Annotated in this window: 55 protein-coding genes and 1 pseudogene (2 of these 56 running past the window's edge); 26 read left to right on the top strand and 30 right to left on the bottom strand. The window is 63.3% G+C overall.

Going from position 1 to position 56,907, the window contains the following annotated elements; genetic code table 11:
- Window positions 1-761: the 3' portion of a xanthine dehydrogenase accessory protein XdhC gene (gene xdhC / locus R9B85_RS04540; RefSeq protein ID WP_207878127.1), read on the top strand. 85 nt of this gene lie to the left of the window's left edge; 761 of the gene's 846 nt are visible here — the last part of the coding sequence; its start codon lies off the left edge, out of view; its stop codon occupies window positions 759-761.
- A gap of 10 nt (window positions 762-771) precedes the next feature.
- Window positions 772-2,076 (top strand): guanine deaminase, encoded by a 1,305-nt coding sequence (gene guaD, locus R9B85_RS04545; RefSeq protein ID WP_025340027.1) that lies wholly within the window; start codon window positions 772-774, stop codon window positions 2,074-2,076.
- Here the strand turns inward: guaD and aqpZ are convergent.
- Both aqpZ and R9B85_RS04555 read right to left on the bottom strand, forming a co-directional pair.
- A complete protein-coding gene (aqpZ, locus tag R9B85_RS04550; protein WP_112253039.1) occupies window positions 2,073-2,771 on the bottom strand; it encodes an aquaporin Z in 699 nt (232 codons plus the stop codon). The genes guaD and aqpZ overlap by 4 nt on opposite strands.
- A gap of 232 nt (window positions 2,772-3,003) precedes the next feature.
- The gene (locus tag R9B85_RS04555; protein ID WP_003259493.1) at window positions 3,004-3,759 is read right to left on the bottom strand and encodes a GntR family transcriptional regulator; all 756 of its coding nucleotides are present in this window, start codon (window positions 3,757-3,759) and stop codon (window positions 3,004-3,006) included.
- 282 nt (window positions 3,760-4,041) lie between these two features.
- On the opposite strand from R9B85_RS04555, the gene R9B85_RS04560 reads away from it, so the two are divergent.
- Window positions 4,042-5,391 (top strand): NCS2 family permease, encoded by a 1,350-nt coding sequence (locus R9B85_RS04560; protein WP_013973528.1) that lies wholly within the window; start codon window positions 4,042-4,044, stop codon window positions 5,389-5,391.
- Window positions 5,392-5,586: 195 nt separating this feature from the next.
- On the opposite strand, the gene uraH is transcribed toward R9B85_RS04560, so the two are convergent.
- Complete coding sequence (uraH, locus tag R9B85_RS04565) at window positions 5,587-5,940, bottom strand: hydroxyisourate hydrolase (RefSeq protein WP_003259496.1); 354 nt, start codon at window positions 5,938-5,940, stop codon at window positions 5,587-5,589.
- A 399-nt stretch (window positions 5,941-6,339) separates the two neighbouring features.
- Here uraH and puuE point away from each other — a divergent pair, with 399 nt between their 5' ends.
- The 7 genes from puuE (at window position 6,340) to R9B85_RS04600 (ending at window position 13,352) form a co-directional block, all read left to right on the top strand.
- On the top strand, window positions 6,340-7,266 hold the full coding sequence (gene puuE, locus R9B85_RS04570; protein ID WP_112253040.1) for an allantoinase PuuE: 927 nt from the start codon (window positions 6,340-6,342) through the stop codon (window positions 7,264-7,266).
- The gene (gene uraD / locus R9B85_RS04575) at window positions 7,266-7,781 is read left to right on the top strand and encodes a 2-oxo-4-hydroxy-4-carboxy-5-ureidoimidazoline decarboxylase (protein WP_133974293.1); all 516 of its coding nucleotides are present in this window, start codon (window positions 7,266-7,268) and stop codon (window positions 7,779-7,781) included. Before puuE ends, uraD begins: the two co-directional genes overlap by 1 nt.
- A 57-nt stretch (window positions 7,782-7,838) precedes the next feature.
- Complete coding sequence (locus tag R9B85_RS04580) at window positions 7,839-8,342, top strand: ureidoglycolate lyase (RefSeq protein ID WP_003259500.1); 504 nt, start codon at window positions 7,839-7,841, stop codon at window positions 8,340-8,342.
- Between the two features lie 59 nt (window positions 8,343-8,401).
- The gene (locus R9B85_RS04585) at window positions 8,402-9,730 is read left to right on the top strand and encodes a urate hydroxylase PuuD (protein WP_112253042.1); all 1,329 of its coding nucleotides are present in this window, start codon (window positions 8,402-8,404) and stop codon (window positions 9,728-9,730) included.
- 208 nt (window positions 9,731-9,938) lie between these two features.
- A complete protein-coding gene (locus R9B85_RS04590; protein ID WP_112253043.1) occupies window positions 9,939-11,294 on the top strand; it encodes a nucleobase:cation symporter-2 family protein in 1,356 nt (451 codons plus the stop codon).
- Between the two features lie 137 nt (window positions 11,295-11,431).
- A complete protein-coding gene (locus tag R9B85_RS04595) occupies window positions 11,432-12,217 on the top strand; it encodes an outer membrane protein OmpK (protein WP_313855799.1) in 786 nt (261 codons plus the stop codon).
- Between the two features lie 352 nt (window positions 12,218-12,569).
- The gene (locus R9B85_RS04600) at window positions 12,570-13,352 is read left to right on the top strand and encodes an outer membrane protein OmpK (RefSeq protein WP_025340033.1); all 783 of its coding nucleotides are present in this window, start codon (window positions 12,570-12,572) and stop codon (window positions 13,350-13,352) included.
- A 255-nt stretch (window positions 13,353-13,607) separates the two neighbouring features.
- Here the strand turns inward: R9B85_RS04600 and R9B85_RS04605 are convergent, their stop codons facing one another.
- Window positions 13,608-14,522 (bottom strand): DUF808 domain-containing protein, encoded by a 915-nt coding sequence (locus R9B85_RS04605; RefSeq protein WP_085664004.1) that lies wholly within the window; start codon window positions 14,520-14,522, stop codon window positions 13,608-13,610.
- A gap of 132 nt (window positions 14,523-14,654) precedes the next feature.
- Here R9B85_RS04605 and R9B85_RS04610 point away from each other — a divergent pair, with 132 nt between their 5' ends.
- Window positions 14,655-15,266, top strand: coding sequence for a TetR/AcrR family transcriptional regulator (locus R9B85_RS04610; protein ID WP_112253045.1), 612 nt, complete (start codon window positions 14,655-14,657; stop codon window positions 15,264-15,266).
- Window positions 15,267-15,400: 134 nt separating this feature from the next.
- On the opposite strand, the gene R9B85_RS04615 is transcribed toward R9B85_RS04610, so the two are convergent.
- Window positions 15,401-15,841, bottom strand: a complete 441-nt coding sequence (locus R9B85_RS04615) for a GlcG/HbpS family heme-binding protein (RefSeq protein WP_013973539.1) — start codon at window positions 15,839-15,841, stop codon at window positions 15,401-15,403.
- Between the two features lie 257 nt (window positions 15,842-16,098).
- Between R9B85_RS04615 and gcl the strand changes: the two genes are divergently transcribed.
- The 6 genes from gcl to R9B85_RS04645 all read left to right on the top strand — a co-directional run bounded on the left by gcl (window position 16,099) and on the right by R9B85_RS04645 (window position 23,818).
- Window positions 16,099-17,874 carry a glyoxylate carboligase gene (gene gcl, locus R9B85_RS04620; RefSeq protein ID WP_423770868.1) on the top strand — a complete coding sequence of 592 codons (1,776 nt, stop codon included), beginning with the start codon at window positions 16,099-16,101 and terminating at the stop codon, window positions 17,872-17,874.
- 68 nt (window positions 17,875-17,942) lie between these two features.
- A complete protein-coding gene (gene hyi / locus R9B85_RS04625; protein ID WP_423770869.1) occupies window positions 17,943-18,725 on the top strand; it encodes a hydroxypyruvate isomerase in 783 nt (260 codons plus the stop codon).
- Between the two features lie 177 nt (window positions 18,726-18,902).
- Window positions 18,903-19,796, top strand: a complete 894-nt coding sequence (locus R9B85_RS04630; RefSeq protein WP_112253046.1) for a 2-hydroxy-3-oxopropionate reductase — start codon at window positions 18,903-18,905, stop codon at window positions 19,794-19,796.
- Between the two features lie 243 nt (window positions 19,797-20,039).
- Window positions 20,040-21,314, top strand: coding sequence for a glycerate kinase type-2 family protein (locus R9B85_RS04635; RefSeq protein WP_025340038.1), 1,275 nt, complete (start codon window positions 20,040-20,042; stop codon window positions 21,312-21,314).
- A complete protein-coding gene (pyk, locus tag R9B85_RS04640; protein ID WP_423770870.1) occupies window positions 21,311-22,726 on the top strand; it encodes a pyruvate kinase in 1,416 nt (471 codons plus the stop codon). The genes R9B85_RS04635 and pyk overlap by 4 nt, the downstream gene beginning before the upstream one ends.
- Window positions 22,727-22,936: 210 nt before the next feature.
- Window positions 22,937-23,818 carry an urea transporter gene (locus tag R9B85_RS04645; RefSeq protein ID WP_112253048.1) on the top strand — a complete coding sequence of 294 codons (882 nt, stop codon included), beginning with the start codon at window positions 22,937-22,939 and terminating at the stop codon, window positions 23,816-23,818.
- On the opposite strand, the gene R9B85_RS04650 is transcribed toward R9B85_RS04645, so the two are convergent.
- A complete protein-coding gene (locus R9B85_RS04650) occupies window positions 23,730-24,470 on the bottom strand; it encodes an RHS repeat-associated core domain-containing protein (protein WP_112253049.1) in 741 nt (246 codons plus the stop codon). The two genes, R9B85_RS04645 and R9B85_RS04650, sit on opposite strands and share 89 nt — an antisense overlap.
- A 150-nt stretch (window positions 24,471-24,620) precedes the next feature.
- Between R9B85_RS04650 and R9B85_RS04655 the strand changes: the two genes are divergently transcribed.
- Window positions 24,621-25,442, top strand: coding sequence for an ion transporter (locus tag R9B85_RS04655; protein ID WP_215521098.1), 822 nt, complete (start codon window positions 24,621-24,623; stop codon window positions 25,440-25,442).
- Between the two features lie 217 nt (window positions 25,443-25,659).
- Window positions 25,660-26,661, top strand: a complete 1,002-nt coding sequence (locus R9B85_RS04660; RefSeq protein WP_046615020.1) for a sulfate ABC transporter substrate-binding protein — start codon at window positions 25,660-25,662, stop codon at window positions 26,659-26,661.
- A gap of 124 nt (window positions 26,662-26,785) precedes the next feature.
- On the opposite strand, the gene R9B85_RS04665 is transcribed toward R9B85_RS04660, so the two are convergent.
- On the bottom strand, window positions 26,786-27,712 hold the full coding sequence (locus R9B85_RS04665; protein WP_112253249.1) for a class I SAM-dependent methyltransferase: 927 nt from the start codon (window positions 27,710-27,712) through the stop codon (window positions 26,786-26,788).
- Between the two features lie 145 nt (window positions 27,713-27,857).
- Window positions 27,858-28,754 carry a DMT family transporter gene (locus tag R9B85_RS04670; protein WP_423770871.1) on the bottom strand — a complete coding sequence of 299 codons (897 nt, stop codon included), beginning with the start codon at window positions 28,752-28,754 and terminating at the stop codon, window positions 27,858-27,860.
- 134 nt (window positions 28,755-28,888) lie between these two features.
- Between R9B85_RS04670 and R9B85_RS04675 the strand changes: the two genes are divergently transcribed.
- The 3 genes from R9B85_RS04675 (at window position 28,889) to R9B85_RS04685 (ending at window position 32,161) form a co-directional block, all read left to right on the top strand.
- Window positions 28,889-29,326: an Lrp/AsnC family transcriptional regulator gene (locus R9B85_RS04675; RefSeq protein ID WP_112253052.1), complete on the top strand. Its 438-nt coding sequence runs from the start codon at window positions 28,889-28,891 to the stop codon at window positions 29,324-29,326.
- A 557-nt stretch (window positions 29,327-29,883) separates the two neighbouring features.
- The gene (locus R9B85_RS04680; protein WP_112253053.1) at window positions 29,884-31,416 is read left to right on the top strand and encodes an NCS1 family nucleobase:cation symporter-1; all 1,533 of its coding nucleotides are present in this window, start codon (window positions 29,884-29,886) and stop codon (window positions 31,414-31,416) included.
- Window positions 31,417-31,432: 16 nt separating this feature from the next.
- Window positions 31,433-32,161, top strand: coding sequence for an aspartate/glutamate racemase family protein (locus R9B85_RS04685; protein ID WP_112253054.1), 729 nt, complete (start codon window positions 31,433-31,435; stop codon window positions 32,159-32,161).
- Window positions 32,162-32,288: 127 nt separating this feature from the next.
- Here R9B85_RS04685 and R9B85_RS04690 read toward each other — a convergent pair whose 3' ends face one another.
- The 15 genes and pseudogenes from R9B85_RS04690 to ccmA form a co-directional block, all read right to left on the bottom strand.
- Entirely contained in the window at window positions 32,289-32,951 is a 663-nt protein-coding gene (locus tag R9B85_RS04690) for a histidine phosphatase family protein (RefSeq protein WP_112253250.1), read from the bottom strand.
- A gap of 238 nt (window positions 32,952-33,189) precedes the next feature.
- A complete protein-coding gene (locus R9B85_RS04695) occupies window positions 33,190-33,528 on the bottom strand; it encodes an FKBP-type peptidyl-prolyl cis-trans isomerase (RefSeq protein WP_003254365.1) in 339 nt (112 codons plus the stop codon).
- A 74-nt stretch (window positions 33,529-33,602) separates the two neighbouring features.
- Window positions 33,603-34,010: a GFA family protein gene (locus tag R9B85_RS04700; RefSeq protein WP_207878133.1), complete on the bottom strand. Its 408-nt coding sequence runs from the start codon at window positions 34,008-34,010 to the stop codon at window positions 33,603-33,605.
- Window positions 34,011-34,102: 92 nt separating this feature from the next.
- Window positions 34,103-34,891: a PhzF family phenazine biosynthesis protein gene (locus R9B85_RS04705; protein WP_207878134.1), complete on the bottom strand. Its 789-nt coding sequence runs from the start codon at window positions 34,889-34,891 to the stop codon at window positions 34,103-34,105.
- Window positions 34,892-34,941: 50 nt separating this feature from the next.
- A complete protein-coding gene (locus R9B85_RS04710) occupies window positions 34,942-35,880 on the bottom strand; it encodes a 2-hydroxyacid dehydrogenase (RefSeq protein ID WP_112253058.1) in 939 nt (312 codons plus the stop codon).
- A gap of 462 nt (window positions 35,881-36,342) precedes the next feature.
- Entirely contained in the window at window positions 36,343-36,762 is a 420-nt protein-coding gene (locus tag R9B85_RS04715) for a hypothetical protein (RefSeq protein WP_112253059.1), read from the bottom strand.
- Between the two features lie 12 nt (window positions 36,763-36,774).
- Window positions 36,775-37,962 (bottom strand): c-type cytochrome biogenesis protein CcmI, encoded by a 1,188-nt coding sequence (ccmI, locus tag R9B85_RS04720; protein WP_112253060.1) that lies wholly within the window; start codon window positions 37,960-37,962, stop codon window positions 36,775-36,777.
- Window positions 37,955-38,443 (bottom strand): cytochrome c-type biogenesis protein, encoded by a 489-nt coding sequence (locus tag R9B85_RS04725; protein ID WP_003257333.1) that lies wholly within the window; start codon window positions 38,441-38,443, stop codon window positions 37,955-37,957. Before R9B85_RS04725 ends, ccmI begins: the two co-directional genes overlap by 8 nt.
- Window positions 38,440-38,976, bottom strand: a complete 537-nt coding sequence (locus tag R9B85_RS04730; protein ID WP_023663391.1) for a DsbE family thiol:disulfide interchange protein — start codon at window positions 38,974-38,976, stop codon at window positions 38,440-38,442. The genes R9B85_RS04725 and R9B85_RS04730 overlap by 4 nt, the downstream gene beginning before the upstream one ends.
- Window positions 38,973-40,946 (bottom strand): heme lyase CcmF/NrfE family subunit, encoded by a 1,974-nt coding sequence (locus R9B85_RS04735; RefSeq protein WP_181457375.1) that lies wholly within the window; start codon window positions 40,944-40,946, stop codon window positions 38,973-38,975. The genes R9B85_RS04730 and R9B85_RS04735 overlap by 4 nt, the downstream gene beginning before the upstream one ends.
- Before the next feature lie 15 nt (window positions 40,947-40,961).
- Window positions 40,962-41,413 (bottom strand): annotated as a pseudogene (gene ccmE / locus R9B85_RS04740) (cytochrome c maturation protein CcmE); the annotation flags it as partial.
- Complete coding sequence (gene ccmD / locus R9B85_RS04745; protein ID WP_003257324.1) at window positions 41,410-41,586, bottom strand: heme exporter protein CcmD; 177 nt, start codon at window positions 41,584-41,586, stop codon at window positions 41,410-41,412. The pseudogene ccmE and the gene ccmD, both read right to left, overlap by 4 nt.
- Window positions 41,583-42,350, bottom strand: a complete 768-nt coding sequence (locus tag R9B85_RS04750) for a heme ABC transporter permease (protein ID WP_012273476.1) — start codon at window positions 42,348-42,350, stop codon at window positions 41,583-41,585. Before R9B85_RS04750 ends, ccmD begins: the two co-directional genes overlap by 4 nt.
- Window positions 42,351-42,396: 46 nt before the next feature.
- Window positions 42,397-43,074 (bottom strand): heme exporter protein CcmB, encoded by a 678-nt coding sequence (ccmB, locus tag R9B85_RS04755; protein WP_013973563.1) that lies wholly within the window; start codon window positions 43,072-43,074, stop codon window positions 42,397-42,399.
- Entirely contained in the window at window positions 43,062-43,694 is a 633-nt protein-coding gene (gene ccmA / locus R9B85_RS04760; protein ID WP_207878137.1) for a cytochrome c biogenesis heme-transporting ATPase CcmA, read from the bottom strand. Before ccmA ends, ccmB begins: the two co-directional genes overlap by 13 nt.
- A 265-nt stretch (window positions 43,695-43,959) precedes the next feature.
- On the opposite strand from ccmA, the gene R9B85_RS04765 reads away from it, so the two are divergent.
- From R9B85_RS04765 to R9B85_RS04780, 4 genes are all read left to right on the top strand, one after another.
- Complete coding sequence (locus R9B85_RS04765; protein ID WP_207878138.1) at window positions 43,960-45,516, top strand: flagellar hook-length control protein FliK; 1,557 nt, start codon at window positions 43,960-43,962, stop codon at window positions 45,514-45,516.
- Entirely contained in the window at window positions 45,513-45,857 is a 345-nt protein-coding gene (locus R9B85_RS04770) for an EscU/YscU/HrcU family type III secretion system export apparatus switch protein (protein WP_112253065.1), read from the top strand. Before R9B85_RS04765 ends, R9B85_RS04770 begins: the two co-directional genes overlap by 4 nt.
- Window positions 45,858-45,988: 131 nt before the next feature.
- Window positions 45,989-48,742 carry a dermonecrotic toxin domain-containing protein gene (locus tag R9B85_RS04775; protein ID WP_112253066.1) on the top strand — a complete coding sequence of 918 codons (2,754 nt, stop codon included), beginning with the start codon at window positions 45,989-45,991 and terminating at the stop codon, window positions 48,740-48,742.
- Entirely contained in the window at window positions 48,739-51,600 is a 2,862-nt protein-coding gene (locus R9B85_RS04780) for a dermonecrotic toxin domain-containing protein (RefSeq protein WP_112253067.1), read from the top strand. Before R9B85_RS04775 ends, R9B85_RS04780 begins: the two co-directional genes overlap by 4 nt.
- A gap of 56 nt (window positions 51,601-51,656) precedes the next feature.
- On the opposite strand, the gene R9B85_RS04785 is transcribed toward R9B85_RS04780, so the two are convergent.
- The 7 genes from R9B85_RS04785 to R9B85_RS04815 form a co-directional block, all read right to left on the bottom strand.
- On the bottom strand, window positions 51,657-52,052 hold the full coding sequence (locus tag R9B85_RS04785; protein WP_025340064.1) for a DUF2802 domain-containing protein: 396 nt from the start codon (window positions 52,050-52,052) through the stop codon (window positions 51,657-51,659).
- A gap of 1 nt (window position 52,053) precedes the next feature.
- Window positions 52,054-52,533 (bottom strand): chemotaxis protein CheW, encoded by a 480-nt coding sequence (locus tag R9B85_RS04790; RefSeq protein WP_003254393.1) that lies wholly within the window; start codon window positions 52,531-52,533, stop codon window positions 52,054-52,056.
- Window positions 52,534-52,574: 41 nt separating this feature from the next.
- Entirely contained in the window at window positions 52,575-53,468 is an 894-nt protein-coding gene (locus tag R9B85_RS04795) for a CheW domain-containing protein (RefSeq protein ID WP_112253069.1), read from the bottom strand.
- Complete coding sequence (locus tag R9B85_RS04800; RefSeq protein ID WP_207878141.1) at window positions 53,468-54,256, bottom strand: ParA family protein; 789 nt, start codon at window positions 54,254-54,256, stop codon at window positions 53,468-53,470. Before R9B85_RS04800 ends, R9B85_RS04795 begins: the two co-directional genes overlap by 1 nt.
- Window positions 54,257-54,472: 216 nt before the next feature.
- A complete protein-coding gene (gene motD / locus R9B85_RS04805) occupies window positions 54,473-55,330 on the bottom strand; it encodes a flagellar motor protein MotD (protein WP_112253071.1) in 858 nt (285 codons plus the stop codon).
- 3 nt (window positions 55,331-55,333) lie between these two features.
- Entirely contained in the window at window positions 55,334-56,074 is a 741-nt protein-coding gene (locus R9B85_RS04810) for a flagellar motor protein (RefSeq protein ID WP_025340068.1), read from the bottom strand.
- A protein-coding gene (locus R9B85_RS04815) for a protein-glutamate methylesterase/protein-glutamine glutaminase (RefSeq protein ID WP_112253072.1) crosses the window boundary here: on the bottom strand, window positions 56,074-56,907 show its 3' portion. It continues 306 nt past the right edge of the window; 834 of the gene's 1,140 nt are visible here — the last part of the coding sequence; its start codon lies off the right edge, out of view; its stop codon occupies window positions 56,074-56,076. The genes R9B85_RS04810 and R9B85_RS04815 overlap by 1 nt, the downstream gene beginning before the upstream one ends.

Raw genomic sequence — 56,907 nt, forward strand, 5'->3', positions numbered from 1 at the left:
CGACCCCGCGCAATGCCGGCTCGAAAATGGTCGTCAGCGCCAGCGGCCTGTTCGACACCATCGGCGGCGGCCACCTGGAATACAAGGCGCTGCACATCGCCCGGCAAATGCTCGAAGAGCACCGCACCACTCCGCACCTGGAGCGCTTCAGCCTCGGCGCCAGCCTTGGCCAGTGCTGCGGCGGCGTCAATGTACTGCTGTTCGAACCCATGGCCGCGGTGCAGGCGCAGATCGCGGTGTTCGGCGCGGGTCATGTCGGCCGGGCTCTGGTACCCTTGCTCGCCGCCCTGCCCTGCCGGGTGCGCTGGATCGATTCGCGCGAGCAGGAATTCCCTGCCCTGATCCCCGACGGGGTGACCAAGGTGGTCAGCGAGGAGCCGGTCGACGAAGTGGCAGAACTGCCGCCAGGCTGCTACTGCATCGTCATGACCCACAACCACCAGCTCGACCTGGAACTGACCGCCGCCATTCTCAAGCGCAACGACTTCACCTGGTTCGGCCTGATCGGCTCGAAGACCAAACGGGTCAAGTTCGAGCATCGCCTGCGCGAGCGCGGTTACGACGATGCCGTGATGGCGCGCATGCGCTGCCCGATGGGCCTGGCCGAGGTCAAGGGCAAGCTGCCCATCGAGATCGCCGTGTCCATCGCCGGTGAAATCATCGCCACCTACAACGCCTGCTTCGGCCAGCACGACGCTGCCGCCAATGCCGGCCCCATTGCCCAGTTGCTGCCGCCTTCCCGGCGCAGCCAAGCCATTTGACGAGTGTGTTATGACCGTTACCCGCAAAGCCTACCGTGCCGCCATCCTGCACAGCATCGCCGACCCGGCCGAGGTGGGCCTGGAGGCTTCCCATGAATACTTCGAGGACGGCCTGCTGGTAGTCGACGACGGCCGCATCCGCGCCGTAGGCCACGCCGCCGAACTGTTGCCGACCCTGGACGCCGACATCCCGGTCGAGCACTACCAGGACGCGCTGATCACCCCGGGGTTCATCGACACCCACATCCACTTCCCGCAGACCGGCATGATCGGCTCCTACGGCGAACAGCTGCTGGACTGGCTGAACACCTACACCTTCCCCTGCGAAAAGCAGTTCGCCGACAAGGGCCACGCCGACCAGGTGGCGAAGATCTTCCTCAAGGAACTGCTGCGCAACGGCACCACCACCGCCCTGGTGTTCGGCAGCGTGCACCCGGAATCGGTCAATGCCCTGTTCGAGGAAGCCGAGCGCCTGGACCTGCGCCTGATCGCCGGCAAGGTGATGATGGACCGCAACGCCCCGGACTACCTGACCGACACCGCCGAGTCCGGCTATGCCGAAAGCAAGGCACTGATCGAGCGTTGGCACGGCAAGGGCCGCCTGCACTATGCAGTCACCCCGCGTTTCGCCCCGACCAGTACGCCTGAACAGCTGGCGCTGGCGGGCCAACTGCTCAAGGAACACCCGGGGGTGTACATGCACACGCACCTGTCGGAAAACCTCAAGGAAATCGATTGGGTCAAGTCGCTGTTCCCCGAGCAGAAGGGTTACCTCGACGTGTACGACCACTTCGAGCTGCTGGGCGAGCGCTCGGTATTCGCCCATGGCGTGCACCTGTGCGATGACGAATGCCAGCGCCTGGCCGAAACCGGCTCGGCCGTGGCCTTCTGCCCCACCTCCAACCTGTTCCTCGGCAGCGGCCTGTTCAACCTGCCCCAGGCCGAGCGCTTCAAGGTCAATGTGGGCCTGGGCACCGACGTTGGCGCCGGCACCAGCTTCTCGCTGCTCAACACCCTGAACGAAGCGTACAAGGTGATGCAGCTGCAGGGCGCGCGTCTGCACCCGTACAAGTCACTGTACCTGGCCACCCTGGGCGGCGCGCGCGCACTGCGCCTGGACGACCGCATCGGCAGCCTGCGCCCAGGCAACGACGCCGACTTCGTGGTACTGGACTACAAGGCCACGCCACTGCTGGACTACCGCATCCAGCAGTCCAACAGCATCGAGGAAACCCTGTTCGTGCTCACCACCCTCGGCGACGACCGCACCGTGCGCGAAACCTACGCCGCCGGGCGTTGCGTGCACCAGCGCTAAGGCTCGTTCGCCAAGCCCCGGTACAATGCGCCGCCGATCGCCGCACCGATCAGCGGCGCCACCCAGAACAGCCAAAGCTGTTGCAGGGCCCAGCCACCGACGAACAAGGCCGGCCCCGTGCTACGCGCGGGGTTGACCGAGGTATTGGTCACCGGGATCGAGATCAGGTGGATCAGGGTCAGGGCCAGGCCGATGGCGATCGGCGCAAAACCTGCCGGCGCCCGGGCGTCGGTGGCGCCCATGATCACCACCAGGAACATCGCCGTCATCACCACTTCACTGACAAAGCCCGCCCCGAGGGTGTAGCCGCCGGGCGAGTGATCGGCGTAGCCGTTCGAAGCCAATCCCGCAGACAGCTCGAAACCTGCCTTGCCGCTGGCGATGAGGTAGATCACACCTGCCGCCAGGATGGCGCCGATCACCTGGGCGATTACGTAGGGCAACAGCTCTTTGGCCGGGAAGCGCCCGCCCACCACCAGCCCGAACGACACGGCGGGGTTGAGGTGACAACCGGAGATATGGCCGATGGCGAAGGCCATGGTCAGCACGGTGAGGCCGAAGGCGAAGGCGACGCCGAGTACACCGATGCCGATGGGGGAGCTTGCGGCGAGTACCGCACTGCCACAGCCGCCAAGCACCAGCCAGAAGGTGCCGACCAGCTCGGCCCCCATGCGTTTACCGAGGGACATGCTCATGAGTCCATTCCTCAAGAAGTTGAACGCAACGAATGCGCAAGCCCAACTGCTTGATGAAGGTTTGCTCACAAGAATTTAGCAGACCTTTGATTAATGGCCAGAAATGGCCGTGCTTCTTGTGGGAGCGGGTTTACCCGCGAAGAAGGCAACACGGTGTATGGCACCGGCTGCGCCGGTGTTCGCGGGTGAACCCGCTCCCACAACGGCGCATTCCATTCACTTAAGCAAACGATCAACCCTTGACCGATACCTTGGGCTTTTTCAGCAAATGCGAGAACACGGCATGCAGATCGTCCGAGGCACTCTCCTCGTCGAGGTTCAGCTTGCTGTCGATGTGATCCATGTGGTGCATCATCAGGCTCACCGCCTGCTCTGCATCGCGCGCCTCGATGGCGTCGATCAGCTGCATGTGTTCGTCATAGGAGCAATGCGAACGGTTGCCGCTCTCGTACTGGGCAATGATCAGCGAGGTCTGCGATACCAGGCTGCGCTGGAAGCTGACCAGTGGCGCATTACCCGCAGCCTCGGCCAGCTTGAGGTGGAACTCGCCGGAAAGACGAATGCCGGCGCCGCGGTCACCACGGGAGAAGCTGTCGCGCTCCTCACGCACCATCTGCCGCAACTCGTTGAGCTGCTCGAGGGTAGCGTGCTGCACGGCCAGTTCGGTGATGGCACGTTCGACCATGCGCCGGGAGAAGAACACCTGGCGGGCCTCTTCCACCGTCGGGCTGGCCACCACCGCACCGCGGTTCGGCCGCAACAGCACCACGCTTTCGTGGGCCAGGCGCGACAAGGCGCGGCGGATGATGGTGCGGCTGACGCCGAAGATCTCGCCCAGCGCTTCCTCGCTCAACTTGGTGCCCGGTGCCAGACGCTGCTCGAGGATCGCCTCGAAAATATGCGCGTAGACGATGTCGTCCTGGGTACCACTGCGGCCAGCCTTGCCGGTACGCGCAGGTTTCTTCAGAGGTTGCAGCTGTTCGTTCATGGGCTCTCGAGGCACGAAGGAAAGTATGGCGCCATTGTACACAGGCTGAGCCGTTTCTGCAGGTGGCCTTTTACCTATATAGCCGTTGTACGACACCTTGCGCACACAAAAGATAAAACATTATTTGCATTCTTTGTACACAAAAGGATAATCCACCGAGCAACTTCTTGACCCGCAAGTCAACAAACCGGTCAGACGTCTGCCTTCCCTCGCGGAGCCGCCAAGTGCATTGCGCAGGCCACTGGCTCCATAACAACAAGAAAGACTTGAGGAGTACTTGCTGTGGAAAGCCGCAAATCCGAAGCCCCTACGCTGGATCTTGCCCCACCGCTCGAAACGAGCTGGCTGGAGCGGATTTTCAAACTCAAGCAACACGGCAGCACCGTCAGGACCGAAATGATCGCCGGGGTGACCACCTTCATCACCATGGCCTACATCATCTTCGTCAACCCCAACATCATGGCCGACGCTGGCATCGACCACGGTGCCGCCTTCGTCGCCACCTGCATCGCCGCCGCGCTTGGCTGCCTGCTGATGGGCCTGTACGCCAACTGGCCGGTGGGCCTGGCGCCGGGCATGGGGCTCAACGCGTTCTTCACCTACACCGTGGTCGGCACCATGGGCTACAACTGGGAAACGGCACTGGGCGCAGTATTCGTCTCGGGTGTGCTGTTCATGTTCCTGACCTTGTCGAAAGTGCGCGAATGGTTGCTCAACAGCATCCCGGTCAGCCTGCGCCATGCCATGGGGGCCGGCGTCGGATTGTTTCTCGGGCTGATCGGCCTGAAAACGGCAGGCATCATCGTCGACAGCCCGGCCACGCTGATCAAGCTGGGCTCGCTGCATGAGCCGGGGCCGCTGCTGGCGGCGGTATGCTTCCTGCTGATCGCCATCCTCAGCTACAAGCGGGTGTTCGGTGCGATCCTGATCAGCATCATCGGTGTCACCCTGGCCGGCTGGGGCCTGGGCCTGGTGAAGTTCGGCGGGGTGATGTCGATGCCGCCAAGCCTGGCACCGACCTGGATGGCCATGGACGTGGCCGGCGTGTTCAACGTCAGCATGATCAGCGTGGTGCTGGCGTTTTTGTTCGTGCACATGTTCGACACCGCCGGCACCCTGATGGGCGTGGCGCAGCGGGCCAACCTGGTGGCGCCGGACGGGCGCATCGAGAACCTGTCGAAGGCGCTGAAGGCCGACAGTGCTTCAAGTGTGTTTGGCGCCGTGGTCGGCGTGCCGCCGGTGACCAGCTATGTGGAAAGTGCTGCCGGTGTAGCCGCAGGTGGCCGTACCGGCCTGACTGCAGTGGTGGTCGGCCTGCTGTTCATCGCGGCGATGTTCTTTGCGCCGCTGGCCGGGATGATTCCGGCCTATGCCACCGCCGGTGCGCTGATCTACGTGGCAATGCTGATGATGGGCAGCATGGCGCATATCCACTGGGACGAGGCCACCGACAGCATTCCGGCGATCGTCACGGTGATCATGATGCCGCTGACTTTCTCGGTGGCCGACGGTATTGCCCTGGGCTTCATCAGCTACGTGGCGTTGAAGGCAGGTACCGGCAAATACAAGGAAATCTCCGCCAGCCTGTGGGTGCTGTGCGCGATCTTCATTGCCAAGTTCGTGTTCCTCTGACCCCCGCTGCACCAACCAAGGGCGCCTCGGCGCCCTTTCTTTGTTTCTACAGCCTGTACCGGCCTCTTCGCGGCCTGTGGGAGCGGGTTTACCCGCGAAGAGGCCGGTGCAGGCAATACAAAAACAGCAGACGAAAAAAAGCCCGCCAGTGTGAGAGCGGGCCAAAGGACCTACGAAGATTCTTCTAGCGACCAACTAGCTTCCACGATAGGTCGAATAGCTGTACGGCGAGATCAGCAGCGGCACGTGGTAGTGCTCCTGCTGCTCGTCGATGCCAAAGCGCAGCACGACAACATCCAGGAACGCCTGGGCTGGCAGCTGTACACCGCGAGCGCGGTAGTAGTCGCCAGCGCTGAACTGCAGCTGGTAGACGCCGGTACGGTAGTCGTCACCCTGCAGCAGTGGCGCGTCGACGCGGCCATCGCTGTTGGTCAGGGCGGTGTTCACCAGCTCCAGCTGCTGGCCTTCGACACGGTACAGCTCGACCTTGATCGAGCTGCCCGGGCAGCCATGCGCGGCATCCAGTACGTGTGTGGTCAAACGTCCCATTGCTTGTCGCCTCTTGTTCAATCTGTGGGCAAAAAATACACGGCCATCATCACGCCAAAGGGCCTGCGATGCGCGGGAATGACGCCATTAAGACATTCCATCGCAAAATTGTACACAATTTTTTGAACCCATCTGTCGCACCCACCGTTTCTTGCTCACAAACGACGCATCGGTCGCAAATACAGACACCGCAAAGACACCAACGTCATTAGCTGACCAATCAGGCAGGTTTCTTGCACTGTTTTTCCAGGTCGCTGCGAGGCGACAAAAGGGAAGAAATGCGGAAAAACAGGCTTACAAAAGATTTCAGAAGTTGTATACAATCAGCCCATCCGGTGGTGCGACATACCGACGCGGCCCGCCCACCCCCCGCACTAACGCACAAGAAGGAAGACTGCAGTGAGCGCTGACTACCCTCGCGACCTGATCGGTTACGGCAACAACCCTCCTCACCCGCAATGGCCGGGCAACGCTCGCATCGCGCTATCTTTCGTCCTCAACTACGAGGAAGGTGGCGAACGCAACATCCTGCACGGTGACAAGGAGTCCGAAGCGTTCCTCTCGGAAATGGTCGCCGCCCAGCCATTGCAGGGCGCGCGCAACATGAGCATGGAATCGCTGTACGAGTACGGCAGCCGTGCCGGCGTGTGGCGCCTGCTGAAGCTGTTCAAGGACAGCGGCGTGCCGCTGACCATCTTCGCCGTGGCCATGGCCGCCCAGCGCCACCCCGACGTGATCCGCGCCATGGCCGAGGCCGGCCATGAAATCTGCAGCCACGGCTACCGCTGGATCGACTACCAGTACATGGACGAGGCCCAGGAGCGCGAGCACATGCTCGAAGCCATCCGCATCCTCACCGAAATCACCGGTGAGCGCCCGCTGGGCTGGTACACCGGCCGCACCGGCCCGAACACCCGCCGCCTGGTGATGGAGGAAGGTGGCTTCCTGTACGACAGCGACACCTATGACGACGACCTGCCCTACTGGGAGCCGAACAACCCTACCGGCAAGCCGCACCTGGTGATCCCCTACACCCTCGACACCAACGACATGCGCTTCACCCAGGTACAGGGCTTCAACTGCGGCGAGCAGTTCTTCCAGTACCTCAAGGACGCCTTCGATGTGCTGTACGCCGAAGGCAGCGACGCCCCAAAGATGCTGTCCATCGGCCTGCACTGCCGCCTGGTTGGCCGCCCGGCACGCCTGGCAGCACTGAAGCGCTTCGTCGATTACGCAAAAAGCCATGACCAGGTCTGGTTCGCCCGTCGCGTGGACATCGCCCGCCACTGGCACGCCACCCACCCGTACAAGAAAGAGAACGCCTGATGACCGCCTTCAACACCCTCAAGCCATCCGCCCTGGACCGCGACGCCTTCGTCAAGGCCTTCGCCGACATCTACGAGCACTCGCCGTGGGTAGCCGAAAAAGCCTACGACCTGGGCCAACTGGGCGAGCTGGACGAGATCGAGGCGCTGCACCAGCGCATGAGCGATATCCTGCTCAGCGCCAACCACGCCGACCAATTGGCGCTGATCAACGCTCACCCGGACCTGGCCGGCAAGGCCGCCATCCAGGGCGAGCTGACCGAATCGAGCACCAACGAGCAGGCCGGCGCCGGTATTCACCAGTGCACCGCCGAAGAGTTCGCCCGTTTCACCGAGCTGAATGACGCCTACAAGGCCAAGTTCCAGTTCCCGTTCATCATGGCGGTAAAAGGCAGCAACCGGCACCAGATCCTCGCCTCGTTCGAAAAACGCATCCACAACGATGCCGATGCCGAATTCAAGGAAGCCCTGGCGCAGATCAACCTGATCGCCCTGTTCCGCCTGCTGCAGCTGTAACCGCCGTAGCAACGCTTGAGCCTTATCCAGAATAACGAACATAGAAGAGATATCCGCATGCGCACCCTGATGATCGAGCCCCTGACCAAAGAAGCCTTCGCCCCCTTCGGAGATGTGATCGAAACCGATGGCAGCGACCACTTCATGATCAACAACGGCTCGACCATGCGCTTCCACAAGCTCGCCACGGTCGAAACCGCCGAGCCTGAAGACAAGGCGATCATCAGCATCTTCCGCGCCGACGCGCTGGACATGCCGCTGACCGTGCGCATGCTGGAACGCCATCCGCTGGGCAGCCAGGCTTTCATCCCGCTGCTCGGCAACCCCTTTCTGATCGTGGTCGCGCCAGTTGGCGATGCACCTGTATCAGGTTTGGTCCGAGCCTTCCGCAGTAATGGCAGGCAGGGCGTTAATTACCATCGCGGCGTCTGGCACCACCCGGTGCTGACGATCGAAAAGCGGGATGACTTCCTGGTGGTTGATCGCAGTGGTTCCGGCAACAACTGCGACGAGCATTACTTCACCGAGGAACAGATGCTGGTCCTCAATCCCCACCAATAAGAAAAGGTCGGTCATTCAAGGGCATTGCCCGATCGGGTGACCGGCAAGAGGTACATACTGTGGAAGCACACCTTCACGAATGGCTGAACCTGAGCATTCGCTGGGTTCACATGATCACCGGCGTCGCCTGGATCGGTGCATCGTTCTACTTCGTCTGGCTGGAGAACCACCTGAACCGAAGCAACCCGCGCGATGGGTTGTCGGGTGATCTCTGGGCAATTCACGGCGGTGGTATCTACCACCTGGAAAAATACAAGCTCGCCCCCCCGAAAATGCCCGAGAACCTGCACTGGTTCAAATGGGAAGCCTACTTCACCTGGATGTCCGGTATCGCCCTGCTGTGCGTGGTGTTCTACTGGAACCCGGCCCTGTATCTGCTGGCCCCTGGCAGCACCCTCAGTGGTGCCGAAGGCGTGGCCATCGGTATCGGCTCGCTGATCGCCGGCTGGTTCATCTACGACTTCCTGTGCGACTCGCCCCTGGGCAAGAAGCCAGCGCTGCTCGGTGCAGTACTGTTCGTGCTGATCATCGCCGCATGCTGGGGCTTCAGCCTGGTGTTCAGCGGCCGTGGTGCGTACCTGCACACCGGCGCGATCATCGGCACCATCATGGTCGGCAACGTGTTCCGAATCATCATGCCGGCCCAGCGCCAGCTGGTGGCGGCGATCGAGAACAACCAGACCCCCGACCCGGTACTGCCGGCCAAGGGCCTGCTGCGCTCGCGCCACAACAACTATTTCACCCTGCCGGTGCTGTTCATCATGATCAGCAACCACTTCCCGAGCACCTACGGTAGTCAGTACAACTGGCTGATCCTGGCCGGTATCGCGGTAGCTGCGGTCCTGATCCGTCACTACTTCAACACCCGCCACGACAGCAACAAGTACGCCTGGACCCTGCCGGTCGGCGCCCTGGCGATGATCTGCCTGGCCTACGTCACCGGTCCGAAACCGATGGCGGTCAGCCCTGAGCAGGCTGCGGCGAAAGTCGAGTACCAGCCACTGCCCGCGACCGCTGTAGGTGGCAAGACCGCAGCCGAGCAACGCGCCGAAGACGCCGCCAAGGCTGCCGCAGCGCCTGCCGCGCCGGCCGAAGCCCCTGCCCAGGCCACGGCCCAGGCCGGCGGCGAGACCTTCGACAAGATCCACAATGTCATCCAGGAACGCTGCACCGTGTGCCACTCGTCCAAGCCGACCAGCCCACTGTTCAGCGCCGCCCCTGCCGGCGTGATGTTCGACACCCCGCAGCAGATCCAGGCCCAGGCCGCGCGCATCCAGGCGCAAGCGGTCGCCAGCCAGATCATGCCGCTGGGCAACATCACCCAGATGACCACCGAAGAGCGCAAGCTGGTCGGTGACTGGATCGCCAAAGGCGCCCCGGTCAACTGAAACACAAATGTCGGGATAACACCGCCCCCTGTGGGAGCGGGTTCACCCGCGAAGAGGCCGGTAATCCCGGCCTCTGTTTCAAGATATACGCAACAAGCAAGCATCGAGCGTTCAGCGTCAGGCGGGACTCCAGGCTCTCTTCATTGTGAGCCTGCCGCCTGAGGCCGGCGCTTGGATCCGAGAATAAAAACAAAACTCGAGGTGCTGCATGTCCGAGTCCCGCAAGGCGTACATCCCTGTTGCGCCGCCGCGTGAGCCCTTGCCCCTGTTCCAACTGATCCTGGTTGGCCTGCAACACGTTCTGCTGATGTACGGTGGCGCGATCGCCGTGCCGTTGATCATCGGCCAGGCCGCCGGGTTGTCCCGTGAAGAAGTCGCTTTCCTGATCAACGCCGACCTGCTGGTCGCTGGCGTCGCCACCATCATCCAGTCCTTCGGTATCGGCCCGGTGGGCATCCGCATGCCGGTGATGATGGGTGCCAGTTTCGCTGCCGTCGGCAGCATGGTGGCCATGGCCGGCATGCCAGGCGTGGGCCTGCAAGGGATCTTCGGCGCCACCATCGCCGCCGGTTTCTTCGGCATGCTGATCGCGCCGTTCATGTCCAAGGTCGTACGCTTCTTCCCGCCACTGGTCACCGGTACGGTGATCACTTCGATTGGCCTGTCGCTGTTCCCGGTGGCGGTCAACTGGGCCGGTGGTGGCCAGGAAGCTGAAGCCTTCGGCTCACCGATCTACCTGATGGTGGCTGGCCTGGTGCTGGCGGTAATCCTGCTGATCAACCGTTTCATGCGTGGCTTCTGGGTCAACGTGTCGGTGCTGGTGGGCATGGGCCTGGGCTACGTCCTGGCCGGTTCCATCGGCATGGTCGACCTGTCGGGCCTGAACGACGCACCCTGGCTGCAAGTGGTAACCCCACTGCACTTCGGCATGCCGACCTTCAGCCTGGCGCCGATCCTGTCCATGTGCCTGGTGGTGGTGATCATCTTCGTCGAGTCCACCGGCATGTTCCTGGCCCTGGGCAAGGTGACCGATCGTGAAGTTACCCCAGGGATGTTGCGTCGCGGCCTGCTGTGCGATGCCGGCGCGTCGTTCATCGCCGGCTTCTTCAACACTTTCACCCACTCCTCGTTCGCCCAGAACATCGGCCTGGTGCAGATGACCGGGGTGCGCTGCCGCTATGTCACCATCGTGGCCGGTGCACTGCTGATCCTGCTCAGCCTGCTGCCCAAGGCGGCCTTCCTGATTGCCTCGATCCCGCCTGCGGTACTGGGCGGCGCGTCCATCGCCATGTTCGGCATGGTCACCGCCACCGGGATCAAGATTCTCCAGGAAGCGGACATCGGCGACCGTCGCAACCAGTTGCTGGTTGCGGTGAGCGTCGGCTTCGGGTTGATCCCCGTGGTGCGTCCGGAGTTCTTCGCCCAGATGCCCCAGTGGATGGAACCCATCACCCACAGTGGCATCGCCATGGCCACGGTCAGTGCCCTGGTGTTGAACGTGCTGTTCAACATCCTTGGCGGTGCCGACCGCGCGGTGCACAACGAAGCCTGTCACCAGCATTGAGCAAAGGGGGGCGGCGCACTGCCGCCCCACCTCGAATTCGCCGTAAACGCTACACCGTCGGCCCGCCGGAATGGGCCGTCCGGGGCGCCTGCGCGCCAAAAAAACCCAACAAAAACAATAAGTCCGGGAACCACAACATGAAACGCATCACCTCGTCCCTCTTGCTGGGCAGCAGCCTGCTGGCCACCCTTCCCGCCCACGCTGGCGAATGGCTGCAGTGGCATGGCGAAAGCCTGAGCTACCTGTACGGCAAGGATTTCAAGGTCAACCCAGGCATCCAGCAGACGGTTACCTTCGAGCACGCCAACAAATGGAAGTACGGCGACACCTTCATGTTCGTCGACAAGATCTTCTACAACGGCAAGCCCGACCCGGGCAAAGGCGTGACCACCTACTACGGTGAGTTCAGCCCGCGCCTGTCGTTCGGCAAGATCTTTGACCAGAAGCTGGCCTTCGGCCCGATCAAGGATGTGCTGCTGGCCATGACCTACGAGCGTGGCGAGGGCGACAACGAGGCCTACCTGATCGGCCCCGGCTTCGACCTGAACATTCCCGGCTTCAACTACTTCACCCTCAACTTCTACCTGCGCAACACCGAAGGCAGCCGCCCCGGTGACAACGTCTGGCAGATTACCCCGGCTTTCTCGTACACCATTCCGGTGGGCAAATCCGACATTCTGATCGACGGTTACATGGACTGGGTGGTCGACAACGACCAGACCCGCCGTGGCACCTACCACGCCAACCTGCAGTTCAACCCGCAGGTCAAGTACGACCTGGGCAAAGCCTTGAACCTGGGCGCCAAGCAGCTGTACGTGGGCATCGAGTACAGCTACTGGAAGGACAAGTACGGCATCGACAGCCAGGGAAACATCGACAGCAACCAGAGCGTTACCAGCGCGCTGATCAAAGTGCACTTCTGAAAAACTGACCGAACGCACAAGTTTGTACCACACTGCTCCAGGACGGAGCACTTGAGGCAAGGCGCGCAAGCCAGTAATCTGCGCGCCCCCTCGATCAGGGCAGAAGGGATTCTGCCTGCGTTTACTGACCGCTCAGTCAATGAATACGGGCGGTTGGCCAACGTGTTGCCAGCCTGAAAGACCCTTTTCATCCGTTCAGAACGAAGTCGAGCAGGAAGGTTTTGCCAGCCCAGGAAAGTTGGCTCAACCCTTGCCAAACAGCTGTGGCCTATCGAAAAAAGCTGACTCAAAAGACAAAAAAGCGCCAACAACGAGCGCTGACAACAGATCAATCAAGGGAGCGACACTCGCAATGCGTACCATCAACAGCCTGATCCTCGCCGGCGGCCTGCTGGCCTGTGGCACCACCTTCGGCGGCGACCTGCTGCAATGGCAGAACAACAGCCTGACCTACCTGTGGGGCAAGAACTTCAAGGTCAACCCGTCGATCCAGCAAACCGTGACCTTCGAGCACGCTGATGGCTGGAAGTACGGCGATAACTTCATCTTTGTCGACAAGATCTTCTACCAGGGCCAGAAAGATGAGGGCAATGGCCCGAACACCTACTACGGCGAAATCAGCCCGCGCCTGTCGTTCGGCAAGATCTTCGACCAGAAGCTGGCCTTCGGCCCGGTCAAGGACGTGCTGCTGGCGATGACCTACGAGTTCGGCGAAGGTGATACCGAGTCGTACCTGATTGGCCCAGGCTTCGACCTGGACATCCCTGGTTTCGACTACTTCCAGCTGAACTTCTACAACCGCACCACCGACGGCAGCCGCGCTGGCGACAACGTGTGGCAGATCACCCCGGTGTGGTCGTACACCATTCCGGTCGGTTCGTCCGATGTGCTGATCGACGGTTTCATGGACTGGGTGGTGGACAACGACGAGAACCGCCGCGGCACCTACCAGGCCAACCTGCACTTCAATCCGCAGATCAAGTATGACCTGGGCAAGGCCTTGCACCTGGGCGAGAAGCAGCTGTATGTGGGTGTCGAGTACGACTATTGGAAGAACAAGTACGGCATCAAGGATTCCGATGCCTTCACCACCGACCAGAACACCATGAGCTTCCTGCTCAAGGTACATTTCTGATCTGAGTACAGGGGCCGCCTTGCGGCCCATTCGCGGGTAAACCCGCTCCCACAGGGTCCGCACCGGATTCATGGCAGACGCTATACATGTGGGAGCGGGTTCACCCGCGAACCGGGGCGAAGCCGCGTGGGGCCGCGCTGCGGCCCATCGCCGGCAAGCCAGCTCCCACAAAGTCCGCGCCGGATTCAAGGCCTGCGCTGTACCTGTGGGAGCGGGTTCACCCGCGAACCGGGGCGAAGCCCCGGCCAGGCCGCATCAATTGGCCGGCCGAACCGCCCGCCACAATTTCCCCGCAATGCCCACCACCGCCAGCACCACGGCACCGGCCACAACCCCGACACCGCCGTTCAGCAGCGCCACGGTCAACGCCCCGCCACGCCCTTCGCTGAACGCCTCGATGGCGTGATGCAGCGGCCCGATGCCATGCACCAGGATCCCGCCACCGACCAGGAACATGGCCGCCGTACCGATTACCGACAGGCTCTTCATCATGTACGGGGCAGCCCGCAGGATGCCGTTACCCACCGCCCTGGCCAGGCGTGATGCCTTACGAGTCATCCACAGCCCCAGGTCATCGAGCTTGACGATACCGCCCACCAGCCCGTACACGCCGATGGTCATGACCACCGCGATGCCCGACAGCACGACGATCTGCTGGGTCAACGGCGAATCGGCAACGATGCCCAGGGTGATGGCGATGATTTCCGCCGAAAGGATGAAGTCGGTACGTACCGCGCCCTTGATCTTGGCTTTTTCGAATGCCACCAGGTCGACATTGGCATCAGCCACCGCCTCCTTGAGCGCTTCGTGCTCGGCGTCCGTCTCGGCCTTGCTGTGCAGGAACTTGTGCGCCAGCTTCTCGAAACCCTCGAAGCACAGGTAGGCACCGCCCAGCATCAGCAACGGTGTCACCGCCCAAGGGATGAACGCACTGATCAGCAGCGCCGCCGGCACCAAGATGGCCTTGTTCACCATCGAGCCCTTGGCCACGGCCCACACCACCGGGATCTCGCGCTCGGCACGCACCCCGGTGACCTGCTGGGCATTCAGGGCCAGGTCATCGCCCAGCACGCCCGCGGTCTTTTTCGCCGCCACCTTGGTCATCACCGAGACGTCATCGAGCACAGTGGCGATATCGTCGATCAGTACCAGTAGACTGCTTCCTGCCATGTTTGCCTGTATCCAGAAGAGTGAGTGCCCAGGATTCTAGCCCAAAGCCGCCGCCTTGAGCGCCCGTCGAGCCCGGTGCTACCATGCCCGATCCCTCTTAGAGGTGGCCAGACACGAGGAAGATCCCTGACCATGAGCACCATTCGCGAGCGCAACAAGGAATTGATCCTGCGCGCGGCCAGCGAGGAATTCGCCGACAAGGGCTTCGCCGCCACCAAGACCAGCGATATCGCGGCCAAGGCCGGCCTGCCCAAGCCGAACGTGTATTACTACTTCAAATCCAAGGACAACCTCTACCGCGAGGTCCTGGAAAGCATCATCGCGCCGATCATGCAGGCGTCGACCCCGTTCAATGCCGAAGGTGACCCGAAGGAAGTGCTGAGTGCGTATATCCGCTCGAAGATCCGCATTTCCCGCGACCTGCCGCATGCGTCCAAGGTGTTCGCCAGCGAGATCATGCACGGCGCCCCGCACCTGTCGCCGAACCAGGTAGCGCAGTTGAACGAGCAGGCGCGGCATAACATCGAGTGCATCCAGCGCTGGATCGACCGCGGGCAGATCGCCCATGTGGATGCGCACCACCTGATGTTCAGCATCTGGGCAGCGACCCAGACCTATGCCGATTTCGATTGGCAGATCTCTGCGGTGACCGGCAAGGCCAAGCTGGCCGACAGCGATTATGACGCCGCAGCCGAGACCATCATCCGCATGGTGCTCAAGGGTTGTGAGCCTGAGGTGGCCTGACCCCCGGCGCTGGCTTCTTCGCGGGTGAACCCGCTCCCACAGGGACACCACGAGCTTCAAGCGTGTGATGGTCCTGTGGGAGCGGGTTCACCCGCGAATAGGCGGAACAGGCAATAGAGAATTAGGCTACCAGATTAGGCTGCTACACCCGCATCCGCCTTCAACCCCACCTCCTCGATCGCACTGATCGCGCACTGTTCGTCGATATCCGACGTATCGCCGCTGATCCCTACCGCACCCAGCACCTTGCCGTCCTGATCACGCACCAGCACGCCACCCGGCGCCGGCACCACCGGCCGCTCGCCCAACCCGTTCAGCGCGGCAAAAAAAGCCGGCCGTTGCTGTGCGTCCAGTGCCAGCAGGCGCGAACCCTTGCCCAGGGCAATCGCGCCCCAGGCCTTGCCAGTAGCTACCTCCGGCCGAATCAGGCTGGCGCCATCCTCGCGCTGCAGCGCCAGCAAATGGCCGCCGGCATCCAGCACCGCCACCGTCAGTGGCGCGGCATTGATCTTGCGGCCCGCCGCCAGCGCGGCGTTCACCAGGCTGACCGCGACTTTCAGGTTCAAAGCGTTCATGGAAAGGTCCTCTTCTTGTTGTGAGAAGCCCTGAGGGCAGTTGAAAACCGATAGAACAAATAGAACACAACGGAAGATATTTTTGTATACAATATTTTGAAACGATCGTATGCGATGGCGCAAACCTCCGTTTTCACGGGCGCTCGAATGAAAGCGACATCCGCCGACGAAAACCCGTTGACCTAAGCGGCCAGCCATGAATACACTCTGGCACAAAGCAAGTTGTATACAATTACAAAATCGATGAGGCACAAACCATGAGCAAAATGAGAGCAATCGATGCAGCCGTTCTGGTCATGCGCCGTGAAGGTGTAGATACCGCGTTCGGCATCCCGGGGGCTGCCATCAACCCGTTGTACTCGGCCCTGAAGAAAGTCGGTGGCATCGATCACGTCCTCGCTCGTCACGTCGAAGGCGCCTCGCACATGGCCGAGGGTTACACCCGTGCCAACCCGGGCAACATCGGTGTGTGCATCGGCACCTCCGGCCCAGCCGGCACCGACATGGTCACCGGCCTTTACAGTGCCTCTGCCGACTCCATCCCGATCCTCTGCATCACCGGCCAGGCCCCACGTGCCCGCCTGCACAAGGAAGACTTCCAGGCTGTCGACATCACCAACATCGTCAAGCCGGTCACCAAGTGGGCCACTACCGTTCTGGAGCCAGGCCAGGTGCCTTACGCCTTCCAGAAGGCCTTCTATGAAATGCGCACCGGCCGCCCAGGCCCGGTACTGATCGACCTGCCGTTCGACGTGCAGATGGCCGAAATCGAATTCGACATCGACGCCTACGAACCGCTGCCAGTGCACAAGCCGTCCGCCACCCGCGTACAAGCCGAAAAAGCCCTGGCTCTGCTCAATGACGCCGAACGCCCGCTGCTGGTAGCCGGTGGCGGCATCATCAACGCCGATGCCAGCGACAAGCTGGTCGAGTTCGCCGAGCTGACCGGTGTACCGGTAATCCCGACCCTGATGGGCTGGGGCACCATCCCGGACGACCACGCACAGATGGTCGGCATGGTCGGCCTGCAGACTTCGCACCGCTATGGCAACGCCACCCTGCTGAAATCCGACCTGGTGTTCGGTATCGGTAACCGCTGGGCCAACCGCCACACCGGTTCCGTCGACGTCTACACCGAAGGCCGCAAGTTCGTGCACGTGGACATCGAACCAACCCAGATCGGCCGCGTATTCACCCCAGACCTGGGTATCGTTTCCGACGCCGGCAAGGCACTGGACGTGTTCCTCGAAGTGGCCCGCGAGTGGAAAGCCGCTGGCAAGCTGAAGTGCCGCAAGGCCTGGCTGCAAGACTGCCAGGAGCGCAAGGCCACCCTGCAGCGCAAGACCCACTTCGACAACGTGCCGGTCAAGCCGCAGCGCGTCTACGAAGAGATGAACCAAGTATTCGGCAAGGACACCTGCTACGTCAGCACCATCGGCCTGTCGCAGATCGCCGGCGCGCAGTTCCTGCACGTGTACAAGCCACGCCACTGGATCAACTGCGGCCAGGCCGGCCCGCTGGGCTGGACCATCCCTGCCGCCCTCGGTGTGGTCAAGGCCGATCCGAAACGCAAGGTGGTCGCGCTGTCGGGTGACTACGACTTCCAGTTCATGATCGAAGAGCTGGCGGTGGGCGCACAGTTCAACCTGCCGTACGTGCACGTACTGGTGAACAACGCCTACCTGGGCCTGATCCGTCAGGCGCAACGTGGCTTCAACATGGATTACTGTGTACAACTGGCGTTCGAGAACATCAACTCGACCGACGCCGCCACCTACGGTGTCGACCATGTCGCCGTGGTCGAAGGCCTGGGCTGCAAGGCCATCCGTGTGTTCGAGCCGGCCGAAATCGCCCCTGCCCTGCTCAAGGCACAGAAGATGGCCGAAGAGTTCCGCGTGCCGGTGGTGGTCGAAGTGATTCTCGAACGTGTGACCAACATTTCCATGGGCACCGAGATCAACGCGGTCAACGAGTTCGAAGACCTGGCCCTGGTCGGCAACGACGCGCCAACCGCCATCTCGCTGCTGGACTGATCGCCTGACGCCCCCGTGCCGGCCCCTACCTGAGGGCGCCGGGGGCCTTCATCGCAAGGAGACACAACATGCCTCGCTTCGCTGCCAACCTGTCCATGCTGTTCACCGAACAGGACTTCCTGGCCCGCTTCAAGGCTGCCGCCGATGCTGGTTTCAGCGGCGTCGAATACCTCTTCCCGTACGACTTCAGCGCTGTCGAGATCAAGCAGCAGCTGGACGCCAACGGCCTGACCCAGGTGCTGTTCAACCTGCCGGCGGGCGATTGGGCCAAGGGTGAGCGCGGTATCACCTGCCACCCTGACCGCGTCGAGGAATTCCGCGCCGGCGTCGACAAGGCCATCGAATACGCCAAGGTGCTGGGCAACACCCAGGTCAACGCCCTGGCCGGCATTCGCCCACAAGGCCCGGACTGCGCCACCGTGCGCAAGACCTTCGTGGAAAACCTGCGCTACGCCGCCGACAAGCTGAAAGCCGCCGGGATCCGCCTGGTCATGGAAATGATCAACACCCGCGATATCCCCGGCTTCTACCTGAACACCACCAAGCAGGCCCTGGAAATCCAGGCCGAGGTGGGCAGCGACAACCTGTTCCTGCAGTACGACATCTACCACATGCAGATCATGGAAGGTGACCTGGCTCGTACCATGGAAGCCAACCTGAAACTGATCAACCACATCCAGCTGGCCGACAACCCCGGCCGCAACGAGCCAGGCACCGGCGAGATCAACTACCGCTTCCTGTTCGAGCACCTGGACCGTATCGGCTACCAGGGCTGGGTGGGCGCGGAGTACAAGCCGCTGACCACCACCGAGGCGGGCCTGGGCTGGCTGAAGACCCATAACGCAATCTAAGGCTGACCGGGGTCCTGTGACACATGCCTGACCCTGTGGGAGCGGGTTCACCCGCGAATGCGATGTTGGCTTCACTGCTTTCGCGGGTAAACCCGCTCCCACAGAGTTCTGTGTCCAACAACGGGCCTGAGCAGCCTGCTCCATCGAGATTCAACAAATACAACGAGGTAATCTCTCATGGCTAAAATCGGTTTCATCGGCACCGGCATCATGGGCAAGCCCATGGCTCAGAACCTGCAGAAAGCAGGTCACAGCATCTTCGTCTCCACTCACCACGACGCTGCCCCGGCCGACCTGGTCGCCGCCGGTGCCGTGGCCCTGGCCAACCCGAAGGAAGTAGCCCAGGAAGCCGAGTTCATCATCGTCATGGTTCCCGACACCCCGCAGGTCGAGAGCGTCCTGTTTGGTGAAAACGGCGTCGCCGAAGGCGTGGGCCCGAACAAGATCGTGATCGACATGAGCTCGATCTCCCCTACCGCTACCAAAGCCTTCGCCGAGAAAATCAAGGCCACCGGCGCTGCCTACCTGGACGCTCCGGTGTCCGGCGGCGAAGTCGGCGCCAAGGCTGCAACCCTGAGCATCATGGTCGGTGGCTGCCCGAAAGCCTTTGAGCGCACCCTGCCGCTGTTCGAAGCCATGGGCAAGAACATCACCCGCGTCGGTGGCAATGGCGACGGCCAGACCGCCAAGGTGGCCAACCAGATCATCGTTGCCCTGAACATCCAGGCCGTTGCCGAAGCCCTGCTGTTCGCCGCCAAGAATGGTGCCGACCCGGCCAAGGTACGTGAAGCACTGATGGGTGGCTTCGCTTCGTCGAAGATTCTCGAAGTGCATGCCGAGCGCATGATCAAGGGCACCTTCGACCCAGGCTTCCGCATCAACCTGCACCAGAAGGACCTGAACCTGGCCCTGCAGGGTGCCAAGGAACTGGGCATCAACCTGCCCAACACCTCCAATGCCCAGCAAGTGTTCAACACCTGCCAGGCCCTGGGTGGCGGCAACTGGGACCACTCGGCGCTGATCAAAGGCCTGGAGCACATGGCCAACTTCTCGATCCGCGACGACAAGTAAGTAATTTTTAGCCTTCACCGGCCTCTTCGCGGGTGAACCCGCTCCCACAGGTTTTACGCCGTCTTCAGCCTCTGTGAGGCCCCTGTGGGAGCGGGTTTACCCGCGAAGAAGCCAACACCTTTGAACCTGCGACCACAGGTTCAAAGGTGGCACCGAGCAACACCCGCCCCTGGTTCGGCCTGCACGGAGGCAGTTCCAGGGGCGTTTTTGATTCTGCAGAACAACAATAATTGGGAGCCTGCCATGTCGGTCGATCCGCAAAAACTTCTCCGCGAGCTGTTCGACACAGCCATCGCCGCCGCCCACCCCCGTCAAGTCCTCGAACCCTACCTGCCCGCCGACCGCAGCGGCCGGGTCATCGTCATCGGTGCCGGCAAGGCCGCAGCCGCCATGGCCGAAGTGGTCGAGAAAAGCTGGCAGGGCGAAGTCTCCGGCCTGGTCGTAACCCGTTACGGCCACGGCGCCAACTGCCAGAAGATCGAGGTGGTCGAAGCCGCCCACCCGGTCCCCGATGCCGCCGGCCTGGCCGTGGCCAAGCGCGTGCTGGAACTGGTCAGCAACCTCAGTGAAGACGACCGCGTCATCTTCCTGCTGTCCGGCGGTGGCTCGGCACTGCTGGCCCTGCCCGCCGAAGGCCTGACCCTTGCCGACAAGCAGCAGATCAACAAGGCGCTGCTGAAATCCGGCGCCACCATCGGCGAGATGAACTGCGTGCGCAAGCACCTCTCGGCGATCAAGGGCGGCCGCCTGGCCAAGGCCTGCTGGCCGGCCACGGTCTACACCTATGCCATTTCCGATGTACCGGGCGACCTCGCCACGGTGATCGCCTCAGGCCCTACCGTGGCCGACCCGAGCACCTCGGCCGATGCCCTGGCCATCCTCAAGCGCTACAACATCGAAGCGCCCAAGGCCGTTATCGACTGGCTCAACAACCCAGCCTCGGAAACCGTCAAGGCCGATGACCCGGCCCTGGCCCGCAGCCACTTCCAGCTGATCGCCAAGCCCCAGCAGTCGCTCGAAGCCGCCGCGGTCAAAGCCCGCCAGGCCGGGTTCAGCCCGCTGATCCTCGGCGACCTGGAAGGCGAATCACGCGAAGTGGCCAAGGTGCACGCCGGTATCGCCCGGCAGATCGTCCAGCACGGCCAGCCGCTGAAGGCGCCCTGCGTGATCCTGTCCGGCGGCGAGACCACCGTGACCGTGCGCGGCAATGGCCGTGGCGGGCGCAACGCCGAGTTCCTGCTCAGCCTCACCGAAAGCCTGAAAGGCCTGCCGGGCGTGTACGCCCTGGCCGGTGACACCGACGGTATCGATGGCTCGGAAGAAAACGCCGGCGCCTTCATGACCCCGGCCAGCTACGCCCGCGCCGAAGCCCTGGGCCTGTCGGCCAGCGATGAACTGGACAACAACAACGGCTACGGCTACTTCGCCGCGCTGGATGCGCTGATCGTCACCGAGCCGACCCGCACCAACGTCAACGACTTCCGCGCCATCCTGATCCTCGAGACTGCCCAATCATGACGCCTGATAAAAAAGTCAAAATCCTCGCCACCCTTGGCCCTGCGATCAAAGGCATCGACGACATCCGCCAACTGGTAGAAGCCGGGGTGAACATCTTCCGCCTCAACTTCAGCCACGGCGAGCACGCCGACCACGCCCTGCGCTACCAGTGGATCCGCGAAGTCGAGCAGCAACTGAACTACCCGCTGGGTATCCTCATGGACCTGCAAGGGCCGAAGCTGCGCGTCGGCCGCTTTGCCGATGGCAAGGTGCAGCTGCAACGCGGCCAGACCCTGCGCCTGGACCTGGACAACACCCCGGGCGACAGCCGCCGGGTCAACCTGCCACACCCCGAGATCATCGCCGCGCTCGAACCGGGCATGGACCTGCTGCTGGACGACGGCAAGCTGCGCCTGCGCGTCACCGCCAAGCACAGCGACGCCATCGACACCGAAGTACTGGCCGGTGGCGAGCTGTCCGATCGCAAGGGTGTCAACGTGCCGCAAGCGGTACTCGACCTCTCCCCGCTCACCGAGAAAGACCGCCGCGACCTGGCCTTCGGCCTGGAGCTGGGCGTGGACTGGGTAGCCCTGTCGTTCGTGCAGCGCCCAGAGGACATCGTTGAAGCACGCCAGCTGATTGGCGACCGCGCCTACCTGATGGCCAAGATCGAGAAACCATCGGCAGTGGAACAGCTGCAAGCCATCGCGGAGCTTGCAGATGCGATCATGGTGGCCCGTGGCGACCTGGGTGTGGAAGTGCCGGCCGAAAGCGTGCCGCAGATCCAGAAACGCATCATCGGCACCTGCCGTCATCTGGGCAAACCGGTGGTTGTGGCCACGCAGATGCTCGAATCCATGCGTTTCTCGCCAGCACCGACCCGCGCCGAGGTCACCGACGTGGCCAACGCCGTGGCAGAAGGTGCCGATGCGGTGATGCTGTCGGCCGAGACTGCCTCGGGTGAGTACCCGCTGGAAGCCGTGCAGATGATGAGCAAGATCATCCGCCAGGTGGAGAACGGCCCGGACTACCAGGCCCAGCTCGACGTTGGCCGGCCGAAGGCCGAGGCCACCGTGTCGGACGCCATCAGCTGCGCCATCCGCCGTATCAGCGGCATCCTGCCAGTGGCGGTGCTGGTCAACTATAGCGAGTCGGGCGCCTCGACCCTGCGCGCGGCACGCGAGCGGCCACGGGCCCCGATCCTCAACCTGACACCGAACCTGAACACCGCGCGCCGTTTGAGCGTGGCGTGGGGCGTGCATTCGGTGGTCAACGACCGCCTGCGCCAGGTTGACGAGGTTGTTTCCACTGCGCTGGAGATTGCCCAGGCACAGGGCATGGCCAGCCGTGGCGACACGCTGCTGATTACTGCTGGTGTGCCTTTCGGCAAGCCAGGGTCGACTAACACGCTGCGGATCGAGACTTTGATCTGAGAATGCCGGGGGCGCTTTGCGCCCCTTTCGCGACACAAGGCCGCTCCTACAGGGACCGCGACACCTTCAGGCTTGCGCGCCCCCTGTAGGAGCGGCCTTGCGTCGCGATCGGAGGGCAAAGCCCTCCCAGAACCCTGAAACACCAAACCTGCGGAAAACCCGAGGCCCAAAGAGGCCCACCGCTCCCCATCAACCTCACTGACTGCCCCGATGTACACCAAAAATTTCGTCAACCCGTGCCCCGACTGGGCAACGGCGTTACTCAACGGCTTCAGCCAGGTACTGCTGCTGCGTAATCCCCTGTGCGGCCTGTGCTGCCTGCTGGCCATCCTGCTGACCGCGCCCAACCTGGTCGGCGGCGCCTTGCTCGGCGCCCTGGCCGGCCTGCTCACCGCCCAGGCCCGCGGTTACGACCGTGCCGACCGCCAGGCCGGCCTGTACTGCTACAACGGCGTGCTGATCGGCATCCTGATCAGCGCCGTGCTGCCCTGGTCGGTCATCCTGCCGCCACTGATCATCGCCGCTGGCGGCCTGTCCAGCATCATCACCCACCAGTGGCGCAAGCGCGGCGGCAAGCTGCTGATCGCCTACACCGCACCCTTCGTGCTGCTTGGCTGGGCCGTATTGCAGATCGCCAGCCCCTCGCCCAGCGGCTTCGTCGAAGCCGACCCGCTATACGCGCTGGCGCGCGGCGTCGGCCAGATCTTCCTGCTCGACCAGCCACTGGCCGGTCTGCTGATCATCATCGGCATGTTCATCGCCAACCCTTATGCGGCCATGTGGGCAGTGATCGGTTCGGCCATCGGCGGCGGCGTGGCACTGCTTGCCGACCAGGCGCAAGCCGCGTGGCTGGGCCTGTACGGTTTCAACGCCGCGCTGGCGGCACTGGCGTTCAGCAGGCAAGGTGAAAAGCCGTGGGTAACGCTGCTGGCAATTACTATTGCGCTGATATTGCAGCCGATACTCAACTTGCTACCAGTTTCCGGCTTGACCGCTCCCTTTGTTATCGCCTGCTGGCTGATGCACCTTGGGGTGTATCTGAAAAACCAGCACCACGGCCCCCTTCGCGCACGTCCTGAACAACGGTATTGAGTGGAGGATCTGTGTATATGTTGCCCTTAGCAAGAGGCCGTCGCGCCCCGTCCAAGGTCACAATAGAATGCTCGAAGTTTACTTTGAGCTTTTTGAAACCCGTTGAGAATTCTATCGCGGAGCTGCTAGCCCCTTCCCTCCAGGCGATATAGAGATTTTTTCTGGCCAAATATGTACCTGGGGCCAAACTCGAAGTTTCCGTTGAAGAGGCATCTACAGAAAATCCGGTAGCAGTCCTTGTGGCTTTGAAGGTGGTGGCGCTTGGTCCTTCGACACGGATGATTGTAATTGCCTGATTTTCCTTGAGCATCTTGAGAAGCGGCTTGAGACGCTTCTCTGGGAGCCTGTGCAGCTTAAGCAGTGCTCTTAAGCCAGTGCCTTTTCTGCCGCTTGGGTCCACCTTGTTCACCGGATCGCCACTGCAATACATATACGCATTGATTCCACCCTCCGCGAACGGACTCAGCTCATCAGGCCTATTGAAACGCATCAACCGCGTGTTTAGCAGGCGATATCCGTTGCCCAATGGGTAGCTGTGTTCGCAGATATTGCGCCAATATCCGCAGAACCCGAGCAGCCGGCAGGCCCAATTCGATCGCTCATACCCGTATGGACCATATACAACCGGTTCTGCTCGAACGCGCTCGCTCATAACACCACCTTTCTGCAATTGGCCAATTGTCGTAGCATTCCTGGCTCCACGGTACTGGCAATTCTGTCAGGTGCTTTCGACCATTCTCACTTGTATGGCTATGGCGTGCCCCATAGTCTTAGTGCGACTACGTTTTTGGCCATCGTCTATATGTCCGACTCACAAAGCTTGCGCGAACGCCTCTACATCATGGTGTTTCAGACCGACACCGTAGCCGGCCGGCGCTTCGACAAAATCCTCCTGCTGATCATCCTGGCCAGCCTGGTCACGGTGATCCTCGACAGCATCGACGAGGTGCACCAAGGCTACGCCGGCCTGTTGGCAGGCATCGAATGGGGCTTTACCGCGATCTTCCTGGCCGAGTACCTCACCCGCCTGTACTGCTCTCCCAAGCCACTGCGCTATGCCTTCAGCTTCTATGGCCTGGTCGACCTGCTGGCGATCGTGCCGGGGATCATCGCGCTGTACTACAGCGACGCCCAGTACCTGCTGATTATCCGGGTGATACGGATGCTGCGGATCTTCCGCGTGCTCAAGCTCAGCCCGTACCTCAAGCAGGCGCACTACCTGATCGAAGCACTGCGCGGCAGCAAGCAGAAGATCATCGTGTTCCTGGTCACCGTTTCTACCCTGGTGACCGTGTTCGGTACGCTGATGTATGTGATCGAAGGGCCGGAACATGGCTTTACCAGCATTCCCAAAGGTATCTACTGGGCCATCGTCACCCTGACCACGGTGGGCTTTGGTGACATCGTGCCGAAGACGCCGCTGGGGCAGGTGATTTCGTCGTTGGTGATGATCATCGGTTACTCGATCATTGCCGTACCGACCGGGATCTTCACCGCCGAACTGGCCAATGCCATGCGCGGGGAGCAGTTGCAGCATGATTGCCCGACCTGCAGCAAGAAGAGCCATGAGCATGGGGCGGCATTCTGTTCCCGGTGTGGGAATGTGCTGTTTCCCAAGCAATGATGTCGCCTGTTCCGGCCCTTTCGCGGGTAAACCCGCTCCCACAGGATCACCACAGGCCCGAACCCTGCGCGGTCCCTGTGGGAGCGGGCTTGCCCGCGAAGAGGCCGGCACAGGCCGAAGCATAACCAAAGTCGTTTTTGTTCTTTAACCCGCGCAAACCCACCCGCTATAGTCGCTGGCAATCTGCCCCAATAACCTTCAAGAACAAGGAAGCAACGTGAAAAAACTCTTCACCGCCTCGCTACTCGCCGCAGGCCTTGCCCTGGGCAATTTCGCCCAGGCCGCCCCAACCTTGCTCAACGTTTCCTACGACGTGATGCGCGACTTCTACAAGGACTACAACCCGGCCTTCCAGAAACACTGGGAAGCCGAGCACAACGAGAAGGTCAACGTGCAGATGTCCTTCGGCGGCTCGAGCAAGCAGGCGCGAGCGGTGATCGATGGCCTGCCGGCCGATGTGATCACCATGAACATGGCCACCGATATCAACGCCCTGGCCGACAACGGCAAGCTGGTGCCGGACAACTGGGTGAGCCGCCTGCCGAACAACAGTGCGCCGTTCACTTCGGCCACTGTGTTCATCGTGCGCAAGGGCAACCCCAAGGCGCTGAAAGACTGGCCCGACCTGCTCAAGGATGGCGTACAGGTGATCGTGCCCAACCCCAAGACCTCGGGTAACGGCCGCTACACCTACCTGTCGGCCTGGGGCTATGTGCTCAAGCAAGGCGGTGATGAAAACAAGGCCAAGGACTTTGTCGGCAAGCTGTTCAAGCAAGCGCCGGTGCTGGACACCGGTGGCCGTGCCGCCACCACCACCTTCATGACCAACCAGATCGGCGACGTGCTGGTGACTTTCGAGAACGAAGCCGAAATGATCGCCCGCGAGTTCGGCCGCGACCAGTTCGAAGTGGTCTACCCGAGCGTGTCGGCCGAAGCCGAGCCGCCGGTCAGCGTGGTCGACAAGGTGGTGGCGAAGAAAGGTACCCAGGCCGCGGCCGAGGAATACCTGAAGTACCTGTGGTCGCCAGCCGCCCAGGAAATCGCCGCACAGAACTACCTGCGCCCGCGTGATGCGACGGTACTGGCCAAGTACACCGACCGCTTCCCGAAAGTGGACTTCCTGTCGGTAGAGAAGACCTTTGGTGACTGGCGCACCGTGCAGAAGACCCACTTCAATGATGGTGGGGTGTTTGACCAGATTTACACCAACAATCAGTAATTGATGTAAGCAGGTCCGGCCTCTTCGCGGCTAAAGCCGCTCCCACAAGTACCCCACAGCCCTCAGGTTTTGCACTGTACTTGTGGGAGCGGGTTTACCCGCGAAGAGGCCAGCAACGGCAACATCAGACCTGACGGAATACCAAAGCCTTCAAGCCCCCCGCCGGGTCCACGTCAGGAAACTCCGGTGGATTCTCCAGCCGCTCGACGAAAGCCAGCGACGGCGCCTGCTCCGCCATCCCCTCGATCAGAAACTCTGGCCCGATGCCCGGGTCGTTCACGCACGCCAGCACCGTCCCGCCCTCGCTCAACAACTCCGGCAAACGCCGCAGGATCTTCGCGTAGTCCTGGGTCAGCACGAAGCTGCCGCGCTGGAAGGTCGGCGGGTCGATGATGATCAGGTCATAAGGCCCGTACTTGCGCACCTTGCCCCACGACTTGAACAGCTCGTGCCCCAGGTAGGCCACCCGCGACGCGTCGTGGCCATTCAGGCGGTGGTTGTCGCGGCCCCGGGACAACGCCGACTTGGCCATGTCCAGGTTCACCACCTGCTCGGCGCCACCGGCAATCGCCGCCACCGAGAAGCCGCAGGTGTAGGCGAACAGGTTCAGCACGCGCTTGCCTGCCGCCTGCTCGCGCACCCAGCGCCGACCATAGCGCATGTCGAGGAACAGGCCGTTGTTCTGCCGCACGCCCAGGTCCAGCAGGTAGGTCAGGCCGTCCTCGACCACCTCGCGCTGCTGGCACGGCTCGCCCAGCAACCACTGGCCCGGGCTGTCGGGCAGGTAGCGGTGCTGGAGAAGGATGGCTTGACCAGTCCACTGTGGGCGCTCGGCGAGAGTACGCAGCATGGCCTCCAGTTCGGCCAGCTGGCCTTCCGCCGGCTCGCGGAACAGGGCAACCGACAGCACGCCTTGCAGCCAGTCGACGGTGACCTGCTCCAGGCCCGCCCAGCAGCGGCCCCGGCCGTGGAACAGGCGGCGGGTTTCCTGCGGGGCAGGGTCGAGGGCGGCGAGGAGGTGTTGCTCCAGAGTCTGGATCGGCGAAGTCATCATGGGTCGTAACTGGCAAAGAGCAGCATTCTACCTTGTGGGCCTCTTCGCGGGTAAACCCGCTCCCACAGGATCACCACAGGCCCGAACCGCGTGGAGCAGCTGTGGGAGCGGGTTTACCCGCGTAAGGGCCCGCAAGACCACCTCATTCCTCGGCCACAACCCGCGCTGGCCTGAACCACCACCCCTGCTGCATGCCCGCAGCAGCCAGCAGGATCAACGCTACCCCCAGCCACTGCAAAGGTGCCAACCGGTGCCCGAACGCCACCCAATCCACCAGAATCGCCGCAATCGGATAGATGAACGACAGTGCCCCGGTCAACGCCGTGGGCAAGCGCTGGATGGCGCTGTACAGCAACACATACATCAAGCCGGTGTGCACCATGCCCAAAGTCACCAGGCTGGCCAGCGCCGGCACTTCCCCCGGCAACCCGCCAAGCTTGACCCACGGTGCCAGCAACAGCACACCCGTGGCCACCTGGATCAGCGCGATCAGGTGCGGTGGGGTGCCGCTCAGGCGCTTGATGATCAACGCCGCGATGGCATACAGGAAGGCCGCCCCCAGCGCCAGCGCAATGCCCAGCAAATAGTCCCCACCACCACCCTGCCCCGCGCCATGGGCACTGACGATGGCCAGCATGCCGAGGAACGCCACGCTCAGCCAGGTGACCTTGGCCAGGGTGATCTTCTCGCCCAGGAACACTGCCGCCAGCCCCACCAACATGAACGGCTGCACGTTGTACACCGCCGTGCCGATGGCGATCGACGCCCGCGAGTAGGAGGCGAACAGCAGCACCCAGTTGCCGACGATGGCCACACCGCTGGCAATCGCCAGCAGGAACGCCGTGCGGCTGATCACCCCCGGCCGCAGGAAGCCGAACCCAGCACAGATCGCCAGCAAGGTCACGGCACCGAACACGCAGCGCCAGAACACCACCTCGAGCACCGGCTGGCCGGATACCAGCACGAACCAGCCAATGGTCCCGGAAATCAGCATGGCGGCGACCATTTCCAGCGAACCACGGCGCAACGAACTATCCATTTCACACCTCCTGTCGATGATGGCAACAGTATGCAAATGTTTCCGGGAGGCCTTCCAGCGGATATCGAAGGTGGATTTGCTGAACTACCTTTACTATCAAGGCAAATCATACGAACGACCTTATGAGGGTGACCATGACCGATGCCATCGACCAACTGCTGATCAATGCACTGATGGAGGATTCACGCCGTTCGCTCAAGGCCCTGGCGCAGATCAGCGGGCTGTCGGCACCCAGCGTCAGCGAACGCCTGCGCCGCCTGGAGGAACGCGGCGTGTTGCGTGGTTACACCGTAGAGGTCGACCCGCGCGCCTTTGGCTACCAGTTGCAGGCCATCGTGCGCATCCGCCCGCTACCGGGGCAGTTGCAGGAGGTGGAGCGGCAGATCATTGCGATTGCGGAATTCACCGAATGCGACAAGGTCACCGGCGAGGACTGCTTCATTGCCAGGCTGCATGTGCGCTCGATGGAGCAGCTGGATACCCTGCTCGACCGCATCAATGTACTGGCCGAGACCAACACCGCCATCATCAAGAAAAGCCCGGTGAAGCGGCGGTTGCCGCCGATGGATTGAGTTTTGCCTGTACGGTCCCCTTCGCGGGTAAACCCGCTCCCACAGCATCTCGACGGGCCTGAATGCTGTGGAATACTTGTGGGAGCGGGTTCACCCGCGAAGAGGCCGGCACAAGAAAAAGCTGACTATTTTTTGTACACAAGAATGTCACCATAAGTGCCGTTTTTGTGTGCACTTACCAAGATTACGCCCCATTACGTTACACACTTCCCACAACTTATTTTGACCAAACGATCAACTAAATCACCCTCGGAAAATTTAAACCTGTTCATTTGGTCAACTTATATTCCCTTCATTTCATAAACTTATATTTCAACAAGATAGATTCAAAATGATGGCCCGCTGAAAGTTGCTTCTCCCTTGGCATGGAACTCGCTTTTGTGTGTTCGTGTTTTGTATACAAATTGAGCAAAACATAAATACACAAGAACCCGCGACGCCGACCCAACATCGGCCGCCGCGCCCCAAACCTGAGATGCCAACGCTGCACCGACGAGATGGCGAGCCCGTGCGCATGCCCGCTCATCGCAGTCCACGTGCATCAGGAGCCCGCCGGAATGAGTACCAGCCTCGACCTTGCCCCTGAACTATCCGTCGCCAGCACCCACCCCGCTTCCCCTCTTGCCGGTCACCAGCCGGAACTTGCCCTGAGCCCGCGCCTGCACAACCGCGACCTCGCCCCGACACGCGTCGAGGGCCGTCGCTGGGGCGGCTACAGCATCTTCGCGCTGTGGACCAACGATGTGCACAACATCGCCAACTACTCGTTCGCCATGGGCTTGTTCGCCCTCGGCCTGGGTGGCTGGCAAATCCTGCTGTCGCTGGCCATCGGTGCGGCGCTGGTGTACTTCTTCATGAACCTGTCCGGCTACATGGGGCAGAAGACCGGCGTGCCGTTCCCGGTCATCAGCCGCATCGCCTTCGGCATCCACGGCGCGCAGGTACCGGCGCTGATCCGCGCGGTCATCGCCATCGCCTGGTTCGGCATCCAGACCTACCTGGCTTCGGTGGTGCTGCGGGTGCTGCTCACCGCCGTATGGCCGCAAATGGCAGCCTACGACCATGACAGCATCCTTGGCCTGTCGAGCCTGGGCTGGGTGTGCTTCGTGTCGATCTGGCTGGTGCAGCTGGTGATCCTGGCCTACGGCATGGAGATGGTGCGCCGCTACGAGGCCTTTGCCGGCCCGGTGATCCTGCTGACTGTCGCCGCCCTGGCGGTGTTCATGTACTTCAAGGCCGACGCCCGCATCGCCTGGTCGGTGGCCGAGCCGCTGACCGGCTACGAGATGTGGCGCAACATCTTTGCCGGCGGCGCGCTGTGGCTGGCGATCTACGGCACCCTGGTGCTGAACTTCTGTGACTTCGCCCGCTCCTCGCCATGCCGCAAGACCATCCGCGTCGGCAACTTCTGGGGCCTGCCGGTGAACATCCTGGTGTTCGCCATGATCACCGTGGTGCTGTGCGGCGCGCAGTTCCAGATCAACGGCCAGATCATCGACAGCCCGACCCAGATCGTCGCCGCCATCCCCAGCACAGCGTTCCTGGTACTGGGCTGCCTGGCATTCCTGATCGTCACCGTGGCGGTGAACATCATGGCCAACTTCGTCGCCCCGGCCTTCGTCCTCAGCAACCTGGCACCGCGCCACCTGAACTTCCGCCGCGCCGGGCTGATCAGCGCCACCCTGGCAGTGCTGATCCTGCCATGGAACCTGTACAACAGCCCGCTGGTGATCGTGTACTTCCTGTCCGGCCTGGGTGCCCTGCTCGGCCCGCTGTACGGGGTGATCATGTCCGACTACTGGCTGCTGCGCAAAGGCTGCATCAACGTGCCGCAGCTGTACAGCGAAGACCCGGCCGGCGCCTACCACTACACCAAGGGCATCAACCTGCGCGCGGTGGCCGCCTTCGTACCGGCTGCACTGCTGGCCATCGTCCTGGCCCTGGTACCCAACTTCCACGGCATCGCGCCGTTCTCCTGGCTGATCGGTGCCGGCATCGCCGCCGCCCTGTACCTGCTGATCGCCCCACGCAAACGCCATTACCACGACGTCAGCGGTGAATGCATCGCCGTTGACCACAGCAGCCACTGACCAGGGAGGACTACCCATGCGCATTCTGATCGCCAACGTCAACACCACCGAAGCCATCACCGAAGCCATTGCCGAACAGGCCCGTGCGGTGGCCGCGCCCGGCACCGAAATCATCGGCCTCACCCCATGGTTCGGTGCCGAGTCGGTGGAAGGCAACTTCGAAAGTTACCTGGCCGCCATCGCGGTGATGGACCGGGTGCTGGCTTACGAAGGCCCTTACGACGCCGTGATCCAGGCGGGTTACGGCGAGCATGGTCGCGAGGGCCTGCAGGAGCTGCTGAACGTGCCGGTGGTAGACATCACCGATGCCGCCGCCAGCACGGCGATGTACCTGGGCCATGCCTACTCGGTGGTGACCACCCTGGACCGCACCGTGCCGCTGATCGAAGACCGCCTGAAGCTCTCCGGCCTGTATGACCGCTGCGCATCGGTGCGGGCTAGCGGGCTGGCGGTGCTGGAGCTGGAAGCCGACCCGCAGCGCGCCGTGGAGGCGATTGTCGAGCAGGCAGAACGCGCCGTGCGTGACGACAAGGCCGAGGTGATATGCCTGGGTTGCGGCGGCATGGCCGGGCTGGACGAGCAGATCCGCCAGCGCACTGGCGTGCCGGTGGTGGATGGCGTGAGCGCGGCGGTGACCATTGCCGAATCGCTGGTGCGCATGGGCTTGACTACCTCCAAGGTACGTACTTATGCCACGCCACGAGCGAAGAAAGTGGTGGGTTGGCCGATGCGCTTCGGCCGTTAGGCATCCTTCGCCGGACCTGGCCTCTTCGCGGGTAAACCCGCTCCCACAGGGACCGCATTGCTCTCAAGGCCCGTGCAGTACCTGTGGGAGCGGGCAAGCCCGCGAAGAGGCCGGCAGAGGAAAACCATCAAGTCGGGCAGCTATGCGCACCATCATTCAAGCCCTGACGCACGTTGCGGCTGAGCAGGCTGGCCTTGCCGTCGTGCCAGGTCAGGGTGAGGACGTAGAGGGTATCGAAGTCGTCGCCGCCCCAGTCCTCGGTGATCACCCGCTCTTCACCCAGGGCCTTGCCAGCCACGGCATTGATCAGGTCTGGTAGGTAGCCGTGTGACCAGGCGGTGTACACGGTCGCGTTACGGTACTTGTCACGCAGCAGCTCTTCGGCCAGCGCGTCGGTGTCGTTGGCGCCATAGTCGATGTTTACCGGCAGGCCCAGGCGAATGGCGCTGGGGCTGATGGTCATCAGCGGGCGAATGTAGCTGTAGCTTTCGTCCTTGCTGCCTTCCTCGACATGCCGTGAGGGGTTGGCAGCGAACACGTAGTCGGCCTTGCCAAAGCGCTCGGGCAACACGGTAGCCAGGTCCAGCGCACGGTTCAGGCCTTGGCAGTTCAACTGGCCCAGCCCTTCGCCCGGCTTCTCGGCGTGGCGCAGGAACACAAGGGTCTGGGTGCCATCCACAGGTTGCGCCCGGCTTTCGACAGCCTCCAATGCCAGCGGTACAGCGACGGCCGTCAGCACCAGGCTCAGCAACCAGTGACGACGACGGCGGAAGAATGTTGGCAACTTCATCAAGGCAGGCTCGTGTGGCAGAAAAATCGGGTTGACCCGCCACATCACCCCGCCAACAGCACGGCAGGGCATCCTTGTAGTGAATGCCGTCCTTGGCAACGAGTGAGGGTGAGAGTGCCCTGAACCCGTTTGGTTCCTCCCTGGAGGTGGATGCCGTTCCCTAGGCAAGGCTTACATTAGGGGATGGGGTGTTGCTGAATTGTGTAGGGCGCAAGAACATCGGGTTGCAATAGGCCACTCAATCGTCCCGCGTCAGCACTTCCAGCAATTCGATCTCGAAGGTCAGATCAGAATTCGGCGGAATCGCCCCGACGCTGCGTTCGCCATAGCCCAGATGCGCAGGTACCAGCAGCTTGCGCTTGCCGCCCACGCGCATCCCCATCAGGCCTTGATCCCAGCCCTTGATTACCCGGCCGGTGCCAATCACGCACTGGAACGGCTTGCCACGTGACCAGGAGGAGTCGAACTCGCTGCCGTCGGCCAGCCAGCCAGTGTACTGGGTGGTGATCAGGGCACCTTTGACGGCGGCTTTGCCATCCCCCTCCACAAGGTCGATGATCTGCAGTTCCTGGCTCACGGGGCATCCTCCAACACTGGAAACAAAGCCGCCCTTTTCTCAGGTATGCAACGGTTTGGCAAGCCCGCTCTTGATCAGCCGAGCTGCTCGAAGGCTTCCTGGCCGGTCAATTCCTTGGTCTGGTTGGCGAAGCAATACCAGGCGGGTTTCTCTTCGACGAAAATCTGCAGGTCGAAATCCCACGCCTGGTCGCCGTCGAGCAGCCCGACCGGCACGGCGTGGAAGTCATTGGCCTTGAGCCGGTAGTACAGGTGGGTGCCGCACTGGCCGCAGAAACCGCGCTGGGCCCAGTCGGAAGACTCATACACGCTGGGCGCGCGCCCTTCGATCACCGGTGGCTGGCTGCAGTGCACCACCAGCAGTGGGCCGCCGGTCCACTTGCGGCACATGCTGCAGTGGCAGGCGCTGATATGGGTGTTGTCGACGGTGACCTTGAGCCGGGTGGCGCCGCACAGGCAGGTGCCGTGTTTTTCCAGGGCCATGGCTGGCTCCTTGAGCGGAAGATGGGCCAGCAAGTATAGACGCCTGTACCGGCCCCATCGCCGGCACAGGTAGCACAAGACAGTTGCCCAGGTCAGATGTACACAGTACCGCGCATGTACAGCGCCGCCCGCCCGCTGATGATCACCCGGCCGTTACCCGGCACCACGCACTGCAGCTGCCCTTTGCGCACCCCACCCTGCTCGCAGCTCAGCACGTTCTTGCCCAGACGCTCAGCCCATATTGGCGCCAGCGAGGTGTGCGCCGAGCCAGTCACCGGGTCTTCGTTCACGCCGACCCGCGGGCCGAACCAGCGGGTGACGAAATCAAAGCCACGGCCTGCCGCGGTAACAGCGATACCGCGAACATCGAAAGCCGAAAGCGCAACGAAATCCGGCTTCAGGGTGTCAAGCGACAGGGCGTCATCGATCACCACCACATAGTCGTCACTGCGGTACAGCGCCTGTGCCTGGCCAAGGCCCAGCGCCTGCAACAGGCCCGGCAGAATGTCCACGGCGACCGGCTGCTTGGCCGGGAAGTCCATGGCCAGCGAACCGTCGGCGTTGCGACTGACCCGCAGCTCACCACTGCGGGTGTTGAAACGCAGCACTTGGGCTTGCTCGCCCAGCTGTTCGAACAGCACATAGGCCGAGGCCAGGGTGGCATGGCCGCACAGGTCGACTTCCACGGTCGGGGTGAACCAGCGCAGGTCGAAGGTTTCGCCGTTGCGCACGAAGTAGGCGGTTTCCGACAGGTTGTTCTCTTCGGCGATGCGCTGCAGCACGTCGTCCGGCAGCCAGCTTTGCAGCGGGATCACTGCCGCCGGGTTGCCCCCGAACGGTTCGGCGGAAAACGCATCGACCTGGAAGATTTCAAGTTGCATGCCCACACTCCTTGTTGCCCGATCGCTGCCAGGCAGATGTATGAAAAGGGTTATTGGCTTACCGGCGTCAACACGGCTTCGCCGGCAAAGAACGCCTGCAGGTTGCGCAGCACCAGGGTCACCGTGTCGCGCGCTGCCTCCGGCGACTGGCCGGCCACGTGGGGGGTGAGCACGGTGTTGCCAAGGGCCTTGAGGGCATCGGGTACCGCCGGCTCGTCGTCGAACACATCCAGTGCTGCACCAGCCAGTTGGCCATGCTGCAGCGCGGCGACCAGGGCCTGGGTGTCGACCACGCTGGCACGCGCGATGTTCACCAGATAGCCCTCGGGGCCCAAGGCCGCGAGCACCTGTGCATCGACCAGGTGGTGAGTATTGGCACCGCCGGGGGTGGCCACCACCAGGATGTCGACAGCATCGGCCAGGTGCTGCGGGCTGTCGTACCAGGTGTAGGGCACATCCTGGCGCGGCGTGCGGCTGTGGTAGCTGACGGGCATGGCAAAGCCCAGGTGGGCACGCCTGGCGATGGCCAGGCCTACCGCACCAAGGCCGAGAATGCCCAGGCGCTTGCCGCTCACCGAAGGGCTGATCACCCGGTTCCATTCTCCCCGGCGGGTACTGGCATCGGCGCGAGGAATATCGCGCAACAACGCCAGCAGCAGGGCAAGGCTGTGGTCGGCGACCGCCTCCGCATTGGCCCCGGCGCCGTTGGTGACGGTGATGCCGCGCGCAGCGGCCGCGGCCAGGTCGACCTGCTCGTAGCCGGCACCGATCACGCAGATGATCTGCAGCTTGGGCAGAACGTCGATTTCGCTGGCAGTCAGGCCCAGCGGGCCGCGGGTGAGCACGGCATCGATTTCATCGGCATGGCGCCGGATGGCCTCCGCCCGCAGCTGCGGCGAAGGGGCACGGATCAGACGGTAGCCGGCCTGCTCCAGCATGGGCAGGTAGTCATCGACGGTTTCCACCAGTACCAGGACTGTCTTGTGCATGCCACCTCCGGGTCAGTTCGAGGCGACATTATGCGGAGTCACTGGCCAGTACAGTCAATCAGAAAATGTTTGTTGAACTGTACTGTATGGGCGGAGTGGCAGGGAGGCCGCGTGGGGGCTAGGGGTGCTTGGCGAAGGAGGTGCGATGCTAGTGAGATCGAGCGCCGCCCGCGCGGCGCTTCGCGGGACAAGCCCGCTCCCACATTTGTTGCAACGTGGCCATGTCTGTTGGAGAGGCGTTGCCAGCTTTGGTGCATGTCTTCAGACAGGTGGGGCGGCGGATGTGTCCACCTCGAGATCGAGTCGGGCCAACAAGGCGGGCAACCATGGCCTGACAAGTTCGGTACGTTGCAACAAATGTGGGAGCGGGCTTGTCCCGCGAAGCGCCGCGCGGGCGGCGCTCGATCTCACAGCCAGTACAAAACCAAAGGCGAGCCTCCAGCTCTCACCCGCCCCATTCAATTACTGGGCGAACGCGCGCCCCAGACCACCCGGCACACCGCTGCTGTCAGTTTCCTGCCACGGCCCGTCCGGGCTCAGCGACCAGCTCCAGCCGTTGTCGAAGCGGTAGTAGGTCCGCTGGCGGTAGAAGGTATTGGGCTTCTTCTCCAGCACATACACACCCAGCTTCGGGTCCCAATGGCTCGCCCCGCCAGGTGGCGGCGCGAAGCTGGCCGAGGTACGAGGCATCGGCTTGGGCGTGGCCGCAGGCTTGCTCGGCGCGGGGGCCGGCTGCCTGTCCGGCAAGGGCTTGACCGCCGGCCCCGGCCCTGGCGGCAGCCGCTCGATCGGTGGTTCGGGCTGCTCGTACGGCTCATGCACCGTACACGCAGACAAACCCAGGGCCAGGGTGATCAGGGTCAGGCGGACGATGCTGTGCATGGCATTGCTCTCTTACGGGTCGGGGCTGTCGATGGTCAGGTGCTGGATGGCCTGGGTGGCGCTGGGCAGTGGCGTGCCCTGGCCAATCCACTCGCCATGGGTTGGCTGGCCAGCGCGTGATACACGTGCAACGAGTTGGACTTCGGCAAAGTCCGACAGTTTCATCTGCGGCATCATGGCGTCGGCGTCGGACAACTCCACCTCGATCGGCAATTGCGCCACGGTCACCCGCTTGGCCGCCAGCGGCATGGGTGGGCCATTGCTGGCGCGGGCGAAGATGAACACCGTGTCATCCGGCTTGACCTTGTCCTTCAACGCCGCCGCCAGCTCCACGCGCACCTTCAAGCGAGCCGCCACGGGCGCCGCCTGCCCCGGCGATCCACCCAGGCGCTCGGCGGCGCGATCGATACCGCCCTGCAGCGCCGCTCGCGAGGCATCACCTTCCGGCAACTGCGCCAGCAGGCGCTTCCAGTAGTCGATGGCTTCCTGGTAACGCTCGCCCTCGAATGCAGCGATACCACGCAGGCCCAGGCTGGTCACTTCGTTGGGGTCGGCTTTCAGTGCCTCGTCAGTCAGCGCCTGCAGTTGCGGGCTCCATTTCTTGTCGGCCGCGAAGTACAGCGCCTGTGCCCACTGCCCGAGCAATTCGGGCTGGCGACCGGCCAGGTTCACGGCGCGCTCGAAGGTACGCGCGGCATCGGCGGGGCGCTGCTCGGCCATGTAGGCTCGGCCCAGGAAGTACACGGCCTCGGCGGAATCCGGCTGGGTCTGTACCACCCGTTCCAGGCGGGCAGTCATTTCTTCCATCGACTTGGGCGCCTCGGCAAACTCCTGGGTCAACTCCACCTTGTCGGCCGCGCCGAAATGCAGGTACAGCCCCAATGCCAGCAGCGGCACCAGCAGCGCCGCCAGCAACGGCAGGGCCTTGCCCAGATGCCCCTGGCGCGGGGCTTCAGCACCCTCGGTATCCGCCAGCAGCTCACGGCCGGCCTCGTCACGGCCCTTGGCCATCTGCGCCTCGTCGAGCACGCCGGCGGCCTGCTGGGCAGCCAGTTCGGCGATGCGCTCCTGGTACAGGGCCACGTTCAGGGCTGTACGGTCTTCTTCCTGCTGGCGGCCACGGCCACGCAGGATCGGGATCAGCAGGAAGCTGAGGGCAGCGAGCAGCAGCAGGCCCGCGCTAAGCCAGAATTCAATCATGGGTCTGTTCTTTTTCCAGCAATTTGGCGAGACGCTCGCGTTCTTCGGCGGACAACTCATTGGCGCCCTGCACGGCCGCACTGCGGCGCCGGCGCACGATCAGCGCCAGCACCACGAAACCACCAGCCAGCAAAATCCCCGGGCCGAACCACAGCAGCCAGGTACGCCCGCTGAGCGCCGGCTTGTAGCGCACGAAGTCACCATAGCGGTCGACCATGAAGTCGACGATCTGCTGGTTGCTCTTGCCCTCGCCGAGCATGCGGAAGATTTCCCGACGCAGGTCGGCGGCAATCGGCGCGTTGGAGTCGGCGATGTCCTGGTTCTGGCACTTGGGGCAGCGCAGCTCTTTGGTCAGCTGCTGGTAGCGCTCACGCTCGGCATCGTCGCGAAACTGGTAGGTGTCGATGGCCGCCTTGGCCACGCCTGCCAGGCTCAACCCCATGAAGAGCCCCAGCACGGCAGCTGCCAGCCCCCGCTTCATGGCTTGGCCTCGTCGACCAGGCCCTGGTACAGCGGCGCCAGCTGCTCACGCCAGACCGTGGCATCGACCACGCCCACGTGCTTGTAGCGGATGATGCCCTTGGCATCGATCAGGAAGGTTTCCGGCGCGCCATACACGCCCAGGTCCAGGCCCAGACTGCCCTGCTCGTCACGAATGTCCAGCTGGTACGGGTTGTGGAACTCGGCCAGCCACTTCAGGGCCGCCGCATTGTCGTCCTTGTAGTTGACGCCGTGGATCACCACGCCCTGCTGGGCCAGCTGGTTCAGGTACGGGTGCTCGACCTTGCACGACGGGCACCAGGTGGCCCACACGTTGACCAGTGCCGGGCGGCCTCGCAAGTCGGCCTCGGTCAGGGTACGGTCGCCCTGGGTCGAGGCCAGGGAAAACGCCGGGAACGGCTTGCCGATCATTGCCGAGGGCAGCTCGTCGGGCTTGAGGAACAGCCCTTTGTAGAGGAACACCGCCACCAGCAGGAATACCGCCAGGGGGACTACCATGATCCAACGCTTCATGCAGCTGCTCCAGACACGCCCAGGGCATCACGCACCCGGGTCTTGACCTTGACGCGATAGCGCCGGTCGAGGGCCGCCAGCAACCCGCCCAGGCCGGTCAGCAGACCGCCCAGCCAGATCCAGCGGACGTAAGGCTTGATATGCACGCGTACCGCCCAGGCGCCGTTCTCCAGCGGCTCGCCGAGGGCGACGTACAGGTCACGGGTGAAGCCGGCGTCGATGCCGGCTTCGGTCATCATCGACTGCTGCACGGTGTACAGGCGCTTCTCAGGATGCAGGGTGGTCACTTCACGGCCATCCCGGCTGACCACCACGGTGCCCTTGTCGGAGATGAAGTTCGGCCCTTCGAAGTGCCTGGCACCCTGGAACAGGAACTGGTACCCGCCCAGCTCGACGCTCTCGCCCGGTGCCATGCGCAGGTCGCGTTCGGCGCTGTTGTTGCTCGACAGCACCACGCCCAGCGCGCACACCGCCAGGCCCAGGTGCGCCAGCTGCATGCCCCAGTAGCTGCGACCCAGCCCGGGCAGGCCCTTGAGCAGGCCTTTGTGGCGGGTCTTGTCGAGGATATCGCGCAGCCCGCCAAGTACCACCCAGGCGGCCAGGGCGAAGGCGGTCAGGGTTGGCCAGTCGAAATCGTCAACGATAAAGCCCGCTACCGGCGCAAGGATGGCGCTACCGATCAGCACTGGGGTCATCATGCTGGCCAGCCATTTGCCGGGGGTGTCTTTCCAGCGCACCACCACGCCCACACCCAGCACCACCATCAACAGTGCCATGAGCGGCAGGAACAAGGCATCGAAATACGGTGGGCCGACCGACAGCTTGGCCCCGGTGAGCGCATCGAGCACCAGTGGGTACAGGGTACCGAGCAGAATCATCGACGCCGCCACCACCAGCACCAGGTTGTTGGCCAGCAGCAGTGTCTCGCGCGACCACAGGGCAAAGCCGACCTGGCTCTTGACCACCGGTGCGCGCAAGGCGAACAGGGTGAGCGAACCACCGACCACGAACAGCAGGAAGATCAGGATGAAAATGCCCCGCGACGGGTCGGCGGCAAAGGCGTGCACCGAGGTCAGCACACCGGAGCGCACCAGGAAGGTACCCAGCAGGCTCAACGAGAACGCGGCAATCGCCAAAAGCACGGTCCAGCTCTTGAACACCCCGCGCTTCTCGGTCACCGCCAGCGAATGGATAAGCGCCGTACCCACCAGCCAGGGCATGAACGAGGCGTTTTCCACCGGGTCCCAGAACCACCAGCCACCCCAGCCCAACTCATAGTAGGCCCACCACGAGCCCAGGGTAATACCGACGCCGAGGAAGGCCCAGGCAACGATGGTCCAGGGCCGCGACCAGCGCGCCCAGGCGGCGTCCAGGCGGCCACCGAGCAAGGCGGCGATGGCGAAGGCGAAGGCCACCGAGAACCCGACGTAGCCCATGTACAGCATCGGCGGGTGGACGATCAGGCCAAAGTCCTGCAATAGCGGGTTGAGGTCGCGGCCATCGGTCGGCACCTGCGGCAGCAGGCGCTGGAACGGGTTGGAGGTGATGATCAGGAAGCTCAGGAAGCCCACGCTGATCATGCCCATCACCGCCAGCACGCGGGCCAGCATCACCTGCGGCAGCTGCCGCGAGAACACCGAAACGGCGAAGGTCCAGCCGCCGAGGATCAGCGCCCACAGCAGCAGCGAACCTTCGTGGGCGCCCCACACGGCACTGAACTTGTAGTACCAGGGCAAGGCGCTGTTGGAGTTGCTGGCCACATAGGCGACCGAGAAGTTGTCGGTCATGAAGGCATGAGTCAGGCAGGCGAAGGCAAAGGCCAGGAAAGCGAACTGCCCCCAGGCCGCCGGCCGCGCCAGGCTCATCCACAGGCTGTCGCCACGCCAGGCGCCCAGCAGCGGCACGCTGGCCTGCACGACGGCAAAGCAGATGGCCAGGATCATCGCCAGCTGGCCGAGCTCGGGGATCACCAGCGCCGCGTTCATGGCCTTGCCTCCCCGCCAGTGGCGGCCTGGCCGCTTTCCTTCAGGGCCTTGGTGACCTCGGGCGGCATGTACTTCTCGTCATGCTTGGCCAGTACTTCATCGGCCACTACCACGCCGTCGGCGTTGAGCTTGCCGAGGGCGACGATGCCCTGCCCTTCGCGGAACAGGTCGGGGAGGATGCCACGGTAGGTAATCGGCACCGACTTGTTGAAGTCGGTGACCACGAAGCGCACGTCCAGCGAATCGGACGAGCGCTGCACCGAACCTTTTTCGACCATGCCGCCGGCGCGGATGCGGGTGTCCAGCGGCGCTTCGCCGTTGGCGATCTGGGTCGGGGTGTAGAACAGGTTGATGTTTTGCTGCAATGCGCTCAAGGCAAAGCCGACGGCAACCCCGACGCCGACCAGCAGGCCGACGATGAGCAACAGGCGTTTCTTGCGCTGCGGATTCACTGGTTGTTCTCCCGGCGCAAACGACGCGCCTCATCTTGCAGGTAGCGACGGCGGGCCAGCACGGGCGTGGCGACATTCAGCGCCAGCACCGCCAGGCAGATGCCATAGGCCGTCCACACGTACAGGCCATGGTGGCCCATGGCGAGAAAGTCACCGAAGGTGGCGAAACTCATTGTGCGGCCCTCCGCCCCAGGCTGTTCAATACTTCATCCTTGACCCAACTGGCGCGTGCCTCGCGCTTGAGTACTTCAAGGCGCATGCGCAGCAACAGCACAGCGCCAAAGAAGCAGTAGAAGCCCAGCGCCGTGCACAGCAGCGGCAGCCACATTTCTGCGGGCATCGCCGGTTTTTCGGTGAGGGTGAAGGTGGCACCCTGGTGCAGGGTGTTCCACCACTCCACCGAGTACTTGATGATCGGGATGTTCACCACGCCGACAATCGCCAGTACCGCGCAGGCCTTGGCTGCACTGTCACGATTACTGATTGCCTGGCCCAGCGCAATGATGCCGAAGTACAGGAACAGCAAGATGAGCATGGACGTAAGGCGGGCATCCCACACCCACCAGCTACCCCAGGTGGGCTTGCCCCAGATGGCCCCGGTAACCAGCGCCACAGCGGTCATCCAGGCACCGATCGGTGCCGCGCATTGCAGGGCGACGTCGGCCAGTTTCATCTTCCATACCAGCCCCACCACCCCGGCCACTGCCAGCAGCACGTAGCAGGACTGCGCCAGCATCGCCGCCGGTACGTGGATGTAGATGATGCGGAAGCTGTTGCCTTGCTGGTAGTCCTGGGGGGCGAAGGCCAGGCCCCAGGTGATGCCGACCAGCAGCAGGAGCACGGCAGCGCCGGCAAGCCACGGCAGCATGCGGCCGCTGATGGCATAGAACCATTTGGGGGAGCCCAGCTTGTGGAACCACGTCCAGCTTATTTTCATCAGGGTACATCCAGGGTATTGGCCGGGCTTGAAAGCCCGGGACTCGTTATTCGCCGACGCTGATCTTCAGGCCGGCCGCTATCGCAAAGGGTGCCAGGGTCACGGCCAGGGCCGTCAGGCTGGCGAGCCAGAGCAGGTGGCCGGTTGCCGGCATATTCTGCAACGCCGCTTGCAACGCACCACTGCCCAGGATCAATACAGGGATATACAACGGCAGAATCAGCAATGCCAGCAGCAAACCGCCGCGTTTCAGACCGACTGTCAGCGCCGCGCCCACCGCGCCCAAAAGGCTCAGCACGGGCGTACCCAGCAGCAGCGAACCGAGCAGCACCGGCAGGCAATGGCTCGGCAGGCCCAGCATCAGCGCCAGCAGCGGCGCCAACAATACCAGCGCCAGCCCGGAAAAGATCCAGTGCGCCAGCACCTTGGCCAGCACCAGCAGCGCCAACGGGTGCGGCGACAGCACCCACTGTTCCAGCGAGCCATCCTCGAAATCGCTGCGGAACAGGCCATCCAGCGACAACAGCACCGCCAGCAGTGCCGCCACCCAGACCAGGCCTGGCGACAAGGTTTGCAACAATTGGCTTTCCGGGCCGACTGCCAGCGGGAACAGCGCAACCACGATGGCGAAGAACACCAACGGGTTGGCCAGCTCGGCCGGGCGGCGGAACAGCAGGCGCGCTTCGCGGCGCAACAACAGGATGAATACGCTCATGCCGCCCATTGCCCCAGGTTCAGTTCACGGTAACCGGAGGGTTTGCGTTCCAGCGTGTGGTGGGTGGTCAGCACTACCGTGCCGCCCTGCTCGCAGTGGGCCGCCAGGTGCGCCTCGAGCTGCGCCACGCCCTGCTTGTCGAGGGCGGTGAAGGGTTCGTCGAGAATCCACAGCGGCGGGCTGGCCAGGTACAGCCGGGCCAGGGCCACGCGGCGCTGCTGGCCGGCCGAGAGAGTGTGGCAGGGCACGTCTTCGAAACCGCGCAGGCCAACGGCCTCCAGCGCCGCCCAGATCGCCTCGCGGCTGGCCGGCTGGTGCAGGGCGCACAACCAGGTGAGGTTTTCCTCGGCGGTGAGCAGGTCCTTGATGCCAGCGGCATGGCCGATCCACAACAGGATGCTGGCGAGGGCGTGGCGCTGCTCGGCCAGTGGCTTGCCGCCCAGCAGGATCTGCCCGGCGGTCGGCTGCATCAGGCCGGCCAACAGGCGCAGCAGGCTGGTCTTGCCGCTGCCGTTGGGGCCGCTGATCTGCAGCATGTCGCCGGGCCGCAGCTCGAATGCGAGGTGCTCGAACAGCAGGCGCCAGTCGCGCTCGCAGGCCAGGCCCGCGGCTTGGAGGTGAAGGGTCACGGTTTCGCCTTATCTTTGTAGGGCTTCAGAATGGTGTTGTCCGCTTCGCGGGTGAACCCGCTCCCACAGGGTTCTGCGCAGCTTTCAAGCCTTGCGCCGTACCTGTGGGAGCGGGTTCACCCGCGAAGCAGACGACACCGCTCTGAAGCCTTGTGTCTCAAGTCGCCCCCTACGCTGCCGTTATACTGGCAACCACGGGCGGTCGGCATTATTACACGTGCCACCGCGCTGCCAAGAGGGCGGGCTCGACAGGTTGTATACAATCATGACTGAAATCAATAGTCTCGGCACACAAACCACGGTCAGCCCCCAGGCCATCAAGGCGGGCATGACCGGCGAACTGCTGCGCCTGACGCAACCGCAGCCAGGTTTGATGGCGCCCGGCGAGACCGCGCAGGCCGAGGTCATGTCGTTGCGCCAGGTGGGCCAGGACTTCCAGCTGGTGCTGCGGCTGATGCAGGCCAACGGCGCCCAGACCCAGTTGCAGGCCAGCGCCAGCCAGCCCTTGCCCCAAGGCAGCCAGGTCACGGTCAGCCAGCCTGAAAGCAACCGCCTGGCGATCATGCTGCAGCAGGCCAGTGCCAGCCAGATCGCCACACTCACCCGCCTGGATACCAGCAAAGTGCCGGTCGGCACCCTGTTGCAGGGCAAGGTCCTGACCAACCAGGTGCTGGCCCAGGCGCCCGGCCAGCCAGCCGCCTACCGGGCGCTGGTCAGCCTGCTCAACAGTGCCCAGGCCGGTGCTACCCTGAGCGTGGACAGCCCGCGCCCGCTGGCCGTCGGCAGCCTGCTCAGCGCGCTGGTGCAGGGCGACCAGTCACTGCGTTTCGTACCGCTCAGCGGCCGCCAGGACCAGCTCAGCATTGCCCAGCAGTTGCTGACCCAGCAAAACCGCCAGGCTTCGCTGCCCGGCCTGCTCAATGCCCTGCAGCAGGTGGCCCGTGACCCGAGCACCGATGGCGAACTGCGAGCCAGCGCCGAACGCCTGTTGGCCAGCCTGCCGGAAGCCCGGCAACTGGGTGATGCCAAGGCAGTGGCCCAAGCCCTGAACAACAGCGGCGCCTTTCTCGAAGCGAAACTGCTGGGCGGTTTCCCGGCCAGCGTCGCCACCGACCTCAAGGCGCACTTGCTGCGGCTGATCAACGTCGTACCGGCCAGCGTACCCGGGGCGCCCAACCTCTCGCCCGCCGTCCTGGCCGTTACCATGCCGGCGTTGGCCCGCAGCGCGCTGGGGATGCTCGAACGGGTCAGCCCCAAGCCGCAACCGGGCGCATTCCCGCTGCCGTCGCGCCTGCTCAAGGCCATGGAGGACGAAGGCGACCTGCAACAACTGCTGCGCCTGGCCGCCGCTGCCGTATCTCGGCTGCAAAGCCATGCCATGAGCAGCCTGCAACAAACCGGTACCCTGGAAAACGGCAACCTGCAAACCACCTGGCAAACCGAAGTGCCGATCCGTCACGGCCAGGAGTTCATCCCGCTGCAGGTCAAGCTGCAGCGCGAAGAAACGCCACAGCAGCAGGCCGACCGCCAGCAGGAATCAGCCGACCCGCTGCAAGCCCTGTGGCGTATCGAGCTGGCTTTCGACCTATCGCCCCTTGGCCCGGTGCAGGTCCAGGCACAACTGAGTCAAGGCCGCCTGGGTGGCCAGCTTTGGGCGGAACGCGAGGCGACAGCCCGGCTGATCGACAGCCAGCTCGGCAGCTTGCGCGAACGCCTGTTGGCGCGGGGCCTGGATGTGGGTGATCTGGAATGCCATCCTGGTATCCCGCCACAAGGCCCGCGTACGCGGGTAGAACAACGTTGGGTGGATGAGAACGCATGACGCACCAACCTGCACGGCAGGCGATTGCCCTGTTCTACGACGGGCAGCAAGCCCCTACCCTCACCGCCAAGGGCGACGATGCGCTGGCCGAGGCCATCCTGGCTCTGGCCCGCGAGCACGAAGTGCCGATCTACGAAAATGCCGAGCTGGTGCGTCTGCTGGCGCGCCTGGAGCTGGGGGACCAGATACCGGAGGCGCTGTACCTGACCATTGCCGAAATCATCGCCTTTGCCTGGCACCTGCGGGGCAAAGTGCCTGCGGGATTCGATGACGAACCTGCCGCCCCAGGGACAACCCCACCGCTGCTAGGAAGGCTGCTGCCCGGAGGCGAAGGCGCCTGACACCAGCCCTTGCCCTTGCGAGGGTCACGGGGTGATGAGAACGGCCAGGCCCCGCACCGACATATCTACCACCGCTTTTCCGTGCCCCTGCTCCAACCTTGCCGGCTTCATCTCAGCGCAAGGTACCCCCCATGCATTCGACTCGCATCAACGTGATGGGCACGCATTACGTTATAGACCACCTCGGCCATGTGCCTCGCCCCGATCGTGAAGCCAACCGCGCCATCCGCCAATGGCTCGCGCAGCAAGGCCAGGACCTGGACCCGGACCAGCTCGACGTCGTTACCCTCCACTACTGCCCGGACGGTGCAGGTGGCCAGCTGGCCGCGATCAGCCAGCGCACCAGCCTGACCCAGGCACTGCTGGGCAACTGGCAGGGCGAGTCGGCCAGTGACGTGTTCGGCAAGCTGCTGCAAGCACCGTGGGCCGGTGCATTACCCGCAGGCCCGCTACGGTTGGTGGAAACCCTCCCGGCACCCGGCTTCAATCACTACGGGGCCCCCTTCGAGGTATTCAACGGCCTGTTCCGGCGCACTGCCCCGCAACGCTACGACGCTTCCACCCATCTGCCGGTAAGCGCCGAAGCCTTCCAGCAGTTCATCAGCAACCTGGACTTCCAGCAGCCTTTCAAGGCGGCGCTGGATGTGTACTGGCGTGACCATCTGCACAGTCACAGGCTGGCGCTGAAGCTCAACTTCATCGCAGCCTGCAACAGACAGGTCAGCGAGGGCAGCCTCAGCGAGCCTGCACGGCAACTGGTCTGGCAAGCGGCCGGGCTGATGCCACGGCGTAACAGGCTGCGACGCAGCACGTTGAGCATCTACGGCTATGCCGCAACCGACCTGCTGTACCTGAACGACCCCGCCACCGACCTGACAGTGCTGTACGTTCCTGGCAACAGCTCACCGTTGTTGACGTTCAGTAGCGAACGAGAATTGAAGGCCTGGGTCGGCGAACAATGCAAAGACCCGACCAAACGCCAGGCCCTGAAACAGCACTTTCGCCTGGCCGATTGCCCGCAAGGCCTCGATTTCAGCGGCCTGGACACTGCCATGGAGGGGCTGGGCGTCTACCCTGAACGTCACCTGCTGCCGCCCGAACACGGCTATTTCAACGACGACGGCACCTGGCCGCCGCAGACCTATGTCAATTATCGACCTACCAAGTACAACCCAAGAATCAAGGGCGACCTTTTCCAGGCATTGGCCGAGCGCCAGCGTCAGCGCAGCTACGACGATGCCGCGTTTCTGATCACGGCTGACAGCGAAGTCATCAAGGCCAGGTGGCGTGGCTACCTGGCCACTACGCTCAACCTGCTGGCGCCACTGTGCCTGGTGGTACCCGGCCTGGGGCCGCTGCTGGCCATCGGTGGCATCGCCCAGCTTGGCCTGGGGCTCGACCAGGCAATCAACGGCAAGTCACTGCAGCAGCAGCAGGAAGGCATCGGCAACATCACCTGGGGCCTGTTCAACGCCTTGCCCCTGGCGGCAGGCGCTGCCGCAAGGGGCAAGGCACTGTTCGAATTCAAGGTCGAGGGTTTCGCGCCGCCGACGCGGCTGAATGAACAGATCGGCTACCCCCTGAGCCCGCTCTCGCCACCGCGCTTCCCCGAGCCCGAGGGCGCACGCTACTTCCATATCACCGACCCGATAGAGCCACTGGAGGACGCTGACCAGGCAGTTGCCGACGCCGTCATTCGTACGCCCCAGTACGATGGTGAGCCAGACACCCTGGCAGCGAACATCGATGGCTACAACGCCAGGGTGATCTACGACATGGAGCGGGACGTATTCATTCGGGCAGAAGACCTGAACCAGGTCGACCCTGTCGGCTTCGTGGCGGTACCCGGCAGCCGGAACCTGCGCCCCGCGCCGCAAGGGCGCGTGGTGACCCATGCGATGCGCAGTCGTACCCTGCGGGCGCTGGGAGTGGACCTGCCATTGCCGCTACAGGTGCCGGCCAGAGCGCCGGGCAGTTGGCCAATACCCAAGCACATTTCCTGCCTGTGGGTCGGTGACCAGATCATCGGCCCCGAACTGCTGGCCAACTTGGGCCAGAACGCAGCGCGGTTGCAAGGCAGCGAATACAGGATGCGGTTGTTCCTTTCCAGCACTGCCCGGCAGGCCTATGCCGAAAACCTGGAGCTGCTGGCCAGTCATGCCCCGGGTTTGCAGGTGCTGCCCTTGGAAGAGCAGGCCTTCTTCAGGGCTTTCCGCCAAAGCAGGTACTACGCGCAGTACGACGCTGCCCTGGATGGCAACGGCGGCGTTGCCCGCAACTATGCATCGGCATGCGATGTGCTGCGCTACCCGATGCTGCACCACGAAGGTGGCTTGTACATGGATGTCGATGACACCTTGCTCGCGCCAGGCGAATACTCATTGATCATCGACGGCCAACCGGTAGGTGCCGCCGGTGAACCCATCGATCAGGTCGAGTTGAGCACGGACGCCAATGGGCTGCTGCTGGTACCGCCCATGTCCAATGAAAAGATGAGCATGAACAGCCTCTACAACTCCAGCCTTATCGGCAGCCACCCCGGCAACCCTACCCTGGAGGCCATTTCCGAAGAGATGTACGCACGCTACCAGCTCAATCGCGACTTCTACGACAGCAAGCCCAGCCTGGCTGAAGACCCGGGGAGCTTCTATGAGTATGCCAGCCGCCTGAGCTACCTCACCGGCCCTGCCCTGCTCAGCGACGTGGTCGATCGGCAACTGCCGAGCCTGCGCATCCTGCGACAGCTCACCAACCTCTATGGGATGCCGCGCATCAATGCCTACCGGTTCGTCGATCTGCCACGCATGCGCGATTCGGTGCGTACGCTCCTGCCCCTGAACCGCTTCGCCACTGTCGGTGGCAACCATTCCTGGAGCCAAACATGAACCCGCGCCAACCTGTGGTCGGCGCAGCCGGCCAAGACTACGTCAAGGCAATGCTGGGTTCCGTGCCTCGCCCTGACCGCAGTGCCAGTGCAGCCATCCGCGAATGGGCCAGCCAACAGCGGCTGGATGTGGAACCTGACAACACGCTTGCGGTGACCTTGCATTGCAAATTCGTTCCCAAGCGGGGCTGGCTGGCCAAGGTCGTCCAACAAATGAACCTGACCGAAGCGCTGCTTGGCAACTGGCAGCAAAGTGGCTACTCCAAGGTTGCCGAGCAAACCGCGCAGTTGCTGCTAAGAGGCGGGACGGCCACCGTCGACCTGCTAGGTGTACTGCCGGAGCTGTCCCTGCCACACGGTCGAGCGCCCTGGGCCCAGGCCTTCAGCAATGGTCAGGTGACGATCGTCGATGAATTGCCAGGAAGCGGCCTGGACCACGACATCGATGTGCACACCGAATTCCATGGCCTTTTCCGCCAGACCGCACCCATGCGCTACGACGCCAGCACTTATGTGCAGTTCGACGCCACGACCTTCCAGTCCTTCATCTGGCAACTCGACTTCCAGGGTGTATTCAAACGCCAGCTCGATGACTTCTGGGCCCATGCCGCCAGCCAGTACAGCGTCAGCGCGTGCATCGCATTCCTCGCTGCCTGCAACCGGCAGGCATTGCGGGGCAACCTCAGCGAACAGGGACGCAGCCTGGCGTGGCGGGCGGCAGGCGCGGAACGCTGGCACCACGGCGCCAGCCTCAGTGCCAACGGGGTAGAGGCCAGGTTGCTGAACATCAATGGCTACCCATCGAGCGACATCCTCTGCCTGAGCGATACGCGCAGCCGCCTGACCTTGCTGTACATACCGGGCAATGCGGCGCCGTTGCATGAGTTCGCCACCCCGGGCGCCATGCGTGCGTGGCTTGCCAGGCAGTGCCGCGACGCCGACAAACGGGCGGCCCTGCTTGCCCACTTCAGGGCCTGCGATATTCCGGACAGGATTGGCCGGTCGGGGTTGCGTCGGGTACTTCAAGGCATGGGCGATTTCCCGCCCCGCCAGATCATCCTGCCTGCAACCAGCGTGTATCGCCTGGCCAGGGTATGGAACCCGCATACCCTGATCAACTACAAGGCAGACACCTCCAGCCCGAGCATCGAATACAACCTGTTCGAGGCATTGACGGTGGTACAACGTCAACGCAGCCAATCCGACGCCGACTTCCTGATCACGCGCGACAGTGAAGTGACCAAGGCCGCATGGCGCAGCTATTTCTACCTGACCATGAACCTGGCCACACCGTTTCTGCTGGTGGTTCCCGGACTGCTACCCCTGGCTGCCGTGGCCGGGGTGGCCCAATTTACAGTGGGCCTGGACCAGGCGCTGCACGGCAAGGATGTGAACCAACAGCTCGAAGGCGCGGAGCAGGCCGTGTTCGGCCTGCTGAACGCAGCCCCGGGGCTGGCGCGCGGGGTCAAGGCGAGCAAGGCGCTGTTCGGCCAACGCCCCATTGGCTTCATCAAACCGGTGAGGCTCAATGGCCGCATAGGCTACCCGCTGAGCCCGGTCTCGCCGCCACGCTGGCCCGGGCCTGCGATGACACCCTATTTCCAGGACCTGGCAGTAGCGGGCGATCAGGTAGCCGCCAGCTGGTCCGGCGCCGATTCACACATTGCCCGCTGCGTAACACGGCGCAGGGCATTCGGCACAGGTGACGAACTGATCGGCGATGTGGGCAATGGCCCGCACCCGCTCTACTACGACGCCCGACGGGACAGCTTCGTGCTCAAGTACCCCAACGGCACACGCGGCGCCCAGCACTATGTGGCCAGCGCCGATCCGCTGCAGCCGATCGGCCGGCTGCTGCCCGATACGGACCCATTGCGGGAAATCAGCCCGGCATCGCGCTCGCGCACGCTGCGGGCACTGGGTATCGATCTGCAGCTGCCCGTCGACCTCGATGCCCTGGGGACTGCACCAGGCATACCCGTCCCCAGGCAGGTATTTCACATCTGGCTGGGTGACAGGACGATCGCCGGTGATTACCTGGCTGCGCTCGACAACAACGTGCAGGCACTGCGCAACAGCGATTTCACGCTCAAGCTCTACCTCTCCAACGCCAACCCTCGGGCATTCGAACGCAACATGACCCTGCTGCAGGCCCGCATCGACGAGGGGTTGAAGGTTGCAGTGCTGGAGCACCAGACCTTCTATCATCAATTCGCGGCAAGTGAATACTTCGGCCAGTACCAAGCTGCGCTGGAAGGGAATGGCGGTGTGGCGAGCAACTTCTCCTCGGCCTCCGACATCTTGCGCTACCGCGTCCTGCACAGCGAAGGGGGCATCTACCTGGATATCGACGACCATCTGCTGGTCGAGCCGGACGCAACCGGGCAGCTGCGGGCAAAGATCGACAGCGTACCGCTCACCACGCCCCTCGACGGGCTGCTGTTGAGGAGCCCGGTGTGCAATGCGCAATTGGGAATGTATACCAGCTACAACACCAGCATGATTGGTAGCCGCGCTGGCAATCCGGTGCTGAACGCCATTTCCGACGAGATCCTGGCCCGCTACCGCACCCCGGAGGGCCAGGCGTTCTACGAGGCCCCCAAACCGCCGCGACAGCATGCGGCGGCATTCCAGTCCTATACCGAAAGGCTCAACACGCTGACCGGGCCTGCGGTGCTCAACCATGTGATCGACCAACGTCTACCTGAGCTCTACACCTTCAGGCAGGTGGCGGACCTGGCAAACATGCACACCCTGAACTACGACGCGCTGCTGGATGAAGCAGCACAACGGCGTGCAGAGCTGCGGTTGCTACCCCTGGAAGAGGTAGCAATGGCGGGGAACGCACAGGGTTACTGACGGCCGGACGGGCTTGCGCGGCCACTGTATCAGGGGCCGCGCAATGCTCATGGCAATCAGTTGCTGCGATGCAGCTTGCTCATCAGCTCTGCCTCGGCCTGGGTCAGGCCGCAGCTTTCGGTCAGCTCGGCCACGCTGGCGCCCATGCCCACCAGCTTGGCCGCCTGGGTGAAGGTGACGTTGTGCGGGTCGCGCTGCTCCAGCTGCTGGATCTTGTCTGGCAGCGGGGCAACCGCCACGCGCAGATCGTGCAGCGCCTCGCCCATGCGCACGGTACCGTTCTGGTAGTCGTCCAGGCGCTTGGCGAGGTCCTTGATGCGCTGGTCACGCAGGGCATCACCCTCGGCCTGTTGCGCGGCCAGCTCGCGCTGGCGCTTGCTGTAGTTGAGGAAGAACCACAGGCTCAGCGCCCAGACCAGCGCCAGGAAGATGACAGCAACCTGTAGGATCAACTCAGATGTTCTCCAGCTCGGACCACTCTTCCTCGGTCATCATCTTGTCCAGCTCGACCAGGATCAGCAGTTCGCCATTCTTGTTGCACACGCCCTGGATGAACTTGGCCGATTCTTCGTTACCCACGTTCGGCGCGGTCTCGATCTCGGACTGGCGCAGGTACACCACCTCGGCCACGCTGTCGACGAGGATGCCGACCACTTGCTTGTCGGCCTCGATGATGACGATACGGGTGTTGTCGGTGACTTCGGTCGGCATCAGGCCAAAGCGCTGGCGGGTGTCGATCACGGTCACCACGTTACCGCGCAGGTTGATGATGCCCAGCACGTAGCTTGGCGCACCCGGCACCGGGGCGATCTCGGTGTAGCGCAACACTTCCTGCACCTGCATCACATTGATGCCGTAGGACTCATTGTCCAGACGGAAGGTAACCCACTGCAGGATCGGATCTTCGGAACCTTGTGCAGACGACTTTTTCATTCCCCTACCCTCAAAATCCGCCATCGGCGGTGTGTTCGGTGTCATTTCTGTTTGGCGTGCATCTGCTTGACCGCGCCACTGGCGATCAGCTCGGCCAGTGCTGCGACGTCGAGCAGTGCACACATGTGTTCAATCACCGTGCCGGCCAGCCACGGGCGCTGGCCACGCTGGCTGCGCCACTTGATCTCGGACGGGTCCAGGCGCAGCGAGCGGCTGACCTGGTGCACGGCCAGCCCCCATTCGTAGCCCTGCACGGAAATCACGTATTGCAGGCCCTGGCGAAAATCATCGCGGTAGCGGTCTGGCATCACCCAACGCGCGGTGTCCAGCACCTTCAGGTTGCCGGCCTGGCAGGTCAGGATGCCGAGGAACCAGTCGGGCTGGCCGAACAGCGGTGTCAGTTCCTGGCCGGCCAGGGTATAGATAGAGCCCAGGCACACCAGTGGCACCGCCAGGGTCAGGCCGGCCACATCGAACAGTAGGCATTCGAACGGCTCGGCGGCCCAGGCCGGGCGGCCATCGACCGTGGCCGGGGGCACAGGCGCTTGCGGCCCCGGCAGGTGCACATCCACCAGCGGCACTGCCGGTTCCACGGTTTGTTCTTCGACCAGCACCGGAATGCTGGCCTCGGCCACCACTTCGCGCTCTACCACCGTCACCACCGGCGCTTCTACCGGCATCACGCGGGGCAGCACCGCCAGCCTGGGCTCGGCGAACGGCCGTGGTGCGGGGCTGACGGTTGCTTCGACCGATGCCGGCCTGGCTTGCTGCAAGGCATCACGCGCCTGCTCTTCGCGCACCGCTTCGGCGAACTCATCCGCCGCTGCCGGCGCCTCGAACAGGTCTTCGGCTTCGGTGGCCTCCTGCAACAGGCCATCAAGGTACGACTGCAGGGCCATCTGTGGCCGGTTGCTGGTTTGCCGGGTCTGGGTCATCAGGCCACCTGCGCCGCAGTCTTGTAGGTCAGCAGGTGCTTGAGCAGCGCGCGATAGGCAATCAGCCCGCGGCTCTTGCTGTCGAATTGCGAGGGCGTGACGCCCTTGCGGCTGGCATCACGCAGGCGCGTATCCACCGGGATGTAGCCCTGCCACACCTGCTGGTCGTAGGTGTCACGCAGCAGCTTGAGGGTGGCCAGCGAGGCCTGGGTGCGGCGGTCGAACAGGGTCGGCACGATCTGATAGGGCAGCGCCTGCTTGCGCGAGCGGTTGACCATGGCCAGGGTACCGACCATGCGCTCCAGGCCCTTGACTGCGAGAAATTCGGTTTGCACCGGGATCACCAGCTGCTGGCTGGCCGCCAGGGCATTGACCATCAGCACGCCGAGCAAGGGTGGGCTGTCGATCAGGGCATAGTCGAAATCCTGCCACAGCTGCGCCAGACTCTTGGCGATCACCAGGCCCAGGCCGTTCTGCCCCGGTGACTGACGCTCCAGCACCGCCAGTGCGGTACTCGATGGCAGCAGCGAGATGCGTTCGTCGCTGGTAGGCAGCAGCAGTTGCCCGGGCAGGCCCTCGGGTACCACGCCCTTGTGCAGGAACAGGTCGTAGCAGCTGTGCTCCAGGGCATCGGGGTTATGCCCGAAATAGCTGGTCATCGAGCCGTGCGGGTCGAGGTCGACAACGACCACGCGCTTGCCGGCCTCGGCCAGCAGGCCGGCCAGAGCGATGGTAGTGGTGGTCTTGCCGACGCCACCTTTTTGATTGGCTACTGCCCAGACTCTCATCAAGCAAACTCTATCTATTGATTTGGCAGGGACACTGCGGGGGCAACTGTCTTGCTCAACATCGGAAAGCTGGCGCGATCAGTGTAGGAGCGGGTTTACCCGCGAACACCGGCGCAGCCGGTGCCATGCACCGTGTCACCTTCTTCGCGGGTGAACCCGCTCCCACAGAGGACCGCGCTACATTCAACTACTTGGCAGCGTCGGGGAATTGACGAATCACTGCCCCGCCACCGTTGCTGGCGTTGCCGGTGCACTTTGTGTGCCAGCCCGGCGCAATGCGGCATCCGGCGTGGCATTGGCGCTGCCTGAGCCAGTCAGGCTGCGGCGTACTTCGAGGTTGCGCGAAATCACCAGCACCACGCGGCGATTGCGCGCACGGCCTTCGGCAGTGTCGTTGCTCGCCACCGGTTGGTATTCGCCGTAGCCGACCGAAGCCATGCGTGCCGGGTTGACCCCTTCCATCGCCAGCAGGCGCACGATGCTTGCCGCCCGCGCCGAAGACAGCTCCCAGTTGGTCGGGTACTGTGCCGTGCGGATCGGCAGGTTGTCGGTAAAGCCTTCGACGTGCACCGGGTTGGCGAACGGTTTGAGAATGCCGGCCACCTTCTCGATGATCGCAAATGCCTGGTCGCTGGGCATGGCATCGCCGCTGCCGAACAGCAACGAGGAGTTGAGCTCGATCTCGATCCACAGCTCATTGCCGCGCACAGTCATCTGGTCGCTTTTGATCAGGTCGCCGAAGGCATCGCGCACGTCGTCGCTGATGGTTTTCAGCGGGTCGATACTGGTCGCCCCCAGGCCTGCATCAGTCTGCTCGCTGTCCTTCACCAACGGCTCGGCCGGGCGCACGCTCAGCGGCCGCTCTTCACCGATGGGGATAGGCTTCATGCTGCGCTCGGGGTCGTTGAATACCCCGAGCAAGGCCTGGGAAATGACCTTGTACTTGCCCTCGTTGATCGAGGAAATCGAGTACATCACCACGAAAAAGGCGAACAGCAAGGTGATGAAGTCAGCGTACGACACCAGCCAGCGTTCGTGGTTTTCATGTTCCTCGGTATGACGACGGCGACGCATGGGTTACTCCATGAAGCCTTGCAGCTTCAGCTCGATCGAGCGCGGGTTCTCACCCTCGGCAATCGACAGCAGGCCCTCAAGCAGCATCTCGCGGTAGCGCGACTGGCGCATGACGATGGCCTTGAGCTTGTTGGCGACCGGCAGCAGCACCAGGTTGGCACTGGCTACGCCGTAGATGGTCGCGACGAAGGCCACGGCAATGCCATTGCCCAGCTGCGAGGGGTCGGCCAGGTTGCCCATCACGTGGATCAGGCCCATCACCGCACCGATGATGCCGATGGTCGGCGCGTAGCCGCCCATGCTCTCGAACACCTTGGCAGCCTGGATGTCACGGCTTTCCTGGGTCAGGAAATCGACTTCGAGGATGCTGCGGATGGCCTCCGGCTCGGCACCATCCACCAGCAGCTGCAGGCCCTTGCGCGCATAAGGGTCAGGCTCGCTGTCGGCCACCCCTTCCAGGCCCAGCAGGCCTTCCTTGCGCGCGGTCAGGCTCCAGTTGACGACGCGGTCGATCCCGCCCGCCAGGTCGACCCGTGGCGGAAACAGGATCCAGCGCAGAATCTGCAAGGCGCGCTTGAACGACGACAGTGGCGACTGCAGCAAGGCCGCCGCCAGTGTGCCGCCCAGCACGATCAGCGCCGCCGGGCCATTGATCAGGGCGCCGACATGGCCGCCTTCGAGGAAGTTGCCACCGACGATGGCGACAAAGGCGAGGATCAGGCCGATCAGGCTGAGCACGTCCATCAGACGCACGCCTCCACCAGGTGCTTGCCGATCTCGTCCAGGCTGTACACTGCGTCGGCCAGGTTGGCCTTGACGATGGCCATGGGCATGCCATAGATCACGCAGCTGGCTTCATCCTGCGCCCACACCGTGCTGCCGCCCTGCTTGAGCAGGCGCGCACCTTCACGGCCATCGGCGCCCATGCCGGTAAGCACCACCGACAGCACCTTGTCGCCATACGACTTGGCCGCCGAGCCGAAGGTGATGTCCACGCATGGCTTGTAGTTCAGGCGCTCGTCACCAGGCAGGATCTTCACCGTGCCACGGCCATCGATCATCATCTGCTTGCCACCTGGGGCCAACAGGGCCAGGCCCGGGCGCAGCATGTCGCCGTCCTCGGCTTCCTTGACGCTGATGCGGCACAGCTTGTCCAGGCGTTCGGCAAAGGCCTTGGTGAACGCTGCCGGCATGTGCTGGATCAGCACGATCGGCGCCGGGAAGTTGGCCGGCAGCTGGGTCAGCACCCGCTGCAGGGCGACCGGGCCGCCCGTGGAGGTGCCGATGGCCACCAGCTTGTATGGCTTGCGCTTGGGTGCCGGCGAGTGCGCTGGCGCCACGGCCGGGGCCGCTGCACGGGCAGGCGCAGGCGTGCGCGCCGCTGCCGGGCTGGCGAAGCTGCTGGCAGCTGCGTGACCGGCGCCTGCTGGCGCGGGTGCAGGTGCGGCAACCGGCGCATGGCTGGCGTAGCTGCCAAAACGGCGATTGCTGCGGGAAATGGTATGCACCTTCTCGCACAGCAGCTGCTTGACCTTGTCGGGGTTTCGCGAAATGTCCTCGAAGTTCTTCGGCAGGTA

It is taken from the genome of Pseudomonas sp. NLJ1 (genome assembly GCF_049486705.1).
GTDB classification, from domain to species: domain Bacteria; phylum Pseudomonadota; class Gammaproteobacteria; order Pseudomonadales; family Pseudomonadaceae; genus Aquipseudomonas; species Aquipseudomonas inefficax.

Bases quoted from the DNA above. Each gene is read 5' to 3' on its own strand.
- guaD (WP_025340027.1), top strand. From the start codon at position 772: ATGACCGTTACCCGCAAAGCCTACCGTGCCGCCATCCTGCACAGCATC.
- aqpZ (WP_112253039.1), bottom strand. From the start codon at position 2,771: ATGAGCATGTCCCTCGGTAAACGCATGGGGGCCGAGCTGGTCGGCACC.
- R9B85_RS04555 (WP_003259493.1), bottom strand. From the start codon at position 3,759: ATGAACGAACAGCTGCAACCTCTGAAGAAACCTGCGCGTACCGGCAAG.
- uraH (WP_003259496.1), bottom strand. From the start codon at position 5,940: ATGGGACGTTTGACCACACACGTACTGGATGCCGCGCATGGCTGCCCG.
- uraD (WP_133974293.1), top strand. From the start codon at position 7,266: ATGACCGCCTTCAACACCCTCAAGCCATCCGCCCTGGACCGCGACGCC.
- R9B85_RS04580 (WP_003259500.1), top strand. From the start codon at position 7,839: ATGCGCACCCTGATGATCGAGCCCCTGACCAAAGAAGCCTTCGCCCCC.
- R9B85_RS04590 (WP_112253043.1), top strand. From the start codon at position 9,939: ATGTCCGAGTCCCGCAAGGCGTACATCCCTGTTGCGCCGCCGCGTGAG.
- R9B85_RS04595 (WP_313855799.1), top strand. From the start codon at position 11,432: ATGAAACGCATCACCTCGTCCCTCTTGCTGGGCAGCAGCCTGCTGGCC.
- R9B85_RS04600 (WP_025340033.1), top strand. From the start codon at position 12,570: ATGCGTACCATCAACAGCCTGATCCTCGCCGGCGGCCTGCTGGCCTGT.
- R9B85_RS04605 (WP_085664004.1), bottom strand. From the start codon at position 14,522: ATGGCAGGAAGCAGTCTACTGGTACTGATCGACGATATCGCCACTGTG.
- R9B85_RS04610 (WP_112253045.1), top strand. From the start codon at position 14,655: ATGAGCACCATTCGCGAGCGCAACAAGGAATTGATCCTGCGCGCGGCC.
- R9B85_RS04615 (WP_013973539.1), bottom strand. From the start codon at position 15,841: ATGAACGCTTTGAACCTGAAAGTCGCGGTCAGCCTGGTGAACGCCGCG.
- gcl (WP_423770868.1), top strand. From the start codon at position 16,099: ATGAGCAAAATGAGAGCAATCGATGCAGCCGTTCTGGTCATGCGCCGT.
- hyi (WP_423770869.1), top strand. From the start codon at position 17,943: ATGCCTCGCTTCGCTGCCAACCTGTCCATGCTGTTCACCGAACAGGAC.
- R9B85_RS04630 (WP_112253046.1), top strand. From the start codon at position 18,903: ATGGCTAAAATCGGTTTCATCGGCACCGGCATCATGGGCAAGCCCATG.
- R9B85_RS04635 (WP_025340038.1), top strand. From the start codon at position 20,040: ATGTCGGTCGATCCGCAAAAACTTCTCCGCGAGCTGTTCGACACAGCC.
- pyk (WP_423770870.1), top strand. From the start codon at position 21,311: ATGACGCCTGATAAAAAAGTCAAAATCCTCGCCACCCTTGGCCCTGCG.
- R9B85_RS04645 (WP_112253048.1), top strand. From the start codon at position 22,937: ATGTACACCAAAAATTTCGTCAACCCGTGCCCCGACTGGGCAACGGCG.
- R9B85_RS04650 (WP_112253049.1), bottom strand. From the start codon at position 24,470: ATGAGCGAGCGCGTTCGAGCAGAACCGGTTGTATATGGTCCATACGGG.
- R9B85_RS04655 (WP_215521098.1), top strand. From the start codon at position 24,621: ATGTCCGACTCACAAAGCTTGCGCGAACGCCTCTACATCATGGTGTTT.
- R9B85_RS04665 (WP_112253249.1), bottom strand. From the start codon at position 27,712: ATGACTTCGCCGATCCAGACTCTGGAGCAACACCTCCTCGCCGCCCTC.
- R9B85_RS04670 (WP_423770871.1), bottom strand. From the start codon at position 28,754: ATGGATAGTTCGTTGCGCCGTGGTTCGCTGGAAATGGTCGCCGCCATG.
- R9B85_RS04675 (WP_112253052.1), top strand. From the start codon at position 28,889: ATGACCGATGCCATCGACCAACTGCTGATCAATGCACTGATGGAGGAT.
- R9B85_RS04680 (WP_112253053.1), top strand. From the start codon at position 29,884: ATGAGTACCAGCCTCGACCTTGCCCCTGAACTATCCGTCGCCAGCACC.
- R9B85_RS04685 (WP_112253054.1), top strand. From the start codon at position 31,433: ATGCGCATTCTGATCGCCAACGTCAACACCACCGAAGCCATCACCGAA.
- R9B85_RS04690 (WP_112253250.1), bottom strand. From the start codon at position 32,951: ATGAAGTTGCCAACATTCTTCCGCCGTCGTCGTCACTGGTTGCTGAGC.
- R9B85_RS04700 (WP_207878133.1), bottom strand. From the start codon at position 34,010: ATGGCCCTGGAAAAACACGGCACCTGCCTGTGCGGCGCCACCCGGCTC.
- R9B85_RS04705 (WP_207878134.1), bottom strand. From the start codon at position 34,891: ATGCAACTTGAAATCTTCCAGGTCGATGCGTTTTCCGCCGAACCGTTC.
- R9B85_RS04710 (WP_112253058.1), bottom strand. From the start codon at position 35,880: ATGCACAAGACAGTCCTGGTACTGGTGGAAACCGTCGATGACTACCTG.
- R9B85_RS04715 (WP_112253059.1), bottom strand. From the start codon at position 36,762: ATGCACAGCATCGTCCGCCTGACCCTGATCACCCTGGCCCTGGGTTTG.
- ccmI (WP_112253060.1), bottom strand. From the start codon at position 37,962: ATGATTGAATTCTGGCTTAGCGCGGGCCTGCTGCTGCTCGCTGCCCTC.
- R9B85_RS04725 (WP_003257333.1), bottom strand. From the start codon at position 38,443: ATGAAGCGGGGGCTGGCAGCTGCCGTGCTGGGGCTCTTCATGGGGTTG.
- R9B85_RS04730 (WP_023663391.1), bottom strand. From the start codon at position 38,976: ATGAAGCGTTGGATCATGGTAGTCCCCCTGGCGGTATTCCTGCTGGTG.
- ccmD (WP_003257324.1), bottom strand. From the start codon at position 41,586: ATGAGTTTCGCCACCTTCGGTGACTTTCTCGCCATGGGCCACCATGGC.
- R9B85_RS04750 (WP_012273476.1), bottom strand. From the start codon at position 42,350: ATGAAAATAAGCTGGACGTGGTTCCACAAGCTGGGCTCCCCCAAATGG.
- ccmB (WP_013973563.1), bottom strand. From the start codon at position 43,074: ATGGGCGGCATGAGCGTATTCATCCTGTTGTTGCGCCGCGAAGCGCGC.
- R9B85_RS04765 (WP_207878138.1), top strand. From the start codon at position 43,960: ATGACTGAAATCAATAGTCTCGGCACACAAACCACGGTCAGCCCCCAG.
- R9B85_RS04770 (WP_112253065.1), top strand. From the start codon at position 45,513: ATGACGCACCAACCTGCACGGCAGGCGATTGCCCTGTTCTACGACGGG.
- R9B85_RS04775 (WP_112253066.1), top strand. From the start codon at position 45,989: ATGCATTCGACTCGCATCAACGTGATGGGCACGCATTACGTTATAGAC.
- R9B85_RS04780 (WP_112253067.1), top strand. From the start codon at position 48,739: ATGAACCCGCGCCAACCTGTGGTCGGCGCAGCCGGCCAAGACTACGTC.
- R9B85_RS04790 (WP_003254393.1), bottom strand. From the start codon at position 52,533: ATGAAAAAGTCGTCTGCACAAGGTTCCGAAGATCCGATCCTGCAGTGG.
- R9B85_RS04795 (WP_112253069.1), bottom strand. From the start codon at position 53,468: ATGACCCAGACCCGGCAAACCAGCAACCGGCCACAGATGGCCCTGCAG.
- R9B85_RS04800 (WP_207878141.1), bottom strand. From the start codon at position 54,256: ATGAGAGTCTGGGCAGTAGCCAATCAAAAAGGTGGCGTCGGCAAGACC.
- motD (WP_112253071.1), bottom strand. From the start codon at position 55,330: ATGCGTCGCCGTCGTCATACCGAGGAACATGAAAACCACGAACGCTGG.
- R9B85_RS04810 (WP_025340068.1), bottom strand. From the start codon at position 56,074: ATGGACGTGCTCAGCCTGATCGGCCTGATCCTCGCCTTTGTCGCCATC.